Source organism: Streptomyces sp. NPDC043854, assembly GCF_056436005.1.
The window spans coordinates 55818-112907 of sequence record NZ_JBWKDK010000024.1 but is presented as its reverse complement, the minus strand read 5'-3'; the positions used below and the strand labels follow the sequence as shown (position 1 = coordinate 112907).

The window sequence follows — 57090 nt, the reverse complement described above, 5'->3', positions numbered from 1 at the left end:
GGGCAGGTTCCGTCTCGGCAGATGGAGCGGAATCTCAAATTCAGTGATCAAGGCTTGGTCAAGGCCGTCGCAGAACGGACAAACCGTCATGTCGGCGATGGCCGCCGGCAGTCCGACCGGCCGATCCGTATTGCATGGCGGACATCCACCCCACCCGAACACCCGCATGCCCCCGCCGGGCCGGAGGACGGGCCCGACGGGGGCATGCGGGTGTTCGTGCCGTGCGGGGCAGGGCGGGCGCGCGCCCCGCCCCACACGGGGCTCCGGGGCCGGTTCGCTCGGAACCGCCTCAGACCAGGCCGGCCTTCTCCAGGCCGGTGCAGCAGGTGTCCGTGATCAGGCGGGTCACGACGTACGGGTCCACGTTGGCGTTCGGGCGGCGGTCCTCGATGTAGCCCTTGCCGTCCTTCTCCACCTGCCACGGGATGCGGACCGACGCGCCGCGGTCGGAGACGCCGTAGCTGAACTCGTTCCACGGGGCGGTCTCGTGCAGACCCGTCAGACGCTCGTCGATGCCCGCGCCGTAGTTCTTGACGTGGTCCAGCGGCTTGCTGCCCTCACCCAGGGCCTCGCACGCCGCGATGATCGCGCGGTAGTCCTCGCGCATCGCCTTCGTGGAGAAGTTGGTGTGCGCACCGGCGCCGTTCCAGTCGCCCTTCACCGGCTTCGGGTTCAGCGTCGCGGAGACGTTGAAGTCCTCCGCGGTGCGGTACAGCAGCCAGCGCGCGACCCACAGCTGGTCCGCGACCTCCAGCGGACCGAGCGGGCCCACCTGGAACTCCCACTGGCCGGGCATGACCTCGGCGTTGATGCCGGAGATGTCCAGGCCCGCCGCCAGGCAGTGGTCGAGGTGCTTCTCCACGATCTCGCGGCCGAAAATCTCGTCCGAACCGACACCGCAGTAGTAGCCGCCCTGCGCGGCCGGGAACCCGCCGACCGGGAAGCCCAGCGGGCGCTGGCCGTCGAAGAAGGTGTACTCCTGCTCGATGCCGAAGATCGCCTCCTGGGCGGCGAACTTCTCGGCGACCGGGCGGAGCAGCGCGCGGGTGTTGGACTCGTGCGGGGTCATGTCGATGTTCAGGACCTCGCACAGCACGAGGACGTTGTTCCCGCCGCGGATCGGGTCCGGGCAGGAGAACACCGGCTGCAGGACCCGGTCGGACGCGTGGCCCTCGGCCTGGTTGGTGCTCGATCCGTCGAAGCCCCAGATCGGCAGCTCGGCGCCGTCGGCGAGGATCTTCGTCTTGGAGCGCAGCTTGGCCGTCGGCTCGGTGCCGTCGATCCAGATGTACTCAGCCTTGTAGCTCACGGGCCCCATCCTTACGGTGCGTCGCTCCGGCGCAGACTCTGCGGGTGCTGCGGTGTGCGTGTGCGGTGTAGACCGCAGCGTGCCCGGTGGCGATTTCTCTGCCGTTGCCCATGTGTGAACCCCGTGTTACCGGGGTTTGCACCGCAGGTCGGGTGGCTTGTGCGGGTTGCTCTCGGCCTGCCGGTCCGGGTGCGGCAGACTGGGCGGGTGAGCAGTTCGTGCGATTCGACCCCCGCAGGCGACCCCGCGGAATCCCCTCGTCCGCCCGCCGCCGCCAGGCCCCGGGTGGGGCTCCTCGGCACCGGCCCCTGGGCGCACCGCACCCACGCCCCCGCCCTCGCCGCCCACGCCGGCTCCGACTTCGCCGGTGTCTGGGGCCGCCGGCCCGAAGCCGCCGCCGGGCTGGCCGACCAGTACGGCGTGAAGGTCTACGACGACCCCGACGCCCTCTTCGCCGACTGCGACGTCGCCGCCTTCGCCCTCCCGCCCGACGTACAGGCCCCCCTCGCCGTACGCGCCGCCGCGGCCGGCTGCGGGCTGCTGCTCGACAAACCCGTCGCCACGACCGTCGAGGACGCCCGCGCCGTCGCCGAAGCCGCCGACCGGCACGGCGTCGCCTCCGTCGTCTTCCTCACCCTCCGCTTCGCCGAACCCGCCGCGGGCTGGGTCGAGGAACAGTCCGGCCGCACCGGCTGGTTCACCGCCGCCGCCCACTGGCTCGGCGCCGTCTTCCCGCCCGACGGCACCCCCAGCGCGTACGCCGACTCGCCCTGGCGCAAGGCCAAGGGCGGGCTGTGGGACGTCGGCCCCCACGCCCTGTCCGTCCTGATCCCGGTCCTGGGCGACGTCACCGCCGTCACCGCCGCCCGCGGGCCCTCCGACGTCGTCCAGCTGGCCCTGCGCCACACCTCGGGCGCGGCGAGCACCGCCGTGCTCAGCCTCGGCGCGCCCGTCGCCGCGGCCGGGGTCGGGCTGGAGGTGCGCGGCGCCGAGGGGGTCTTCTCACTGCCCAACTGGACCGACGTGCCCGGCGCGTACGGGCGCGCCCTGGACGCGCTGCTCACCGCAGACCGGACCGGCGTACCGGACCCGCGCGACGCGCGGTTCGCGGTCCGGCTGACGGAGATCCTGGCGGAGGCGGAGGGGCAACTGGCGGTGTGAGCGCGGGTTGCGGCCCCGGCCCCGTCCCAGACTCCGGCCAGGCTGTGGAGGCCGGGAGCCGGGGTGGGGGGTAACGTCTCCGGCACCGATGCCGTGACCTGGGCCCCGCCGAGATGCCCTCGGCCGTGGGGGCCGGCTGGCGGCTCACGGCCTTGGCGAGGTCCGCCAGCACCTGGTCCACGGTCACGCCGGGGCGCGGCCGGAAGGCCTGGAGGAAGTGGTTCCCGTCCGGGTCGTCGGTGCTGACCCGGAAGGTCACCAGGCCGGCCGGCGCGGACTCCGGCGCCTCGATGCCGGACTCGGTGACCTTCACGTCGATCGGCTTCGGCGCGTGCCGGCCGAGGTCCGCCTGGGTGGCCCGTTCCTCACTACGGTCCGGATCGAAACCGCCGGTCTGAAGGTGACTTATTTGATCACGGCGTTGGCCGCGATGATGACCACCCCGATCGCGGAGTCCGCTGCCCCGATCCGGAGCGAGGCGCCGAGCCCGTAGCCCACCCGCCGCGCCACGAAGGAGCCCCAGCCGAACAGCAGCGCCGTGTTCACGCAGAGGCCCACGGCGGTCACCACGGGGGCCTGCCAGTGGGCGAACCCGGCGAGGACGAGGAGGGCGACGGTCGGGAGCGTCGCCGCGATCAGCGGCCACTCGTGCAGCACCTCCCGCACCAGCATGCGCCACCGGTGTCCGGCGGAGCCGGGTTGGTGGCCGGCCATGTGGTGCGCGTACCCGTGCGCGAGGGCCGCCGCGGCGGCGGTGACGAAGACCCAGCCGGCGTCCTGGAACGGGGTGTACTCGGCGCCCTTCTCGTCGAGCGCGGCCAACAGCCCGGCCGCAAGCACGGTCCCGTACACCCCGCAGAACATCCAGTCGGCCCCCTGGAGGGGCGTGGTGCGGGTGGGACGGGGGTCGTGCGGGCCCTGGGGGCCATGGGGTTGGGCGGGGTGGTCGTGGTGGTGGGCGGTCAAGACAGCTCCGTCCTTTTGTCGCACTATGTCCCTTCTGTCGGGTCTACAGCCTACGAGGTCGGCGCGTGCGGAGGGGATGAGGGCGGCAGTTCCTCCCAGGCCCGCCGCCAACGCTGAGACCGGTCTCCAACCTCACACCGCAACAGGCGGTGGCCCGAGCCGCAACGAGCGCTTCAACGGCCCCGTCGACCACGCCGCACCATCCCCGTCGATCCGTCACCCCCCTTACCCCAGCACCCCCCTCACCACCCCCGCCAGTGCCTCCACCGCCCTGCCGAAGGCGGCTTCCGGGGGTGCGGCGTAGCCGACCACCAGGCCTTCGCGGGGCGGGGGCGGGGCCGCCGGGTGGTGGTAGGCCGACAGGCCGTCCAGGGAGAGGCCCGCGGTGCGGGCCGCCGCCAGGGCGGCCTGCTCCGTCCCCGGCGGGAGGCCCACCACGGCGTGCAGCCCCGCCGAGATGCCGGTCACCCGGACCTCCGGCACCCGGGAGGCCAGGGCCTCGGCGAGCCGGTCGCGGCGGGCGCGGTAGCGCTGGCGCATGCGCCGGATGTGGCGGTCGTACGCACCGCAGTCGATGAAGTCGGCCAGCGCCAGCTGGTCCAGGGCGCTCGCCCAGGATTCCCGCTGCCCCTTCGCCGCGAGTACCTGCCCGACCAGCTCATCCGGCAGCACCAGCCAGCCGAGGCGGATCGCCGGGGACAGGGACTTGCTGAGGGAGCCCGCGTAGACCACGTGCCCGGGGTCCAGGCCCTGGACGGCGCCGACGGGCTTGCGGTCGTAGCGGAACTCGCCGTCGTAGTCGTCCTCCACGATCAGCCCGCCCGTGTCGCGGGCCCATTCCACGGCCGCCGCCCGCCGTGCCGGCAGCAGCCGGGCGCCCGTCGGGAACTGGTGGGCCGGGGTGAGGAGCAGGGTGCGGGCCCGCGCCGGGACGAGGTCGGTGCGGGCGCCGTCCTCGTCCACCGGGACGGTATGCGGGCGCACCCCGGCGGCGTCGAGGATGCCGTGGTGGAACGGGAGCCCGTACTCCTCCACGGCCCAGTCGCGGGGCCGCAGCGACGCGAGGAGGCGCAGGCCGTTCGCGAAGCCGGAGCAGACGACGATGTTCTCCGGGCCGGTACGCACGCCCCGCGCCCGGGACAGATACGCGGCCAGCGCACGCCGCAGCTCCGGGCGGCCCCGCGGATCCCCCGGGCCGAAGGCCTCGGCGGGAGCCCGGGCCAGGGCCCGCCGGGCGCTGGTGGACCAGGCGCCCCGCGGGAATGCGGCCGGGTCGGGCTTGCCCTGGAGCAGGTCGTGGCGGGGACCCTCGGGGGCGGGCGCGGCCGGGACGGCCGGCGCGCCGGCGGTGGCCGCCCCCTCGGCGACCCGGGTGCCGGAGCCCTGCCGGGCGGTGAACCAGCCCTCGGCGACGAGCTCGGCGTACGCGTCGGCGACCGCGTTGCGGGCCAGCCCGAGGTCGGCGGCCAGGGCCCGGTAGGGCGGCAGCCGGGTCCCGCCTGCGAGCCGGCCGCTGCGGACGGCTTCGCGGAGGGACTGGGCGAGAACGGTACGGCGGGCGCCGTGCGCGGGGAGCTCGAGGTGCAGGTCGGCGCCGCCGCCCGGGCCGGCGGCGGTCCCGGTGCCCCCGTGCGGGGTGCTGTCGGTGTCGTCGGACGTCATACGGGGGAGGGTAGGCCGCGGCCTGCGAGGGTCCGTTGACGCAGGCCCCGCCCGGCGAGGCGGCCGAGCCGACGGGACCGGTCGGGCCGGTGGGCCCGGCCCCACGGGGTCGGTCAGGCGCGTCGCGACAGGGCCTCGCGGACTGCCTCCTCCGAGCGGGCCACCACCGCCGAGCCGTCGTCGGCCGTGATGATGGGGCGCTGGATGAGCTTCGGGTGCGCGGCCAGGTGGGCGATCCAGCGGGCCCGTGCCTCGTCGGTCTCCTCGCGCGGGAGGTCGCGTACGCCGGTCTCCTTCGCGAGGGGGTCCGAGGTGCGGGCGATGTCCCACGGCTCCAGGCCGAGCCGGTCCAGGACCGTGCGGATCTCGGCCTCGGACGGCAGGTCCTCCAGGTAGCGGCGCACCGTGTACTCGGCGCCTTCCGCGTCGAGCAGCGTCAGCGCGCTGCGGCACTTCGAGCAGGCGGGGTTGATCCAGATTTCCATGGCGCCCAGCCTAGTCAGAGCCCGTCTGGCCAGGGGCTTCTGTCAGTGCCCCCCGGTAAAATCGAGGGAGTACGACAGGACGCCAACTACCGTTTGGGAGGCTGTAGATGGCCACTGCCAAGACGCTTCGGCCCGTCAAGAAGAAGCCGCTGCCCGCGGGGCTTCCCCGGGAGTGGTACGAGAGCCACAACCGCCGGCTGAAGGCGATGCGGCTGGCGATATCCCTGCTCGACTCGGGTACGTACGACGCCCGGCGCGCCACCAACCGGAAGATCCGCTCGGTGGCCGTGCGGACGGGGATCCACCGGCCGTCGAACACGACGTGCAGGCTGGTGCGCGCGTACATCGTGAGCAACGCGAGCTGACCCCTCGCCCGGGTCCTGCCGGAGCGGACCACACCGGCAGGACCCGCCCGGCCCCGGCCGACCGCCCCCGGCCTCTGCTCACTTCTCGTCGAAGACGATCTCCTCGGCATGGTGGGTCATCCGCACGGTGTGGCCGTCGCTGATCTCCACGATGTGCTGCAGGCCGACCAGCGGCTTCGGGCGCTGCGGGATGCGGTACTTGTCCGCGGCCCCGGCCAGGAAGGCGGGGAGGCAGGCCAGGGACGGGTCCGCGGGGTTGAGCTCCAGGTAGTCCTTCAGGCGGCGGAACAGCTTCGGGAGGATCACCGCGCCGTTGTGGGCCGTGAGCGAGGACATCCCGGTGATCTTCGCGCCGGTGAGGGTCACGTCCTCGGCCCACAGCCCCCGCTTCTCGGGGGTGGAGGCCGCCCTCGCCGCCTGCGCGGCGGCGGAGAAGGCCCCGCGCATGAAGCCGGGCAGGCCGGTGTAGAAGGTGGGGTAGGCCAGGCCGGACGCCAGGAGGTGGTGGTTGGCGGTCGCCTTCAGCTGCCGTTCGTCGACGTCGATCTCGTAGCCGCTGTACGCGGGCGGGACGCGGCGGCCGACCAGGGCCACGCAGCGGCCGTGGACGTCGGTGCCCCGGGTGAGGATGTAGCCGGGAACCCGTTCGGGGACGGTGGTGACGGTTTCGTCGTCGTGGCGCTGGATGTGGGTGAAGCCGAGCCAGGCCAGCAGCTCGTCCGCGGCCCGGTGGGCGAACGTGAGCGGCTGGTGCTGCTCCTGCCCGCCGCTCCCGTAGTGGGTCTCCAGTGCGTCGATGGCCTCGAGCCGTACGGGGGCGCGGCCGTCCGCGGCGGGCAGGATCCGCGTGCAGCCCGGCACGAGCTTCCAGTCGGCCACGTCGTCCGGGATGAAGGGGAGGGTGTCGCCGTCCGGCCGGGCGCCCCCGGACACCTTGAACGTTCCTCGGATCAGCAGCATGGACATGGCGACTCCCACGGGCGGTCGAGGGCGGGGTCGGAGGGTGTGCGGACACTGCGCACACTGCGGACACCTGCCGGGCGCCGCTGTCGTCGGTCACCTTGCGTAGCGGTCGACGCCCGAGTGATGACGTACAGTGCACTCCCCGCGAATCTAGGGACGCTTCCCATCCGGCTGCAACCGCCGTTCGAGCGACAGGACCAGCAGGGCCACGTCGTCGCCCGGCCCGCCCCCGGTGAAGGCCACCAGGTCCTGCCACAGGGCGCCGACCAGCCCGGCCGGATCCGTCGGCGCGGGGGTCGCCACCACCGGGACGCGGGTGGCCAGCGGGTAGAAGAACCCGGACGTGTCGCGGGCCTCCGTCACGCCGTCCGTGTACGCGAGCAGCCGGTCGCCGGGCAGCAGCGGGACGCCCGTCACCGCGGTGTCCTCCGGGGCGGTGAGTCCGAGCCCCAGCGGCGGGCCCGGCTCCACGGCCACCTCCGACACCCCGGGCCCGCGCAGCAGCAGCGCCGGCGGGTGCCCGCACGAGACGACCCGTACGAGGTCCAGCCCGGGCGGGAACTCCAGCAGCAGGGCCGTCGCGAACAGCTCCGGATGCCCGAGGCGGAAAGAGGCGTCCGCCGAGCCGCCCCGGGCCGCCGAGCCATCCGGGGCCGCCGAGCCACCCGGGGCCGCCGAATCCGGCGGGTCCGCCGGGGCCGGCCCCGGGTCGGCCGAGCCGCCCGGGCTGCCCGGACCGGCCGATCCCACCGGCCCCACGGGCCCCACCGCCTCCGCCGCGTCCGCCTGGAGCCTGCGGTCCAGCCGGGCGGCGACCTCCGTGAGCTCCGGGTCGTCCAGGACCCCCTCGCGGAACGCGCCGAGCAGCGCCGCGACCGTGCCGACCGCCGCCAGCCCGTGCCCCTGCACGTCCCCGACCAGGGCCCGCACCCCGTACGGCCCGGCCCGTACGTCGTACAGGTCGCCGCCGACCAGGGTGCCGCGCTGCGCCGCCCGGTACAGCCCGGCGCAGCGCACCGGGCCGACCCGTTCCGGCACCGGCGGCAGGACCGCGAGCTGCGCCGCCTCCGCGACGGTGCGTACGTTGACCAGCTGCGTGTCCCGGCGCCGCCGGACCCAGGCGATCACCACGCTGAGCAGCCCGACCGCGGCCACCGTGGCCAGGTCCGTGCCGCGCGGGTTCGCGACGCCGACCCACGGCACCCCGAGCAGCGCGAGCACCAGCCCGGCGAAGACGGCGGTGCCGGCGGCCCCGTACGCGAACGCGGCCACCGGGGGCAGGCCCGCCAGGAAGAAGCCCAGCTCGACATCGCTGGGTGTGAGCCGCTGCGCAAGCACCAGCACCACCAGCGCCACCACGGGCGCGATCCGGGCCCAGCGCGGCGGCGGTTCCCCGCGCAGCCAGCCCGGCTCCTGGCGTCGTCGGCGTCTCACCCCTCTCACCCCTCCACCCTGGTACGGGGGTCCGGACGGCGCACCCCGGACGGTCCGCCGGGTGGCCGCGGGGCGTCCCCGCGCGGACAGTGGTCCCGTGACGGACACGACTCCGACACCCCCGCACGATGATCAGGAGCACGGTACGGGCATGAGCACCCGGCTGAACTGGCTGCGGGCGGGGGTGCTCGGCGCGAACGACGGGATCATCTCCACCGCCGGCCTGGTGGTGGGGGTGGCCGGGTCGACCACCTCGCGCCCGGCGATCCTGGCGGCGGGGGTGGCCGGCCTCCTGGCGGGGGCGCTGTCGATGGCGGCGGGGGAGTACGTGTCGGTCAGCTCGCAACGGGATTCCGAGCGGGCGGCGCTGGACCTGGAGCGCCGGGAGCTGGTGCAGCAGCCGGAGGCGGAGCTCGACGAGCTGACGGAGCTGCTGGCCGCCCGCGGCCTGAGCCCGGACGTGGCCCGGGAGGCGGCGGAGCAGCTGACGGAGCGGGACGCCCTGCGGGCCCACGCCCGGGTGGAGCTCGGTATCAACCCGGACGAACTGGCCAACCCGTGGCACGCGGCGTTCGCCAGCCTGGCCGCGTTCACGGCGGGGGCGCTGCTGCCGCTGCTGGCGATCCTGCTCCCGGGGCCGTCCCAGCGGGTTCCGGTCACGGTGGCGGCCGTGATCGCGGCGCTGGCGCTGTGCGGCGTGACCAGCGCCCGGCTGGGCGGGGCCCCGGCCCGGCGGGCGGTGCTGCGGAACGTCGGGGGCGGCGCGCTCGCGATGGCGGTCACGTACTCGGTGGGCACCTGGATCGGCACGACCTGACCCGGCCTCCCGGGCCGGCCGCCCCCCGGGTCCGGCCATCCCCGGGCCCGGCGGAACCACCAGCCCCCGCCGGGCGGTTTCGCGCCCGCCCGCGGCCGCCGCACCGGCATCATGGGGCCATGCGTATCGCGGTCACCGGGTCCACCGGCCTCATCGGCAGCGCCCTCGTACGGTCCCTGCGGGCGGACGGCCACGACGTGGTCCGCTTCGTGCGGCGGGAGCCGACCGCGCCCGACGAGGCGCGGTGGGACCCCCGGCGCGGGTACGTCGACCCGGCCGGGCTCGCCGGCTGCGCGGCGGTGGTCCACCTGGCCGGGGCCGGGATCGGCGACCACCGCTGGACCGAGGCGTACAAGAGGGAGATCCGAGACAGCCGGGTGAACGGCACCGCCGCCATGGCGCGGGCCGTGGCCGCGCTCGACGAGCCGCCCGCGGTGTTCGTCAGCGGCTCCGCCGTCGGCTACTACGGCGACGCCGGCGACCGCACCGTCGACGAGACGGCCCCGGCCGGCCGCGGCTTCCTGCCGGAGGTGTGTGTCGAGTGGGAGGCGGCGGCCGCCCCCGCCCGGGAGGCCGGCGTCCGGACGGTGCTCGCCCGTACCGGACTGGTCGTCTCCGGCCAGGGCGGTGCCTGGGCGCGGATGTTCCCGGTCTTCCGGGCCGGGCTCGGCGGACGGCTCGGCGACGGCCGCCAGTACTGGCCGTTCATCTCCCTGCACGACGAGGTCGCGGCCCTGCGGCACATCGTCGACAGCCCGCAGCTGTCCGGCCCGGTGAACCTCACCGCGCCCGAGCCGCCGACCAACCGCGAGGTCACCGCGGCGATGGGCCGCGTCCTGCACCGGCCGACGCTGCTGGCCGTACCGGCGCCCGTCCTGCGCCTCGTCCTCGGGGAGCTCTCCCAGGACGTGCTGGGCAGTCAGCGGGCCCGGCCCGCACGGCTGTTGGAGTCCGGCTTCGTCTTCCGCCACCCGGGGATCGAGGACGCGATCCGCGCCGCCGTCACCCGCTCCGAGCCCTGAGCCCGGACGCGTGCCTCACGCCGCGCGCCCCACGGCCTTCCCCGCTTCGGCGCGTCGGCGACCGTGCCCGGTCCTGCGTGCGACGGCGTCCCCGCGCCCCGGGGCCAGGGCCCGGGCCGCACACGGCGCCCGACTCCCGCAGTCGGCGGAGGCGTTCCGTGCGACCGTTCGTGACCCGGATGCGACCGCAATGCGACCGGATCCGACCGTAATACCGCGCCCAAGGCGGGTTCCCCCGAAGCCCGTTGGGGGAAGGAGGATCCCCACACAGCCGCGCCGACCTCGGGGAGGGGCACGTGCTCAGCAGCTCGCACCACGCCGCACAGCATGCGGACGTCGTCATCGTAGGAGCCGGGGTCTCAGGACTCGCGGCGGCACAGCACCTGATCGCGGCAGGGGTCACCGTCACCGTCCTGGAGGCGGCCGAGGACCCCGGCGGCCGGATGGCCACCGAGCAGACCGACGGCTTCCGGCTCGACCGGGTCGGCCAGCTCCTCAACACCTCGTACACGGAGCTCGACCGGACCCCCGGCCTCGCCGGCCTCGTCCTGCGACCCTTCGCGCCCGGGGTGCTCGTCCACACCGACGGCCGGCAGCTGCGGGCCGGGGCCATGACCCCGGCCCGCGCGCTGGCCAGCCGGTCCCTCGACCAGGCGCGGCTCAGCGCCCACCTCGGCCGGCTCGCCGCGCTGCCCGTCGAACGCCTGCTGGCCCGGCCCGAGCGCACGGCCGCGGCCGCCCTCGGCTCCCGGGCCCCCGCCACCACCCTGCGGCCGCTGCTCGCCGCCCTGCTGCGCGACCCGCAGCTCACCACCTCCAGCCGCGTCGCCGACCTGGCCCTGCGCACCTTCGCCCGCGGCCGGCTCGCCGTGCCCGAGGGCGGGGCCGCGGCCCTGCCCGGGCTGCTCGCCGCCGCCCTGCCGCCCGGGACCGTCCGCACCGGGGTCCGGGTCACGTCCGTGGCGACCCAACGCGTCACCACCGAAGAGCACGGCGACTTCAGCTGCCGCTCCCTCGTCCTGGCCACGGGGGCGCGGGCCGCCGCCGGACTGCTGCCGGGGCTGCGGATGCCGGACTTCCACGAGGTCACCGTCATCCACCACGCCACCCCCGGCCCGCTGCCCTGGGACGGCTCGCTGCTGCTCGACGGCGACCCCCGCTGGCCCGTCGCGCACACCGCCGTGATGAGCGCGGTCGACCCGACGCGCGCCCCGGCCGGGCGGAGCCTGGTCACCACGACCGTGCTCGGCCCGCCGCCGCCCGTGCGCACCGTCGCCTCGCGCCTCGCCCGGCTGTACGAGACCGGCACCCGGGACTGGGAGCTGCTGGCCGTCCACCACGCCCCCGAGGCCGTGCCCGCGATGCCGCCGCCCTACGACCTGCGACGCCCGGTGCGGGTGCTGGCCGGGCTGTACGTGTGCGGCGACCACCGCGATGCCAACACCGTGCAGGGCGCCCTGCACTCGGCCCGCCGCGCCGCCACCGCCGTCCTGCGCGATTTCGGCATCCGGCTGCCGGCCAGCGCCGAGGCCGCCCTTCCGGCGGTGGCCTGAGAAGGACCACAGGGCGAGGGCCCGGTTCCCCGCGCCAGGGGCCGGGCCCGTACCCATCCGCGCCGCCCTCCCACGCCGCCCACACCGCGCGCGGACTCCGCCCCGGCGCGCCACGGCTCAGGACGCCACGGCTCAGGACAGCGCCGCGGCTCAGGACAGCGCCGCGACCCGGTCCCGGTAGGTGCGTACGGCCGACGCGTCCCGGTAGGGCTCCAGCCGCCGCTCGAAGTCCCGTACGTACTCCACCGCCCGGACCGACCGCATCTCCATGGCCTGCTGCGCCGCCTCCGCGCCCAGGGCGCACGCCTGGTCCAGTTCGCCCAGCCCCAGCCGGGCCGTGGCCAGCACCACCCGGCAGAACAGCCGCGAGCGGGCGAGCGCCGGAGCCCGCAGCTGGAGCGAGCGCTCCGCGTGCTGGGCCGAGGCCCGGTACTGCTGGAGGTCCCGGTGGCAGTGCCCGAACTCGTCGGCCAGATGGGCCTCGTCGAAGAACCGCGCCCAGTGCGGCACGTCGTCCCCCGGCCGGGCCGCGCCCAGCGCCCGCTCGGCCCGGACCAGGGAGGCCGTCGCGGCCCGGACCTCGCCGAGGACGGCGTGTCCGCGGGCCTCCGCCGAGTGCAGCAGCGCCTGGACCAGGGGCGGGGGGCCGGAGCCGACACCCTGCTGGGCGACGCGGGCCAGCTGCACCGCCTCCCGGCCGTGGCCGAGGTAGACCGCCTGCCGGCTCATGGTGACCAGCACGTATGCCCCGTAGGGCCGGTCCGCGGCGGCCTGCGCCAGCCGCAGCGCCTGGACGAAGTAGCGCTGGGCGAGCCCGTGCGCGGCGATGTCGTACGAGGTCCAGCCGGCGAGCCGGGTCAGGTCGGCGGCAGCCGCGAACAGCCGGCGGCCGGTGGTCTCGCCGTAGGTGCCGCGCAGCATCGGCTCCGCCTCGTGCTCCAGGTAGCGCACCAGGGCCTGGCGGGCGTGCCCGCCGCCGTAGGTCTGGTCGAGGGTCTTGAACAGTTCGCTGACCGAGCGCAGGGCGGCGATGTCCCCGCCGGTGACGCGCTGGCCCGGCCCGCGGTCGATCTGCCGCTGGCGGGGGACCGTGCCCCGGCCCTGCGCGGGGACCCGGGCCGCTGCTGCGGCGGCGGCCGGGTCCGCGCCGCGGCCCACGTGTTCGTCGGGCCGCCCGATCAGCCAGTCCCGGCTGGGGACGACCAGCCCTGCCGGGGTGAAGGCGATCTTCCGCAGTTCGGCGTGGGAGCCGGAGTCCTTGCGCCACAGTCCGCTGGCGATGTCGACGGCCTCCTCCGGGGTGGCCGCGAACTCCAGGCCCGCGTAGACGGGTGCGCAGGCGTCCAGGCCGAGGTCCTGGGCGGAGAGCCGCCGGCCCAGGCGCCGGGTGAACACCTCGGCGATCAGGGCGGGGGTGGTTCCACGGGGCTGCTGGCCGCGCAGCCACCGGGTGACGGAGGTCTTGTCGTACCGCAGGTCGAGGCCGTGTTCCAGGCCCAGCTGGTCGACGCGGCGGGCCAGACCTGCGTTGGAGAACCCGGCTTCCGCGATCAGCGCTGCGAGCTGCCGGTTGGGGACGTGCTGGGCGGGGCGTTCCGTCATCGGCTCCACGGTTTCCTGACGTGACGGACCGGGGTTTCGGCCCTCTGAACGGCGTGAATGTAGCGGCGAACTTCCCTTGAGCCGTCCTCTGTGCCCCATATTCATCCGATCGTGTGCAGAATCGATGGGGCCCTTTACGGCCGCGTCGACGCCCGCCGCGTACGCTGCGCCCCATGACCCGCAGGCCGACCCGGGCGGAGCCGCCCGCCGACTCCACCGCGCAGCCGCTCCGGGCACCCGAGATCACCGAGGCGGAGTGCCGCCGGTGCGGCACGTACATCGCGGGTCTCGACGGGCGGTACGCGTGCGGGGTGTGCGGCTGGGTCAACGACCACTCCGAGGGGCACCGGCGGCTGCCGCGCGCGGACGAGGACCCGGACCGGCCGCCCAAGGGGCGCAGGCGGCCCCCACTGCTGCCCGGGCTGCCGCCGCGGCCGGAGCCGCGGCAGGGGCCGAAGCCGGAGCCGGAGCCGGAGCCGCGGCAGGGGCCGGAGCCGGGGCCGGGGCCGGAGGCGCAGGTGGACGGCTGAGGCCCCCCGAGCGGCCGTGGCCGGCGGCCGTACTCTTGGCTGGTGCGATACGTGCACACAGCAGGTTCAACGAGGAGGCGCTGCGGTGGCTGAGCTTGGGTTTGTCCATCTGGGCTTCGGACCGGACGACTACGTCGAGTACACCGAGGCCTGGGAAGAGCAGCGCCGGGTCCACGCCGCCCGCTTCGCGGACGAGATGGGCGACACCTGCCTGCTGCTGGAGCACCGGCCCGTGTACACGGCCGGGCGGCGCACCGCCGACAGCGAGCGCCCCCTCGACGGCACGCCCGTCGTCGACGTGGACCGCGGCGGCAAGATCACCTGGCACGGGCCGGGGCAGCTGGTCGGCTACCCGATCATGAAGCTGCCGCGGCCGGTGGACGTCGTCGCGCACGTGCGCCGGCTGGAGGAGGCGCTGATCCGCACCGCCGCCGACTTCGGCCTGGAGACCACCCGGGTGGAGGGCCGCTCCGGCGTGTGGGTGCTGGGCGACCCGGTGGAGCAGCGCCCGAAGATCGGCGGCCTGTCCCTGGACCTCGACCCGCGTCTGCACGACGAGGAGTTCGACGCCCGCCTGAACGGCCCCGAGTACGCCCCGTCCAACGCCGGCCAGCGGCGCGAGGACCGCAAGCTGGCGGCCATCGGGATCCGCGTCGCCAAGGGCGTCACCATGCACGGCTTCTCGTTCAACGTGAACCCCGACAACACCTGGTTCGACCGGATCGTGCCCTGCGGCATCCGCGACGCCGGTGTGACGTCCCTCTCGTACGAACTGGGCCGCGAGGTCACCATCGCCGAGGTGCTGCCGGTGGCCGTGAAGCACCTGAGGGACGTGCTGGAGAACGCCGAGCTGCGGCCGCGCGAGATCGAGACCGCCCCGGGGGCGTAGCCGCCGGGGAATGCGTCCGGCCGCCCCCAGGTTGGCCGACGTAAGAGCGTACGAATTTACGGGCGTACCCTGGTGGGCGCCGAGGAATCACAGTCACAGGGAGCCGGTCGTGTCCGCAGTCGCACCCGACGGACGCAAGATGCTGCGCCTGGAGGTCCGCAACAGCCAGACCCCCATCGAGCGCAAGCCCGAGTGGATCAAGACCCGGGCGAAGATGGGTCCCGAGTACACGAAGATGCAGAACCTCGTGAAGGGCGAGGGCCTGCACACGGTGTGCCAGGAAGCCGGTTGTCCGAACATCTACGAATGCTGGGAGGACCGCGAGGCCACCTTCCTCATCGGCGGCGACCAGTGCACCCGGCGCTGTGACTTCTGCCAGATCGACACCGGCAAGCCCCAGGCCCTGGACCGGGACGAGCCCCGCCGCGTCGGCGAGTCCGTCGTCACCATGGACCTGAACTACGCCACCATCACCGGCGTCGCCCGCGACGACCTGGAGGACGGCGGCGCCTGGCTGTACGCGGAGACCGTGCGCCAGATCCACGAGCAGACGGCGGGCCGCGAGGGCGGCCACACCAAGGTCGAGCTGCTGGCCCCCGACTTCAACGCGGTCCCGGAGCTGCTGGAGGAGGTCTTCGCCTCCCGCCCCGAGGTCTTCGCGCACAACGTCGAGACGGTTCCGCGGATCTTCCGCCGGATCCGCCCGGGCTTCCGCTACGAGCGCTCCCTCGAGGTGATCACCAAGGCCCGCGAGTACGGCCTGGTCACCAAGTCGAACCTGATCCTCGGCATGGGCGAGGAGCGCGAGGAGGTCACGCAGGCCCTGCGCGACCTGCACGAGGCGGGCTGCGAGCTCATCACCATCACCCAGTACCTGCGCCCGTCGCCGCGGCACCACCCCGTCGAGCGCTGGGTGAAGCCGGCCGAGTTCGTGGAGCTGGCGAAGGAGGCCGAGGAGATCGGCTTCTCCGGTGTGATGTCGGGCCCGCTGGTCCGGTCCTCGTACCGGGCCGGTCGCCTCTTCCAGCAGGCGATGGAGAAGCGCAGCGGAGCCGTAGCGTAGGTCGAGGGTCCGCCCGAGGTACGAGGGCGGGCACTCGGCCGGAGCGGTGGCGACGCGGAGCTCGACCGAAAGACGGACAAGCGCAGCGGAGCCGTGGCGTAGCACCCTGTGACGCCACGCACAAAGTTTACCGGCGAGTAATACCGCATGGACGCGGCCCGTAGGCTCTTCGAGGGAAGAGATCCGACGGGCCGCGTAAATGTTTCATCACCGTTTGACCGACCGGTCATGCCCTGGTAACACCAATCAGTGACCATAGGCCAACGCACCGCGCACACCGTCGCCACACCTGCGCCACCCCGCCGTGCGCCCTCCGGACCGACGTGAGCACCGTGAAAGGGAACGAGACCATGCAGGCCGCGCCCGTACGCGCCATCGCCATTCCGTCGTTCGCAGAGGCCTTCCGGGGCCTCGAATCGCTGCTCATGAGCGGCGCCCGCCGCAATGCCTGGACCGCGGTCCTGGAGGACCGCCGCCGCGCGAAGGACCGCGTCGAAACCGAGCACGTACTCGAGGCCGCGGCGACCCGGGCCCCGCAGGCCACGTAAACTTCGCTGTATGGCGAGGAAGGCAAACGCAGAGACTGCTGCGACACCCGGGCGACTGAAGCAGATCGCCCTCACGTACAAAATGACGAGCAAGGCCGACCCCAAGGTCGGTCTGATCCTTGCGGCCGTGGGAATCATCACCTTCGGTGTCTTCCTCGGGATCGGCTTCCTGATCGACCACCCGGTCTACCTCGGCATCCTGGGCTTCCTGGTGGCGTTCCTGGCGACGGCGATCGTCTTCGGCCGCCGGGCCGAGCGGGCCGCCTTCGGGCAGATGGAAGGCCAGCCGGGCGCGGCCGCGGCGGTGCTGGACAACGTGGGCCGAGGCTGGACGACCACCCCCGCCGTCGCGATGAACCGCAGCCAGGACCTCGTCCACCGGGCCGTGGGCAAGGCGGGCGTCGTCCTGATCGCCGAGGGCAACGCCAACCGGGTCAAGCCGCTGCTGGCCGCCGAGAAGCGCAAGCTCGCCCGCATCATGCCGGACGTCCCGGTGCACGACTTCATCGTGGGCAACGGCGAGGGCCAGGTCCCGCTGAAGAAGCTGCGCACCACCATGCTCAAGCTGCCGCGCGCGCTGTCCGGCCCGCAGGTCACCCAGGCCAACGACAAGCTGCGCGCCATGGGCGACCTCATGAGCAACATGCCGCTGCCGAAGGGACCGATTCCTGGGCGTGGTGGTTCCGCTCGCCCGCCGCGCGGCGGGAAGATGCGCTGATGCGCTGAGCCGCTTTTCGTATACGAGAACAGGGGCGCCCCCGAGCCGGACGGCTGCGGGGGCGCCCCTGTTCCTGCGTCTGCGTCTGCTGCGTCCGCCCTCAGATGCGGACCTGGACGGCGCGGGCCGCCCGGTCGTGCAGGCCGCGGCCGTCCCGGTCCCAGACCAGCGCCGGGATGACCAGGGCGAGCAGCAGCGTGCGCAGCACCACCCGGCCGAAGCCCAGCCGGCCGCCGTCCTCCGCGACCACGCGCAGGCCCACGAGCCGCTTCCCGGGTGTGAAGCCCACGGTGCCGATGGTCAGGATGCTCAACGCCACGAAGAGCAGCAGCGTCCAGTTGCCCGTCGCGGTCGCGTTGCCGCCGGTGATCAGCCCGTATGCGATCACCTGGCAGGCGATCCAGTCGAGGGCCACACCGCCGAACCGGCGCCCGAAGCGCGCCGCGGAGCCGGAGCCCTGCTGGGGCAGGCCGAGCCGCTGGCCCGGGTAGCCGAAGTCGACGCCCATGTCCTCGGCCGCCGAGCGGGGGCCGGAGAGCCACGATCCCATTGCTTGCCTGTTGTCCACCCGACCACGGTACCTGTGGCGCTCCGCGCCCCTCCGGCCGGACCCTGGTTAACTTGTGCGAAACAAATGGGTCATGCTTGGGAAATCCCGTCTGCCTATGGTCGGGACAGCGTGCGGCACCGCACTGACGCACCACGAGCTATACAGCCCGCCCCTGCCCCGGGTCGGGAGTAGGAGGAGTTGGATGTTCCAGAACGCCGACGAGATCAAGAAGTACATCGCGGACAACGACGTCAAGTTCGTCGACGTCCGGTTCTGCGACCTCCCCGGTGTGATGCAGCACTTCACCATCCCGGCGAAGGCGTTCGACCCGGCCGAGGAGCTCGCCTTCGACGGCTCCTCGATCCGCGGCTTCCAGGCGATCCACGAGTCCGACATGGCGCTGCGTGCCGACATCAGCACCGCCCGCCTGGACCCGTTCCGCCGCGACAAGACGCTGAACGTCAACTTCTTCATCCACGACCCGATCACGGGCGAGGCCTACAGCCGCGACCCGCGCAACATCGCGAAGAAGGCCGAGGCGTACCTCGCCTCCACCGGCATCGCCGACACCGCGTTCTTCGGCCCCGAGGCCGAGTTCTACATCTTCGACAGCGTGCGCTTCGCGACCACCGCGAACGAGGGCTTCTACCACATCGACTCCGAGGCCGGCGCCTGGAACACCGGTTCGGAGGAGAACAACCGCGGTTACAAGGTCCGCTACAAGGGCGGCTACTTCCCGGTCGCCCCGGTCGACCACTTCGCCGACCTGCGCGCCGAGATTTCCCTCGAGCTGGACGCCCAGGGCCTCCAGGTCGAGCGCCAGCACCACGAGGTCGGCACCGGCGGCCAGGCCGAGATCAACTACAAGTTCAACACACTGCTCGCCGCGGCCGACGACCTGATGCTCTTCAAGTACATCGTGAAGAACGTCGCCTGGCGCAACGGCAAGACCGCGACCTTCATGCCGAAGCCGATCTTCGGCGACAACGGCTCGGGCATGCACGTCCACCAGTCGCTGTGGCAGGGCGGCGAGCCGCTCTTCTACGACGAGGCCGGCTACGCGGGCCTGTCGGACACCGCCCGCTACTACATCGGCGGCATCCTCAAGCACGCCCCGTCGCTGCTCGCCTTCACCAACCCCACGGTGAACTCGTACCACCGCCTGGTGCCGGGCTTCGAGGCGCCGGTCAACCTGGTGTACTCGCAGCGCAACCGCTCCGCCGCCATGCGCATCCCGATCACGGGCTCGAACCCGAAGGCCAAGCGCGTCGAGTTCCGCGCCCCGGACCCGTCCTCCAACCCGTACCTCGCCTTCTCGGCGCTGCTGCTCGCGGGCCTCGACGGTGTCAAGAACAAGATCGAGCCGATGGAGCCGATCGACAAGGACCTCTACGAGCTCGCCCCCGACGAGCACGCGAGCGTCCCGCAGGTCCCGTCCAGCCTGGAGAACGTCCTCAAGGCCCTGGAGGACGACCACGAGTACCTCCTCGCCGGCGGTGTCTTCACCTCCGACCTGATCGAGACGTGGATCGACTACAAGCGCACCCACGAGATCGCCCCGATCGCCCAGCGCCCGCACCCGCACGAGTTCGAGCTGTACTTCGACATCTAAGCCGCAGGCGATGAAGAGCCGCCCCCGCTGCCGTTCCGGCGCGGGGGCGGCCCTCTTTTTTTGATCTTGTTCCGCGGACGGAGCGGCACCCGCTGGGTTCGGGGCATGGATGATCAGTGCCGAGGCGGCCGACGTCATCGTGTCCGCGATGGTGGCCCTGGCCCTGGCCCTGGCCCTGGCCCGGATGCGGCCGGACGCGGCCGGGTACTTCGCCGAGCAGCTCAAGCCGAAGGCCGGCTGCCGCTTCCTCTGACTCCGCCGACTCCGTCGACTTCGCCGACTCCGCCGCCGGCCTCGCCCGCCCGCGTGAGCAGCGGCATCGACCCGGTCAGCTCGCGCAGGCAGCGGACCGCCAGCTCGGCGGGGGAGGCCGGGCCACCCGTGCGCGGGGCGTCCGTCGTGGCCCACAGCTCCAGGGCGATGCGGATCGCGTCCGTGGCGGCCGCGGCGAGCAGACGGACGCCGAGCGGGTCTGCTCCCTCGCCGGCCAGGCGGCCGATCACCGGGACCAGCTGCTCCTCGGACTCCTGGTTCACGCGGTACCAGACGGCCCGCAGCGCCGGATCGGCCGCCGCGGCGCGGAGCAGTCCGCGGGTCACCTCCAGGCCCTCCTCGACCGTCTGGGGGTCGGTGAGGGAGCGGCCGATCGCGCGCTCCAGCGCCTCCCCGAGGGGGGTGCCGGGGGCCTCCTCCGCGAGCAGGCTGCGCCACCGCTCACCGCCGGTCGCGAGCAGCGGGCCCACGGCCTCCTGCTTGTTGCGGAAGTAGCGGTAGAACGTGCGCAGGGCGACACCGGCGCGGTGCGCGATGTCCTCGGCGGTGGTGCCGTCGGGGCCGTGCGCGGCGAACAGGGCGCAGGCGGCGCGGGCGATGTCGAGCTGGGTGGCGGCCTTGCGGCGTTCGGTCAGCGACTGCGCTCCGGGGCCGGTCTGGGGGGAGTACGGACGAGGGGATCTCACGCCTGAAGCCTACCCCTCCGATCCGCTCCGGATGCGTTCTTTGACGCTCTGGCAAAACGTGCAATCACGGCGGTACGCTCGCCCCATGAACCGTTTCGAAGGACGCCGAGTCCTCATCACCGGCGGCGGCTCCGGCATCGGCCGCGCCACCGTCCACCGCATCCTCGCCGAGGGCGGCCGCGTCCACACCGTGGACGTCAGCGAGGCCGGCCTCAAGGAGACCGCCGACCAGGCCCGCGCCGCCGGACACGGGGAGCGGCTCACCACCGCCCTCCTCGACATAGCCGACGAGGCCTCCGTCCAGGCCGGGGTCACCGCCGCCGTCGGGCTCCTCGGCGGGATCGACGTGCTGGTCAACGCGGCGGGCATCCTGCGCTCCGCGCACACCCACCAGACCAGCCTCGACCTGTGGAACCAGGTCATCACGGTCAACCTCACCGGGACCTTCCTGATGATCCGCGCATCCCTGCCGGCCCTGTTCGAGGGCGACAAGCCGGTCGTCGTGAACTTCAGCTCCACCTCGGCCTCGTTCGCCCACCCCTACATGGCCGCGTACGCGGCCAGCAAGGGCGGCATCCAGTCCATGACGCACGCCCTGGCCGCCGAGTACAGCAAGCAGGGCCTCCGCTTCGTCTCCGTCGCCCCCGGCTCCATCGAGAGCGGCATGACGACCGGCGCCGGCCCCGGCCTGCCCGAGGACACCGACTGGAGCCTGTTCGCGAAGCTCGCCCCGGCCATCGGCCAGGGCTTCGCCGGCCCGGAGACCGTCGCCGGCGTCGTCGCCATGCTGGCCTCGGAGGACGGCGCCTTCATCACGGGTACCGAGATCCGCATCGACGGCGGCACCCACTACTGACGCGCCCCACCACAGATGCGCCCCCGCCGGCGCATCAGGACCTGAAGCGCTCCCACAGCCGGGGGAAGCGCTCCGCGAGGACGGCTTCGTTCTCGAAGTCCAGCGGGGTGCCCTCCGGCTCCGCCGGCTGGAGCGGAATCCCGAGGTCCGGCGCGACCGTGCCGGTCAGCTGCTCGTACGCCTCGTCCGCCGCGTACCCGAGCTCCTCGCCGTCCCCGTCGAGCTCCTCGTCGAACTCGCCGAGGAGCTCCGCCAGCTGGTCGGGGTCGTGGACCGCGCCCTCGAAGACCTCCCGCCCCTGGCCGATCAGCCAGCACCGGAAGTAGTCGAACGCGTCGTCGCTCGCCCCGTCCAGCAGCACCCAGGCAGCCCCCCACAGGTCCCAGCTGTACGCCCGGTTGTACCGGGACTCGAAGTGCCGGGCGAAATCCAGGACGGAGTCCGGATCGAGCTGCGCCAGCCGCTCCACGAGCAGGTCGGCGTGTTCCTCGGGGTCGCCCTCGGCGGCCTCCCGGGTGCTGTCCACGATCTCCCAGAACTCCGTCTCGTCCATCGGTCTCCTAGGCCTGTGGTACTTCCTCGTGGCACTTCTTCGCGCCCCGTACGGGGCCGGTTCGGGCTGGACCCCGGCCCTCGGGTGGGAAGCCCCCTTCCTCCGGGCAGGGGAGCGGAGTCACCACGGGATCCAGCATCGTGGGTGCCGATGCCCGCCGCCACCGCGCGATTCCGCCGGTTGGGCGTGCGGGGACGCACAGGAACGCCCGAGGCGGCCCGCCCCGTCAAGGGCGGACCGCCTCAGGCGTATCACGGCACCGCTCAGAGCCCGTAGCGCTCCCGGGCCTCCTTGACGGAGGACGCCGGCACCTCGCCGCGGCGGGCGAGCTGGGCCAGGGCCGCGACCACGATGGACTGCGCGTCGACGCCGAAGTGGCGGCGGGCGCCCGCGCGGGTGTCGGAGAGGCCGAAGCCGTCCGTGCCCAGCGAGGTGTAGTCCTGCGGGACCCACTGGCTGATCTGGTCCGGGACCTGGCGCATCCAGTCGGAGACCGCGAGCACCGGGCCCGGGGCGCCGTCGAGTACGCGGGTGACGTACGGGATGCGCTCCTCGCCGCGCAGCAGGGCCTCGTCGCACTCCAGCGCGTCGCGGCGCAGCTCGCCCCAGGAGGTGGCGGACCACACGTCGGCGGCCACGTTCCACTCGGCGGCCAGCAGCTTCTGGGCCTCCAGGATCCAGTGGATCGCCGTACCCGAGGCCATCAGCTGGATCTTCGGGGCGTCCGCGGCCGGGGCGGCCTCGCCCAGGTCGGCCGAGGTGTTGAACCGGTACAGCCCCTTGACGATGCCGTCCTCGACACCCTCGGGCATGGCCGGCTGCGGCTTCGGCTCGTTGTAGACCGTCAGGTAGTAGAAGACGTTCGAGTCCACACCGGGGGTGGGCTCCCCGTACATGCGCTTCAGACCGTCCTTGACGATCACCGCGATCTCGTACGCGAAGGCCGGGTCGTAGTTGAGCGAGGCCGGGTTGGTGGCCGCGATCAGGTGCGAGTGGCCGTCGGCGTGCTGGAGGCCCTCACCGGTCAGGGTGGTGCGGCCGGCCGTGGCGCCCACGATGAAGCCCTTGCCGAGCTGGTCGGCGAGCTGCCACATCTGGTCGCCGGTGCGCTGCCAGCCGAACATCGAGTAGAAGATGTAGAAGGGGATCATCGTCTCGCCGTGCGTCGCGTACGACGTGGCGGCGGCGATGAAGTCGGCCATGGCGCCGGCCTCGGTGATCCCCTCGTTGAGGATCTGGCCGTCCTTGGCCTCCTTGTAGTACATCAGCTGGTCGCGGTCGACCGGCTCGTACGTCTGGCCCAGCGGCGAGTAGATGCCGGCCGACGGGAAGAGGGACTCCATGCCGAAGGTACGGGCCTCGTCGGGGACGATCGGCACCCAGCGGCGGCCGGTCTCCTTGTCCCGCATGAGGTCCTTGACCAGGCGGACGAAGGCCATGGTGGTGGCCATCTCCTGCTTGCCGGAGCCCTTGAGCAGCGGGGCGTAGGACTTGTCGGCGGGCTGCGGCAGGGCCACGTGGTGGACCTTGCGGGCCGGGGCCGGGCCGCCGAGGGCCGCGCGGCGCTCGTGCAGGTAGCGGACCTCGGCAGAGTCGGCGCCCGGGTGGCCGTACGGAACCACGCCGTCCTCGAAGGCGCTGTCCGGGATCGGGAGTCCGAGCAGGTCGCGCATGCCCTTGAACTCGTCGATCGTCAGCTTCTTCATCTGGTGGTTCGCGTTCTTCGACTCGAACCCGGCACCCAGGGTGTAGCCCTTGACGGTCTGCGCCAGGATGACCGTCGGCGCGCCCTTGTGCTCCAGGGCGGCCTTGTACGCGGCGTAGACCTTGCGGGGCTCGTGGCCGCCGCGCGAGCTGTGGAAGCACTCGGCGATCTTCGCGTCGGACAGCAGGCCGCCGAGGGCCACCAGGGCCGGGTCGCCGCCGAAGAAGTGCTCGCGGATGTAGGCCGCGTCACGGGTGGCGTACGTCTGGAACTGCGCGTCCGGGGTTTCGCGGAGGCGGCGGACCAGGGCGCCCGTGGTGTCGAGCCGGAACAGCTCGTCCCAGGCGGAGCCCCAGAGGGTCTTCACGACGTTCCAGCCGGCGCCGCGGAACTGGGCCTCCAGCTCCTGGACGATGCGGAAGTTCGCGCGGACCGGGCCGTCGAGGCGCTGCAGGTTGCAGTTGACGACGAAGGTCAGGTTGTCGAGGCGCTCGCGGGCCGCGAGGGCCAGGGCCGCCGTCGACTCGGGCTCGTCCATCTCGCCGTCGCCGAGGAAGGCCCAGACGTGCGAGCCGGAGGTGTCCTTGATCTTGCGGTTCTCCAGGTAGCGGTTGAAACGCGCCTGGTAGATCGCGGAGAGCGGGCCGAGGCCCATGGAGACGGTGGGGAACTCCCACAGCCAGGGCAGGCGCCGCGGGTGCGGGTAGGAGGGCAGGCCGTTGCCGCCGGACTCCTGGCGGAAGTTGTCGAGCTGCTGCTCGGAGATGCGCCCGTCGAGGAAGGCGCGGGCGTAGATGCCGGGGGCGGCGTGGCCCTGGACGTAGAGCTGGTCGCCCGAGCCGTCGGCCTCCTTGCCGCGGAAGAAGTGCTGGAAGCCGGTCTCGTAGAGCCAGGCCGCGGAGGCGAAGGTGGCGATGTGGCCGCCGACGCCGTACTTGGAGCCGCGGGTCACCATGGCGGCCGCGTTCCAGCGGTTCCACGCGGTGATGCGGGCCTCCATCTCCTCGTCACCGGGGAAGGCCGGCTCGGCGGAGGTGGGGATGGTGTTGACGTAGTCCGTCTCCAGCAGCTTCGGCAGGGCCAGGCCGGCGGCCTCGGCGTGCTGGAGGGTGCGGCGGAGCAGGTATTCGGCGCGGCGCGTACCGGCGGCCTTGGCGACGGCGTCGAGCGAGGCCGCCCATTCGGCGGTCTCCTCGGTGTCGCGGTCCGGGAGCTGGTCGAGCTCGCTCGGAAGCTTTCCTACGGGGTCGGACATCGGTGTGCGCCGCCTTCCGGACAAGGAGAGGTGGTGAAAGAAGAATCCCTGACGGGCAGGACAGGGTGGGCGGACCCGGTTGGGGTCCGCAAAGACTGTAAATCCCTGATCGATGATCGATCAAATGATTGCGGTGAAGTTAAGGGACATCAACGAAAAGTCGGCACGGGGTGCCAGCAAAACAGACACCCAGTGCCGGGCAAATCGTGACAAGGCGGGCGGCCGTCGGGGCTCAGGCCCGGGGCGCACACCCCAGAACATGCCGCTTCACCAGCACCCCGATCTCCGGATCCTGGTTGCGGAAGGCCTCGACGAGCGCCGCGTGCTCCTCCGCGTACGACTTCTGCACCGTCCCCAGCCAGCGGATCGACAGCGCGGTGAACACCTCGATGCCCAGGCTCTCCCAGGTGTGCAGCAGCACGCTGTTCCCCGCCGCCCGCACCATCTCCCGGTGGAACCCGACGGTGTGCCGCACCTGCGCCGTGCCGTCCGAGGTCCGGTCGGCCTCCCACAGCGCCGCGACGTGCGGCTCCAGCGCCGAACAGTCCGCCGCCAGCTTCTGCGCGGCCAGCTCGGCCGCGATCTGCTCCAGGCCGGCCCGAACCGGGTAGATCTCCTCCAGGTCCGCCGCCGTCAGGTTCCGCACGCGGACGCCCTTGTTCGGCGCCGACTCGATCAGCCGCAGCGTCTCCAGCTCGCGCAGCGCCTCGCGCACCGGCGTCTGGCTGACCTCCAGCTCGACGGCGATCCGCCGCTCGACGATCCGCTCGCCGGGCTTCCAGCGCCCGCTGACGATCCCCTCCACGATGTGCTCGCGGATCTGCTCGCGCAGCGAGTGCACGACGGGTGGGGTGATCATCGGGGCTTCATCTCCTGGAGCGGCGGGCGGAGTCTGATCGTGCGCAGTCTGATGCGTAGACAATACGGCGCAGTAGGCCCGCGGGGAGAGTTCGCGGTCGGGGACGCCGGGGTGAGGCTGGTTACAGCCGCAGCTCGCCCACGTGCCGCAGCCGTGTGGGAACGCCGGCGCGCGGCTTGGCGGGGGTCCGCGGACCATCCGACCGGCAGGGCGAGACGACGGCGCCCCCGCCCGGAGTGTTCTCCGGACAGGGGCGCCGTACGGTGACTGCCGACGGGCAGCGGGAGCCTTACAGGCCGAGCTCGACCTCGAACTCGCCGGCCTCCAGGATCGCCTTGACGGCCGTGAGGTACCGGGCCGCGTCCGCGCCGTCCACCAGGCGGTGGTCGTAGGACAGGGTCAGGTACGTCATGTCGCGGGCGCCGATGACGGTGCCCTCGGGGGTCTCCATGACCACCGGGCGCTTCACCGTGGCACCGATGCCCAGGATCGCGACCTGGTTCGGCGGCACGATGACCGTGTCGAACAGCGCACCGCGCGAGCCGGTGTTGCTGATCGTGAAGGTCGCGCCGGACAGCTCGTCCGGGGTGATCTTGTTGCTGCGGACCTTGCCGGCCAGCTCGGCGGTCGCCTTGGCGATACCGGCCAGGTTGAGGTCACCGGCACCCTTGATGACCGGGGTCATCAGGCCCTTCTCGGAGTCCACGGCGATGCCGATGTTCTCCGAGTCGAAGTAGGTGATGGTGCCCTCGTCGTCGTTGATCCGGGCGTTGACGACCGCGTGGGCCTTCAGCGCCTGGGCGGCGGCCTTGACGAAGAACGGCATCGGGGACAGCTTCACGCCCTCGCGGGCGAGGAAGCCGGCCTTGGCCTTCTCGCGCAGCTTCATGATCTTGGTGACGTCCACCTCGACCACGGACGACAGCTGCGCCTGCGAGTGCAGGGCCTTCATCATGTTGTCGCCGATGACCTTGCGCATGCGGGTCATCTTGACCGTCTGACCGCGCAGCTCGGACACCGCGGCGGCAGCGGCCGGAGCGGCGGCGGCAGCGGGGGCCGGAGCCGGGGCGGCGGCGGCCTTGGCGGCCTCGGCGGCGGCCAGGACGTCCTGCTTGCGGATACGGCCACCGACGCCGGTGCCCGTGACCGTGTTCAGGTCGACGCCGGCCTCGGAGGCCAGCTTGCGCACCAGCGGGGTCACGTACGCGCCCTCGTCACCGGTGACCGCCGGCGCGGCGGGAGCGGCCGGGGCAGCCGGGGCGACCGGAGCCGGGGCGGCCACGGGAGCGGCCGGGGCGACCGGAGCCGGAGCCGCGACCGGAGCGGCCGGAGCCACCGGGGCGGGCGCCGGAGCAGCCGGGGCCGGGGCGGCCGGAGCCGGGGCAGCGGCGGCCGGGGCCGGAGCCGGGGCGGCAGCCGGAGCCGGGGCGGCCGGGGCCGGGGCGGCGGCCGGGGCCGGGGCGGCGGCCGGGGCAGCGCCCGCGACGCCGATGACGGCCAGACGGGCGCCGACCTCGGCGGTCTCGTCCTCGCCGACCAGGATCTCGAGCAGCGTGCCGGAGACCGGCGCGGGGATCTCGGTGTCGACCTTGTCGGTGGAGACCTCGAGCAGCGGCTCGTCGGCCTCGACCGTCTCGCCGACGGCCTTCAGCCAGCGGGTGACGGTGCCCTCGGTGACGGACTCGCCCAGGGCGGGCAGCACGACGTCGGTGCCGGACGCTGCCGGGGCAGCGGCGGCGGGGGCCCCGGCCGCCGGGGCCGGGGCAGCGGCGGCGGGGGCCTCCGCGACGGGCGCCGGAGCGGCCGGGGCCTCGGCAGCGGCAGGCTGGGCGGCCGGAGCGGCAGCCGCGGCCGGCGCGCCGGAGCCGTCGTCGATGACGGCCAGCTCGGCGCCGACCTCGACGGTCTCGTCCTCGGCGACCTTGATGGAGGCCAGGATGCCGGACGCGGGGGAGGGGATCTCGGTGTCGACCTTGTCGGTCGAAACCTCGAGCAGCGGCTCGTCGGCCTCGACGTGCTCGCCCTCGGCCTTCAGCCAGCGGGTGACAGTGCCCTCGGTGACGCTCTCGCCGAGCGCCGGAAGGGTTACGGAAACCGCCATGGTTTCAGTTGCTCCTTACGAATGGTGCGGTAGTGGTCGTCGCGCCCGTGACTGGATCAGTCGTGTGCGTGCAGCGGCTTGCCGGCCAGGGCCAGGTGGGCCTCGCCGAGCGCCTCGTTCTGGGTCGGGTGCGCGTGGATGAGCTGCGCGACCTCGGCCGGCAGGGCCTCCCAGTTGTAGATCAGCTGGGCCTCGCCGACCTGCTCGCCCATCCGGTCACCGACCATGTGGACGCCGACCACGGCACCGTCCTTGACCTGGACGAGCTTGATCTCGCCCGCGGTCTTCAGGATCTTGCTCTTGCCGTTGCCCGCCAGGTTGTACTTCAGGGCCACGACCTTGTCCGCACCGTAGATCTCCTTGGCCTTGGCCTCGGTGATGCCGACGGAGGCGACCTCGGGGTGGCAGTAGGTCACGCGCGGCACGCCGTCGTAGTCGATCGGGACGACCTTCAGGCCGGCCAGGCGCTCCGCCACCAGCATGCCCTCGGCGAAGCCGACGTGCGCGAGCTGGAGGGTCGGGACGAGGTCGCCGACGGCCGAGATGGTCGGCACGTTGGTCTGCATGTACTCGTCGACCAGGACGTAGCCGCGGTCCATCGCGACGCCCTGCTCCTCGTAGCCCAGGCCCTGGGAGACCGGGCCGCGGCCGATGGCGACCAGCAGCACCTCGGCCTCGAAGGCCTTGCCGTCGGCCAGGGTGACCCGGACGCCGTTCTCGGTGTACTCGGCCTTGTCGAAGAAGGTGCCGAGGTTGAACTTGATGCCGCGCTTGCGGAAGGAGCGCTCCAGGATCTTGGAGCTGTTCTCGTCCTCGACCGGGACGAGGTGCTTCAGGCCCTCGATGATGGTGACGTCGGTACCGAAGGACTTCCACGCCGAGGCGAACTCGACGCCGATCACGCCGCCGCCGAGGATGATCGCCGACTGCGGGACGCGGTCCAGGACCAGCGCGTGGTCGGAGGAGATGATCCGGTTGCCGTCGATGTTCAGGCCCGGGAGGGACTTCGGCACGGAGCCGGTCGCCAGCAGGACGTGGCGGCCCTGGATGCGCTGCCCGTTCACGTCGACGGAGGTCGGGGAGGACAGGCGGCCCTCACCCTCGATGTAGGTCACCTTGCGGGAGGCCACCAGGCCCTGCAGACCCTTGTACAGGCCGGCGATCACGTCGTCCTTGTACTTGTGCACGCCGGCGATGTCGATGCCCTCGAAGGAGGTCTTCACGCCGAACTGCGCGGCCTCGCGCGCCTGGTCCGCGATCTCGCCGGCGTGCAGCAGAGCCTTGGTGGGGATGCAGCCGTTGTGCAGGCAGGTGCCGCCGAGCTTGTTCTTCTCGATCAGGGCAACGTCCAGACCCAGCTGGGAAGCGCGCAGAGCCGCGGCGTAACCGCCACTGCCACCGCCGAGGATCACTAGGTCGAAAACGGTGCTGGCGTCGTTCGCCACGTCACGTCCTCCATGCATGTGCGCCGGGTACCGGTCCTCTGTGACCGGGCGGCGGCTGGTGTTCGGCCGCTTGTTTCTTCGGCCCTGTGGTGGGCCCTGTCCTGCCGAGAACCCATCTTCGCATTTGTCGCGGGAACGCGGGACGCCGGGCCCGGACTGTGGCAGGTCGTTCTGCCGGAAGAAGGGGTTACCGAGGCGTAGAAACCTACGGATTTCGTTGTGGGTGAACACCCGGCCCCTTGGCCGAGTCGCGCTCAAGGGGCCGGGGATGCGTTGTGCATCACATGTCAAGCGTCATACGGCGCTGCGCAGGCGGTGCCTCAGCCCAGGTCGCCGGTGGCCGTGCGCTCCGCCAGCCGCACCAGGGTGCGCACGGCCGAGCCGGTGCCGCCCTTGGGGGTGTAGCCGTACGGCGCGCCCTCGTGGAAGGCCGGGCCCGCGATGTCCAGGTGCGCCCAGGTGATGCCCTCGCCGACGAACTCCTGGAGGAAGAGGCCGGCCACCAGGCCGCCGCCCATGCGCTCGCCCATGTTGGCGATGTCGGCGGTGGGGGAGTCCATGCCCTTGCGCAGGTCGGCGGGGAGCGGCATCGGCCAGGAGGCCTCGCCGACCTCCTCGGCGATCTCGTGGACCGACGTGCGGAAGGCGTCGTCGTTGGCCATGACGCCGAAGGTGCGGTGGCCCAGGGCCAGCACCATCGCGCCGGTCAGGGTGGCGACGTCGACGATCGCGTCCGGGTTGTCCTCGGAGGCCTTGGTCAGGGCGTCGGCCAGGACGAGGCGGCCCTCGGCGTCGGTGTTGAGGACCTCGACGGTCTTGCCGCTGTACATGCGCAGCACGTCGCCGGGGCGGGTGGCGGAGCCGGACGGCATGTTCTCGGCGAGCGCGAGCCAGCCGGTGACGTTGACGGCCAGGCCGAGGCGGGCCACGGCGACGACGGCGGCGAACACGGCGGCGGCGCCGGACATGTCGCACTTCATCGTCTCGTTGTGGCCGGCCGGCTTCAGGGAGATGCCGCCCGAGTCGTAGGTGATGCCCTTGCCGACGAAGGCGAGGTGCTTCTCCGCGTCCGGGTGGGTGTAGGCGATCTTCACCAGGCGCGGCGGGTTCTCGGAGCCCCTGCCGACGCCGATGATGCCGCCGTAGCCGCCCTTGACGAGGGCCTTCTCGTCCAGGACCTGGACCTTGAGGCCGTGCTCCTTGCCCGTCGTCGAGGCGATGGCGGCGAAGGAGGCGGGGGTGAGGTCGTTCGGCGGGGTGTTGATCAGGTCGCGGGCGGTGTTGACCTCGGACGCGACGACGACGGCGCGCTCGGCCGCGGCCTTGTGCTCCTTGTCGCGCGGCTTGGCGCCGAGCAGGGCCACCTCGGCGAGCGGGAGCTTCGGGCCGCCGTTCTTGGCGCCCTTCTTCTCGCCGCCCTGGTAGGCGGTGAAGGCGTACGCGCCCAGCAGTGCGCCCTCGGCGACCGCGGTGACGGCGGAGGCGTCCTCCAGGGGGAGCGCGAACGCGGCCTTCTTGCTGCCGTGCAGTGCGCGGGCGGCGGCGCCGGCGGCGCGGCGCAGCGCCTCCTCGTCGTAGGACTCCTCGTCGCCCGGCACCGGGCCGAGGCCGACCGCCAGCACGACCGGGACCTTGAGGCCGTCCGGCGCCGGCAGCTTGGTGGTCTCGCCTTCGGCGCCGGAGGCGCCCATGGCGTCGAGCACGGCGGCGAGTTTCCCGTCGTACGCGTTGTCCACGGCCTCGGCGCCGGGGGCCACGACGGGGCCCTTCGGGCCCTTCGCGACGCCGACCACGAGGGCGTCGGCGCGCAGCGTCGCCGCGCCGGCAGTGCTGAGAGTCAGAGCAGTCACGGTGGTGAAGTCTCGCTTCCGTTTGTGTTGTGGGCCGAGTGGGTGGGACGGCCATCCGGAGCGATCGTATTCGGGCCCGACGGCTGCCAGAAATGAGCCTACGCGCAGCGGCTCGTCCGTACGCCATTCCAGGGTTTGGCACGTTGTTCGACTCGGCCGCTCCCGGGTTCACCCATCTGTGGTCTCTGTTCCAGGTTTGCCCGTTGGGCCTGACGAGGTCCGAGAGACTCGAGCCACTCTCGCAAGGGGACGCGGGGTTCCTTTGCATGATTTCCACAGAGCCTCCTCGGCCGGACCTGCCGCCAAGGGCCGTAAATCGAGTGGTGCCTGCGGGGGGAAAGGCCGAAATGGTCAACAAAAACCGGATGAACAGGGTTGCGGCCGCAATGGCCGCCGCAGCGCTGGTATCCGTGGCATTGCCCGGCGCATCCGCCCGGGCGGCGGCCGTCACACCGCGTATCGACCTGAAGGTGCTCGTCGTCGACGACGGCGGCAGCCCGGTCGAGGCGATCACCGCCGAGCTCCGCGACACCGGAGTCCCCTTCACCCGCGTCCAGCTGGGCAGCAGCAGCCGCCCGGTGATCGACGCCGCGTTCCTCAGCGAACCCTCGGACAGCGCGACCGGCCGGCCGCGCGCGAAGTACCAGGGCGTCGTGCTGCCGAACGAGAACCCGTTCGGGGAGGGCTCGGCCGAGATGGCGGCGCTGGCCGCGTACGAGACCGCGTACGGGATCCGCCAGGTCGACGCCTACACCTGGGCGCACCCGGGCGTGGGCCTGGAGTACACCGACAACGGCGGCTACAGCGGCCGGCTCGACGGCGTCCAGGCGGCCGTCACCGACGCCGGCAAGGCCGGACCGTTCGGCTACCTCGGCGGCCAGGTCGCCTTCGAGGACAACTCCGCCCTGATCCCCGAGAGCTACGGCTTCATGGGCCGGCCCCGGGCGGGCTACACCAGCTACGTCGACGCGCCCGTCGGGTCGGGGCGGGCCTCGCTGGTGGGCGAGTACACCCACGACGGCCGCAGCGAACTGGTCGTCACCTTCGGCTACAACCAGTACCAGCAGCAGTTCCGGCTGCTCGCCCGCGGCATCGTCGACTGGCTCACCCAGGGCGTCCACCTCGGCCAGAGCCGCAGCTGGTTCGCCGTCCACGTCGACGACGTCTTCGCCCCGGATGCCCGCTGGAACATGCAGCTCAACTGCACCCCCGGCGACTACGCCTGCGCGGGCGGCGAGGGCAGGGAGAGCACCATCCGGATGACCGCCGCCGACGCCCGGTACGCGGCGCAGTGGCAGCGGAGCAAGAACTTCACGCTCGACATGCTCTTCAACGGCGGCGCCGGCGAGGAGTGGAAGGCCGAGAACTCGGCGAACGGCGGCACCGACGACCTCACCGCCCAGCTCGTCGCGGACCGGGCCGAGTACCGCTGGCTGAACCACACCTACACCCACCCGTTCCTCGGCTGCACCCAGGACACCGGCACCGTCCCGTGGACCTGCGCCAAGGACGCGAGCGGCGCCGTCACCTGGATGAGCCGGGCCGAGATTTCCGCCCAGATCCGCGACAACGTCGACTGGGCCGCGTCCAAGGGCATCACCCTCGACCGCACCGAGCTCGTCACCGGCGAGCACTCCGGCCTCAAGACTCTCCCGCAGCAGCCCCAGGACAACCCCAACCTCGCGGGCGCCCTCGCCGACAACGGGGTCAGGTGGGCCGGCAGCGACAACTCGCGCGAGCCGGCGCAGCGTCCGGTCGGATCCGCTCTGACCGTCCCCCGCCACCCGATGAACGTGTACTACAACACGGGCACCAACGCGGAGATGGCCGACGAGTACAACTGGATCTACACCAGCCGCGCCCACGGCGGCAGCGGCATCTGCGAGGACAACCCGGCGACCTCCACCTGCCTGCCCGCCCCCCTCGACACCGCCACCGGATACGTGGAGCACATCGTGCCCGCCGAGGCCCGCACCGCCCTGCGGCACGTCCTGGCCAACGACCCGCGCCCGCACTACGTCCACCAGTCCAACCTCGCCGAGGACCGCACCCTCTACCCCGTACTGGACCGCGTCCTCGACACCTACCGCTCCCTCTACGCGCCCAACACGCCGATCGTGAACCGGAGCATGAAGGAGATCGGCACCGAACTCGGCCGCCGCGCCGCCTGGGACAAGGCGCTCGCCGCCGGCCGGGTCACCGCGTACCGGATCGGCACCACCGTCACCGTGAAGGCCCCCTCCGGGGTCCTCGCCCCGATCACCGCGCCGGGCGGCACCAGGAAGCAGCTCCTGCTGCGCACGTGCGACTTCGGCACCGCCTACGCCGGGAACCGCTCGGCCTGGACCGGCCCCGAGCTCCTCCAATCAGCCGTCACGCTCAAGCTGCCCGGCTGACCGGAAGCACACCCGAATCCCATCCGGCCGAGCGGGCCCGGCCCCCCGCCCGGCCGGCCCTGCGCGGCGCACCGAGCCTCAAAAAACACAGTCCGGGGGGACAACACCGCATGAGATATGGGCGCCACGTCACCATGCTCACCGAAGGCACCTATCCGCACGTCCACGGGGGAGTCAGCACCTGGTGCGACCAGCTGGTCCGCGGCATGCCGGAGGTCGACTTCAACGTCATGGCCCTGACCGGTACCGGTCGCGAGCCGGTCACCTGGGAGCTGCCGCGCAACGTCTACCGGCACACCGCCTTCCCCCTGTGGGGACCCGCCCCCGGCCGCAGCCGCGGCCGCGGCCCGGCCCTGCGCGGCAAGGCGTACCGCCGCTTCACCGAGACCTACGAGGCCTTCCTCCTCTCCCTCCTCGACCCTCCCCCGGCCACCGCCGGGGGCACCCCGGCCCCGGCCACCGCCGGGGGCACCCCGGCCCCGGCCGGCGCCGCGGGCGCCCCCGGCCGCAGCGGGTTCTCCGAGGCCCTGCGCGAACTCGCCGTCCTCGCCCGCTCCGGACGGCTCGCCCCCGCCCTGCGTTCCGAAAAGGTCCTGCGCCTGCTGATGACCGTGTGGACCCGGCCGGGCCTGGCCACGGCCGCCGCCGCGCCCACCGTCCACGACGCGCTCACCGCCACCGACCTGCTGGAGCACGCGCTGCGCCCGCTGTCCGTGCGGATTCCGCCCGACAGCGTCGCCCACGCCGTCAGCAGCGGCCTCGCCACCCTGCCCGCCCTCGCCGCCAAGTACCTCGACGGGGTGCCCTTCCTGCTGACCGAGCACGGCATCTACCTGCGCGAGCGCTACCTCGGCTACCGCAGGACCGCCGAGCGCTGGCCCGTCAAGGCCCTGGTCCTCGGCTTCTACCGCGAGCTCAACACCGAGGGCTACCGGCAGGCCGACCTGATCACTCCCTGCAACCGGTACAACCGCCGCTGGGAGGAGCGCGGCGGGGCCGCCGCCGACCGGATCCGCACCGTCTACAACGGCGTCGACCCGTACGCCTTCCCCGAGGCCGGCCCCGAACCCGAGGTGCCCACCCTCAGCTGGTGCGGCCGCATCGACCCGATCAAGGACCTCGAAACCCTCATCCGCGCCTACGCGTTCATGCGCGCCGAGCTGCCCGCCCTGCGGCTGCGCCTGTTCGGCCCGGTCCCGGCCGGCTGCGAGGACTACAGGCTCCGCCTGGAGAAGCTCGCCGCCGAACTCGGGGTCGCAGACGGGATCACGTTCGAGGGCCCGATCGCGGAGGTCGCCAAGGCGTACGCCGCCGGCAGCGTCGTGATGCTCTCCAGCATCAGCGAGGGCTTCCCCTTCAGCATCATCGAGGCCATGTCCTGCGGCCGGACCACCGTCTCCACCGACGTCGGCGGCGTCCGCGAGGCCGTCGGCGACACCGGCCTCGTCGTCCCGCCGCGCGAACCCGAGACCATGGCCCGCGCCGCCCTCGCCCTGCTCCGCGACGACGAACGCCGCGCCGAGCTGGGCCGGCTCGCCCGCAGACGGGTCGTCGAGAAGTTCACCCTCCACCAGTCCGTGGACGGCTTCCGGCACATCTACCGCGGCCTCGACCATCAGAGGCACGCCGGCCGACCCGTCCTGGCCGTCCACGAGGGCGGCGACCGGACCCGGCGGCCCGCCGACCCCTGGTACCGGGAGCTCGCGGCCGACGGGAGCCCGTGGTGAGCGGATCGCTCTGGCTGCGCGTCCCCGGCGGCGACACCCTGCCCGCCCTCCCGCGCCCCCGCCGCACCGCGGCCGCGGCCGGGGCCGGGGCGGCCGCGGCCGACCCCATGGACGAACTCGCCGAACGCCTCGACGGGTTCATCGCGGCCGCCGTCCACCCCGACGAGATCGCCGCCATCCTCGAGTCCGACGGGATGACCGACGAGCACATCCGGCTCGCCTACGGCCGCCGGGACTCCTTCGACCTCGCCGAGCAGCTGTACGCCCGGGTGCCGCGCGCCTTCCCCGAGCCGCAGGACCACCCCGACCCCTGGAAGGTGTCCCTCGCCGCCTGCCTGCTCCGCGGGGTGATCTTCGCCCTGCCCGGCCTCGCCTACGTCCTGGGCGCACCCCTGCTCGAGGGCCGGCCGGACCGGCTCGGACTGCCCGCCGGGACCCTCACCCTGCTCGCCGGGGCCCTCATCGGCTGGGTGTGGGACCAGACCCTGTCCCACCGCGCCTACTCCTGGCTGGGCCTGGGCGACCGGGCCGCCGCCCGGCGGACCCTGCTGGCCGGCGCCCCCACCGGGGCCCTGCTCGGCATCGCCGCCGCGCTCACCGTCCCCGGCGGGCCGCCGTTCAGCCACGCCTTCGCCGCCGGGCAGGCCGTGTACGTCGGGGCCGCCACCGTCCTGCTGGTCCTCGGCCGGGAGCGGCTGCTCGCCGCCGCGCTCGCGCCGATGGCCGCCGGGGCGGTCCTCGCGCTCTTCACCGACCTGCCCGTGCCCCTGCGGGTCGGCCTGCTCGTCGTGTCCCTGCTGGCCGCCTGCACGCTGGCACTCCGCGAACTGCCGCTGGCCCCGGGCGTACGGGCCGCCGCGCGCCGGATCCGCGGCCGGTCGCGGCACCGCCCGGGGCGGGGCCGCGGCCGGGGACACGGCCGTCTGCCGGGCGGGCCGGTGCGCTGGCGGATGCTGCGCGGCGCCGAGGAGGAGTACGGGCCGCGCGGGCCGCGGCTGCGCGACTCCGTGCCGTACGGGGTCTTCGGCCTCGGCACCGGCCTGCTGGTGCTGTACGCCGCCCTGGGGGAGGTGCTCGCCGGCGGCCCGGCCGAGGCGGTCGCCGCGCCTTCGGCGGTGGCGCTCACGCTCAGCATGGGGCCCGCCGAGTGGCTGCTCCACCGGTTCCGCAGCGGGAGCCTCGCCGGGCTGCGGGCCGCCCGCTCGCCGCGGCAGTTCCGGCTGCGGATGCTCGGCACGCTGGCCCGCTGCATGGCCGTGTACCTGGCGGTGCTGCTCGTCCTCGGCCTGGTCGGAACCCTGTTCTGGCCCGGAGCGCCCGGCATGACCGGGGTCCGGGCCGCGACGCTGCTGCTGCTCGGCGGCGTGATGTGGACCGGGCTGCTGCTCCAGTCCTTCGGGGCGGTCCGGGCCGCCGCCGCGATCTGCGCCTCGGCGGCCGTCGCGCAGAGCCTGGCCCTGCTGCTGGGAGTGGGGCAGCCGCGGCTGGTGCAGCTCGTCGTGGCAGGCACGGCCGCTGCCGCCCTCGCCGCGCTGGTCTGCCTGTCCCTCGGCCGGGCGACGGCACACCGCTGACCCCACGGCCCGTAGTACAACCCCCGTGACCCGTACGACCCGACCCGTCTGAGAAGAAGGACCCCATGCTGCTGGTGCCGCTCTACGAGCACCCCGACGACCGGCCCGACGACTGGGAGCTGCTGATCCGCTCCGCGGGCCGGCTGCACTCGGTGGTCCTCAACCCGGCCAGCGGGCCGGGCGAGGCCCGCGACGCGCGGTTCGCCGTCGTCGCCGAGCGGCTGCGCGACGCCGGCGTGCCCGTCCTCGGCTACACCGACACCGACTACGGGCGCCGCCCCCACGCCGACGTGGTGCGGGACCTGCTGCGCCACCGCGACTGGTACGGCGCCGACGGGGCCTTCCTCGACCAGGCCGCCCCCGACCCGGCGCTCCTCGGCCACTACGGCCGGCTCGCCGTCGCGGCCCGGGCCGCGGGCGCCCGCACCGTCGTCCTCAACCACGGGATCCACCCGGACCCCGGCTACGCCGAACTCGCCGACCTGCTCGTCACCTTCGAAGGGCCCTGGGACGCCTACCGGGACGCGGCCGTGCCCTCCTGGACCGCCGACCACCCCGCCGGCCGGTTCTGCCACCTCGTGTACGCCGTCCCCCCGGGCGCGCCCGCCGCCGAGCTCGCCCGGCAGCGCCGGGCCGCCGTGCACTGCGCGGTCCCCGGGACCGGCGCGCACCCCTGGGGCACCCTCCCGAACGCGCTCCTGGACGCGCAGTGACGCCCCCGGCGGCCGGGCGCCCGGCGCGGACGCGGCCGCCGGGGCGGCGCGGGGCGGCGCTGCTGCTCCTCCCGCTGCTGCTCCTGGCGGCCTGTACCGCGGAGCCGGACGGCGCGGAGCCGGAACCGGGCCTCGCCCCCGCACCGGAGGGGCGGTGGCAGCCGCGGCCCGGCACCGGCTGGCAGTGGCAGCTCACCGGGAAGCTCGACACCTCCGTGGAGGCGCCCGTGTACGACGTCGACGGCTTCACCACGACCGCGGAGCAGGTCGAGACGCTGAAGAAGGCCGGGCGCCGGACCATCTGCTACCTGTCCACCGGCGCCTGGGAGGACTTCCGGCCCGACGCGGCGGCCTTCCCCGAGGGACTCCTCGGCAAGGGCAACGGCTGGGAGGGCGAGCGCTGGCTGGACATCCGGCGCCGAGCCGAACTGGAGCCGCTCATGGCCAAGCGGTTCGACATGTGCCGCGACAAGGGCTTCGACGCGGTGGAGCCGGACAACATGGACGGCTACACCAACGACTCCGGCTTCCCGCTGACCGCCGGGGACCAACTGCTCTACAACCGGCTGATCGCGCGGCTCGCCCACGAGCGGGGGCTCGCGGTCGGGCTGAAGAACGACCTGGACCAGATCCCGCAGCTGGTGGGGGACTTCGACTTCGCGGTCAACGAGCAGTGCGCCCAGTACGAGGAGTGCGAGAAGCTGACCCCCTTCACCACCGCGGGGAAGGCAGTGTTCCACGTCGAGTACGAGCTTCCGACGAGCCGGTTCTGCGGCCTCGCGCGCAAGCTGAACCTCAGCTCCCTCCAGAAGCGGTACGAGCTGGGGGCCTGGCGCCGGACCTGCTGAGCCCCCCGGTCACGTCACTGCACGCCACTGCACGTCAGTTCACTTCACCGGCAGGATGACATGCACCCGGTAGCCGCCGCCGTAGCGGGGCCCGGCGAAGCAGGAGCCGCCCAGGGCGCCGGCCCGCTCCCGCATCCCCAGCAGCCCGTGCCCGCCGCCCGGGGCGGCGGCCGCGGCGGAGGGATCCGCCCCGCCGCCTCCGCTTTCGCTGCCGCCGTCGTCGAGGACGGTGACCTCGGCGGAGGCACCGACCCGGACCACGCTGACCTCGGCGCTGGCACCCGGGCCCGCGTGCTTGCGCACGTTGGTCAGCGCCTCCTGGATGACCCGGTACGCCGCCAGGTCCACGGCCGCCGGCAGCGCTCCGCTGTCCCGGTCCAGGTCCACCATCACCTTCACCGGCAGCCCGGCGTGCCGGAAGGTGTCCACCAGCTCGTCGAGCCGGGCCAGCCCCGGGGCCGGCTCGGTCGGCGCCTCCGGTTCCCCGGACTGGCGCAGCAGGCCGACCGTGGCCCGCAGTTCGTTCAGTGCCGAGCGGCTGGCGTCCCGTACGTGGGCCAGGGCCTCCTTGGCCTGGTCGGGCCGCTTGTCCATGACGTGCGCGGCCACCCCCGCCTGCACGTTGACCAGGGCAATGTGGTGGGCGACCACGTCGTGCAGGTCGCGGGCGATCCGCAGCCGCTCCTCGGCGACCCGCCGCCGGGCCTCCTCCTCGCGGGTCCGCTCGGCCCGCTCGGCCCGTTCCCGGATCGCGTCGACGAAGGCCCGCCGGCTGCGGACCGCGTCGCCCGCGGCCGCGGCCATCCCGGTCCAGGCGAAGATGCCGATGTTCTCCTGCGAGTACCAGGGCAGCGGGCCGGCGGCCAGCATGGCCACGCCCGTCAGGCCCGCCATGGTGAGCAGGCCGATCCGCCAGGTCGTGGGCCGGTCGGTGCGGGAGGCCAGCGTGTACAGGGCGATCACGGCGGCCATGGCGACGGGCGCCCGGGGCTCGCCGGAGGCGAGCTCCACCACGGACAGCCCGATGGTCGCGGCGAGCACGGCGCGGGTGCGCCGCCGCCGGAAGACGAGGGCCGCCGCGGCCAGCAGCATCAGCACGAGCGAGAACGGATCGGGGGTGCGGGTGCCGAAGGTCGGCCCGTGCGGGCCGCGCGGGTCGACGAAGGAGCCGAGGACCATGGCGACGAGCGCCCCGAGCGCCAGCACGGCGTCGGTGGCCAGCGGATGGGCCCGCAGCCACGTCCGGGTGGCGGGGAACGGCCCGAGGTCTGTCGTCACCCCGATACGGTACGGCCTGCTCCGGCCCGGGCGGTCCGGCGGTCGCCGCGCCCCCGCGCGGCGAGGGCCAGGCACAGGCCGAGGACGGCGGCGAGGGCCGCGAGGTGCTCCTTGCCGGCCAGGTTGTCCTTGAGCAGCACCTCGCCGATCATGGCGGCGATCACCAGGGCCCCCGTCAGGTACGCCCGGTGGCGCCAGCACAGGTAGAGGGCGAGGCCGACGACCGCCGCCGACGGGCCGGTGTCGCCCACGATCCGGTCGGACAGCGGCAGCCCGAGCGGATGGCCGGGCTCCAGCGCGAGCCCGAGCCGCGCGTACGCGGTCCCGGCGAGGGTGGCGACGTAGCCGACGGCCAGCGTGCGCCACCAGCCGATGGAGATTTCCGCGACCCCGAACACCAGCAGGATCTGGGCGAGGGCGCCCCACACCGGCAGGTCGGGGGCGGGGACGAACAGGGACAGCGGGGTCCGCAGCAGGGCCAGCCAGAAGGGGTCGGCGGCCTTGACCGACCCGAGGTTCTGGACGGGCTGGAACCCCCAGGGCGTGTTCTGGACGAGCTGGAAGACGGAGGTCAGGCAGACGGCCCCCAGGGTCATCGGGGCGGCCCGCCGGCGGTCGCGGACGAGGGCCTCCCGGACGGTCCCGAACAGGGACCCCCACTCACGGCGGGCGAACCGCCGCAGTGGGGTCGTCGGCCACGCTGTCAACGATTGGTCTCCAGATGCCTGCGGTTGAGCCACTTCGGCAGCCCGGGAGCCTCCAGGAAGCCCTCGGCCCGGCCCGCGGCGATACCGATCCGCAGCAGGTCGGAGCTCTTCTCGAAGAGCATGAACCGCGGTTCCCAGATCGGCCGGTATTTGGCGTTGGCCCGATAGAGGGACTCGATCTGCCACCAGCGGGAGAAGAAGCTCAGCATCGAGCGCCACATGCGCAGCACCGGACCCGCGCCGAGCTTGGACCCCCGTTCGAAGACCGAGCGGAACATCGCGAAGTTGAGCGAGACCTGTGTGACGCCGATCTCCTTGGAACGCTCGAGGAGTTCGATGACCATGAACTCCATCAGACCGTTCTCGGAGTCGCGGTCACGGCGCATCAGGTCCAGCGACAGGCCCTTGGGGCCCCACGGCACGAAGGACAGCAGCGCCCGCAGGTCGCCGTTGCCGTCGGTGCACTCCAGCATCACGCACTGGCCGTCGGCCGGGTCGCCCAGCCGGCCCAGCGCCATGGAGAAGCCGCGCTCGGTCGCGCCGTCGCGCCAGTCGTCGGCGCGGCGCACCAGCTCGGCCATCTCCTCGGCCGGGATGTCGGCGTGCCGGCGGATGCGGACGCTGTAGCCGGCCCGCTTGACCCGGTTGAACGCCTGCCGGACGGTCCGCATCGCGCGGCCCTCCAGGGTGAACTCGGCGGTCTCGACGATCGCCTCGTCGCCCAGCTCCAGGGCGTCCAGGCCGTGCCGGGCGTAGATCTGACCGGCCTCCTCGCTCGCGCCCATCACCGCGGGCACCCAGCCGTGCTCGCGGGCCTCGGCCAGCCACGGGTCGATGGCGCCGGGCCAGGCCTCGGGGTCGCCGATCGGGTCGCCGGAGGCCAGCGAGACCCCGCCGACGACGCGGTAGGTGACGGCCGCCTTGCCGGTGGGGGACCAGATGACGGACTTCTCGCGGCGCAGCGCGAAGTAGCCGAGGGAGTCGCGGTCGCCCTGCTTGGCCAGCAGCGCGCGCAGCTTCTCCTCGTCCTCCTCGGTGATCGGGTCCACGGCCCGGCGGGAGCGGAACGCGGCGAGCAGCACCGCGAGCAGCAGCACCATCGACATGATGTTGATGACGACGTCCACCCAGGCGGGGGTGGTGATGGCCGCGTAGTCGCGGGCGTCGGGGTCCAGGGTGATCAGCCGCATCGCGCCGTAGCGCCAGCGGGCGAGGAACGTGGCCTTCGAGGCGTCCGGGTCGGTGTTGGCGGCGCCGACGATCAGCGCGGCCAGCAGCGAGGTGGCCAGCAGGCCGACGGCGGCGACGGCGGTGGCCAGCTTGGGGTTGGAGCGGTCGCCCTTGGCGTAGAACTCCTTGCGGCCCAGCAGCAGGGCGCCGACGAACGCCGCGGTCAGGGCGAGCGAGACCCAGTTCTGGGTGTGGTCGCGGAACTCCGGGTAGCAGACGTCGAACTCACCGCCGGTGCACGGGGCGAAGGCGGCCACGGCGAAGGCCAGCAGGAGCAGTCCGGCCAGCACCGCGTTCAGGATCCACGCGGCCCGCTTGCGCCGGCCCATGGTGACGGCGAGCAGCAGCGAGAACAGGCCGGACGCGAAGCCCGCCGTGAGCAGGTACGGGGTGTAGAAGTCCTCGGTGTTGTGCCGGCGCAGGTCCTGGCCGAGGGAAACCCACACCGCGCTGAGGAAGTTCACGAAGGTGACGGCCCGCAGGTACCAGACCGCGAAGGCGGCGCTGCGGCGGGAGCGGACGGATCCGCGGCCGCCGCCGCCCTCGTCCTTCTTCCCGTCGGCGTCCTTCGCGGTGCCCTTCACGGGCTGCCGGTCCTGTGGGGCCTGTCGGTCCTGTGGAGCCTGTCGGGCTTGCGGGGGCTGTGCCGTCTTTGCGGCATTCCGGTCGATATCTGCGCTGGTCAAGCGGGCCTCTCCCATGAAACGGATCATATGGGGCGCCGCCGACCACGGTTGGCCGAGTCGGGGAGCCGTGGCCGGTTGTGGCCGCGGCTCCCCGGCGGTTCAGTGCTCCGGCTCCGACTCCGGCTCCGGCTCGGCCCGCTCCGGCAGTTCCGCCGCGAGCGCGGCGGCCGCCTGGACCAGGGGAAGCGCCAGCAGGGCCCCGGTTCCCTCCCCTACGGTGACGCCGTGCGAGAGCACGGGGTTGAGTGCCATCCGGTCCAGGGCCTTCGCCTGGCCGGGTTCGCCGCTCGCCTGGCCGGCCAGCCACCAGTCCGGGGAGCGGAACGCGGCCCGCTGGGCCACCAGTCCGCAGGCCGCCGCGACGACCCCGTCGAGGATGACCGGCGTACGGCGCACCGCGCACTGGAGGAGGAAGCCGGTGATCGCGGCGACGTCCGCCCCGCCGACGGCTGCGAGCAGGGCCACCTGGTCGCCGAGGACCGGGCGGGCCCGGCGCAGCGCGTCCCGGATCGCCGCGCACTTGCGCATCCAGGCCAGGTCGTCGATGGGCTGCCCGCCGCGGCCGGTGACCACCGAGGCGTCGGTGCCGCACAGGGCGGCGACGAGCACGGCGGCGACGGTGGTGCCGCCGACGCTCAGGTCCCCGAGGACCACCAGGTCGGTGCCGGAGTCGGCCTCCTCGTCGGCGATCCGCATGCCGAGCCGGATCGCCTCCTCGGCCTCCTCGCGGGTGAGGGCGTCCTCGACGTCGATCCGGCCGCTGCCGCGGCGCACGCGGTGCCGGACCACGTCCTCGGGCAGCAGGCCGGGCTCGCAGTCCAGTCCGGCGTCCACGATCCGCACCGAGGCCCCGAACCGCCCGGCGAGGATCGAGACGGGCCCGGCCCCGTCGAGTACGGAGCGCACCAGCTCGTGGGCGCTGCCGGCGGCCCGTGCGGAGACCCCGGCGGAGGCGATCCCGTGGTCGGCGGCGAAGAGCACGACCCGCGGCCGCTCGATCGGCTTGACCGGAACCCGCCCCTGCGCGGCGGCGAGCCACTCGGCGAGCTCGTCGAGCCGCCCCAGCGCCCCGGCCGGCACGGCCAGCCGCGCACGGCGTTCCTCGGCGTCGCGGCGGACGCCGCCGTCGGGGCGCTCGATGAGATCGGAGAAGTCGTCGAGATTCAGGGTGGTCATCTGCCAGAGCGTACAGCCGGTAAGGCCCTGCCCAAGCCCCGTTCCCGGCCCCGCCCGCGGCCCCCTTCCCGGCCCCGCCCGCGGCCCCCTTTCCGGCCCGGCTCGCGGCCCTGTTCCCGGCCCCGTGTCCGGTCCCGGCCCGGCGCCGTCCGCGGCCGCGCCGCCGCGGGGCCGGGTCAGTCCTTCAGGACCAGCGCCTGCCCGGCGACCACCAGCAGGACGTGCTCGCACTCGGCCGCCACCGCGCTGTTCAGCCGCCCGAGCTCGTCGCGGAAGCGGCGCCCCGAAGCGGTCGCGGGGACGATGCCCGAGCCGACCTCGTTGCTGACGGCCACCACCGTGCGGCGGGTCGCCCGCAGGGCCGCCACCAGTTCCGCCATCCGCTCCCGGAGCTCCTTGCGGCCACGGCCCGCCCAGACCGCGTCGTCCCAGGCACCCGCCCGGTCCATGGCGTCCGTCAGCCACAGCGCCAGGCAGTCGATCAGCAGCGGCGGCCCGCCCTCCGCCAGCAGCGGGGCCAGCTCGCAGGTCTCCACCGTGCGCCAGCTCCCGGGCCGCCGCTCCCGGTGCAGCCCGACCCGCGCCGCCCATTCCGGGTCGCCCTCGCGCGTCCCCGAGGTGGCCGCGTAGACCACTTCCGGGAAGCCCGCCAGCCGCCGCTCCGCCTCCAGGGACTTCCCGGAACGGGCGCCGCCCAGCACCAGCGTCCGGCGCGGCAGGTCCGGCACCGCGTGGTACTCGCCCACGGTCACCGTCGTTCCGTCCGGCACCGCGCGCGCCCCGGCCGCCGCGCACCGCCGCTCCAGCTCGCGCCCGGGCGGGGTGTCGTGGTCCAGGTGCACGGCGATCACGTCCGTGGTGGGCCCGGCGGCGCCTTCCGCCCGGAGCCGGGCCAGCGCCTCCGGCCGGCCCAGCACGTCCGCGAGGACCATGTCGTACGGGCGCTGCGGGAACCCGAGCCCGCCGCGCTGCTGCCCGGCCGGCGCCGCGCCGGGCGGCAGGTACAGCAGCCGACTGCCGTCCGGGCCGGTCACCTCGTACCCGGTGCCGGGCGCGTCCATCGGCACCGCGCGCACCCGGTGGCCGCTGATCACGGCGAGCTCCCGCCCGTCGGGCACGCGTACGGCTGCGGGCAGCCCGGGCGGCAGCTCCACCGAGGGCCCGTCGTGCGGATGGGTCAGCAGGACCTGCCGTACGCCCGCCAGCGAGTGCCCGGCGCGGGCCCCCGCCAGGACCGCCCCGGGGGTCAGGTCGAGCAGCAGGGCCCCGTCGACGAGCAGGGACGTCGCGGCGCGCGCCCGGGGGCCGACGGAGACCGCGCAGGCGGCGCAGGGACAGCCGGGGCGGGGCAGTCCTTCGGGTGTACCGGTGCCGAGCAGAGTGAGTTCCACGAGAAGATCCTCCCGCGTCGCCGGGACTGGTGCGCGCCCGGCTACTCTGCGGGCAGACTCAACGCGAGCAGCGGACGAGCAACGGAGGCGGACATGGCGTGGACGTGGCGGTTCGAGACGGCCGACGGCAGCGAGACGACCCCTGCGGTCACCCCGGAGGAGTTCCCCACCCAGGGCGACGCGGAGTCCTGGATCGGTGAGTACTGGAAGGAACTGCTGGAGGGCGGTACCGAGCGGGTGAAGCTGTCGGACGACAGCGGCACCGAGCTGTACGCGATGAGCCTGCGCGAGGCGCTGGACGCCTGACCCGGCCCGGCCCGAGCGCTCCGCGCGGGCGGCGGGTGCGCCCCGGGTCCCGGCAGGGGCCCGGGGCCGCCTCGTGTCGGGGGCCGTACGGGGGGTGGTTCGAGATGGTGCGGGACGGTGCGCGGGGGAGCGGCGGTCAGCCGCGGACACCGCACAGGTGCAGCAGCGCCGCCACCGCGCGGTAGGGGTCGGTCCGCCCGGCACGGTCCTCGGCGGCCAGGAGCCGCTCCAGATCCTCGTCCGGGGGGAGCGTCCCGCCGGCCTCGGTGCCGTCGGTGAAGACGCGTACGCCGTACCAGGCGTGCAGCGGTGCGCCGATCCCGGACAGCGTGGACGTGAGGTCGGACAGCCGGTCGGCCCGTACGTCCAGGCCGAGCCGGTTGGTGTAGTCGACGGTGTCGAAGGCGTTCAGTGCGCCCGACCAGTCGCCGTCCAGCCCGGGCCGCATCGCGAGTGCGTCGCCGTTGCGCACCAGCAGGGACAGCAGTCCGCCGGGGGCGAGCATGCGGGCCAGCCCGGCCAGCATCGCGTCCGGCTCGGGCACGTACATCAGTACGCCGTGGCACAGCACGATGTCGAAGCTGCCCGGGGTGAAGTGGGCGCCGGTCTCGCGCCCGTCCCCCTCCAGCAGCTCGACCCGGTCCTGGATGCCGGGCGGCTCGGCCTCCAGCGCGGCGCGGGCCACGGCCAGCATGCCGGGGTCCTGCTCCAGCCCGGTCACCCGGTGTCCGGCGCGGGCGAGCCGCAGCGCCTGGGTGCCCTGGCCCATGCCCACGTCCAGGACGCGCAGCCGCTGCCCGACCGGGAAGCGCTGCGCGATCTGCTCATCGACCTGCCGGCCCACGAGTTCCTGGCGGACGGCGTTGCGCAGGCCGCCCAGGCCTTCGAGCCACAGCCTGGCGCCCTGTGCGAATCTGTCCCCCGACCCCCCGGGCCTGTCTGCGCTCAGGGCCGTTCCCCGCGCTTGACCTGCGGCTTCGGCAGGCGCAGGCGGCGCATCTGGAGGGTGCGCATCAGGCCGTACGCGACGGCGCCGCGGCGCGGCTGGTCGGCGAAGCGCTCGTTCAGGGCCTTGCGCAGGCGGAACGCCAGACCGATCGAGTCGAGGATGATCAGGGCGATCACGGCGAGCCAGAGCAGCAGTGCCACGTTCTGGATCTGCGGCACCCGGATCATGCTCAGCACCAGGATGATCACGGCCAGCGGCAGGAACATCTCGGCGACGGAGAAGCGGGAGTCGACGAAGTCGCGGACGAAGCGGCGCACCGGGCCCTTGTCGCGGGCCGGCAGGTAGCGCTCGTCGCCGCTGGCCAGCGCCTCGCGCTGCTTGGCCAGCTCCACCCGGCGCCGCTCACGGGCGCGGCGGGCGTCCTCCTTGCGGTCGCCGGTGGAGACCACCGCAGCCCTGCGCTGCGACTGGGCCATGGCGCGCTTCGGCGTCGGGCGGCCCTTCGGGGCCTGCGGGTCACGGGGCTTCGAGAGGTCTGCGCTCACCTTGTCGGTGGCGGCGGCCTTCTCTTCCTTGGAGGAACGGCTACCAAACACAAAACCCAAGCCTACGTGGTTGCGCACCGGTACCCCACCCCGCCGGGGAACGATCCGGCAACGGCGGGCGTCTGGACCGGTGCAGGGTTCGTGCGGGGTGTGTCGGGGGATCCCCTCCTCCTTCCGCCTGACAGGGGCGGGGGCACAGTCGTCCTGGAGGAGGAGCGCATCCGCTCACGAACAGTGCGGTAATGGAGACAGGGCCCGTACTGTGGGTTCTGTTGGCGGTCACTCGGGGGATCGAGGACCGCAACTGTTGGTGACCTGGAGCGAAGTCCGTCAGAAGGGGGCGCGCGAAGCCCATGAGCGGTGTCATGAAGCGTATGGGGATGATCTTCCGCGCGAAGGCGAACAAGGCCCTTGACCGGGCCGAGGACCCGCGCGAGACCCTCGACTACTCGTACCAGAAGCAGCTGGAGCTGCTCCAGAAGGTGCGCCGCGGCGTCGCGGACGTCGCCACCTCGCGCAAGCGCCTGGAACTGCAGCTCAACCAGCTCCAGAGCCAGTCCGCCAAGCTGGAGGACCAGGGCCGCAAGGCGCTGGCGCTCGGCCGCGAGGACCTGGCCCGCGAGGCGCTGTCCCGGCGTGCCTCGCTCCAGCAGCAGGTCAGCGACCTTCAGGTGCAGCACGAGACCCTCCAGGGCGAGGAGGAGAAGCTGACCCTGGCATCGCAGCGCCTCCAGGCCAAGGTGGACGCCTTCCGTACGAAGAAGGAGACCATCAAGGCCACCTACACCGCGGCCCAGGCCCAGACCCGGATCGCCGAGTCCTTCTCCGGCATCTCCGAGGAGATGAGCGACGTCGGCCTGGCCATCCAGCGGGCCGAGGACAAGACCGCCCAGCTCCAGGCCCGCGCGGGCGCGATCGACGAACTGCTGGCCTCCGGCGCCCTCGACGACCAGAGCGGCCTCGGCGCCAAGGACGACATCCAGGCCGAGCTGGACCGCCTCTCGGGCGGTACGGACGTGGAGCTGGAGCTCCAGCGGATGAAGGCCGAGCTGGCCGGCGGCCCGTCCGCGCAGCAGCAGGCCATCGAGGGCGGCACCCCCGGCACCACTCAGCAGTCGCAGACCCAGCACCGGTTCGACAAGCAGTAGGACGGGGCCCGTCATGATTGTCCGCATCATGGGGGAAGGCCAGGTGAGGGTGGCCGACAGCCACTTCGCCGAGCTCAACGCGCTGGACGACGAGCTGCTGGACGAGATGGAGGGCGGCGACGAGGCGGGCTTCCGGCGCACGCTGCACGCGCTGCTCGACGCCGTGCGCCGGCTCGGTGTTCCGCTGCCCGACGACGCGCTGGAGCCGTCCGAGCTGATCCTGCCCGCGCCCGACGCCTCGCTCGCCGAGGTCCGGGAGATGCTCAGCGACGACGGGCTCATCCCCGGCTGACGCCCACGGGGTGAACCCCCTCCTCAGTGTGGCGGCGGCTGCTTCGGGGCCGCCGCCCGCTCCTGGTCGGGGGTTCCCCCGATGAAGTCCTCGAACCGGCGGCGCTTGGCCGCCCAGCGCCGGTCGTGGTGGAAGGCCCGCAGGCCCGCCTTGGCGCGGGCCCGCGGCCGGTTCGCGTAGAACCGCTTCGCGTACGGGGAGCCCGGCCGGGCCAGGCGGATCGCGCCGATGAGCGCCACGAACGGGATGACGGTCCCGAACAACGCGGTCCGCGCCTTGCCCTTCCACAGGGCGACCAGGGCCAGGAAGAAGTTCAGGGCGGTGTTCATCACCACCAGGCCGCGGTTCTGCCGCTCGTCCGCCGTCAGGTCGTTGACCCCGAAGGGCATGAACCCGCCCAGCACCAGCGCCACCAGTGCGGCCGTCAGCACCACGATCTCGACGCTCTTGCGGCCCTGCTCGCTCCAGTAGACGTCGTCGAGGTGCAGGATCAGGGCGAACTCGTCCAGGACCAGGCCCGCGCCCAGCCCGAAGATCACCGCGGAGACCAGCGAGCCGACAGCGTGCGCGCCGCCGGCGACGGCACCGAACCCGCCGATGATCACGAGGACCACCCCGGGCACCACGTGGTGGACGTGCAGGCCGCCCGGCGTGACGTTCTTGAACGGCCCCCGGCCGGCCCGGATCAGGCGGGTGATGACACGGGTGACCAGGAACGACATCATGAACGACAGCAGGGCGAGGAGCAGCGGGAGCTTCCCCGGCTCGACGATGTTCCGATACCACCAGTGACCCATACCGCGGCTCCTTGATGTGGCAGCTTCCCGTTTGACCCGTATTGGGCAATTTACCGGGCGGGCCGAGCGGGTAGCGTTCGCGCCGATGACAGATACGTTCGACGACCAGCCCCCTCCGTCGCGCCTGGTCCCGCCCGCGGAACGGGCCTCGCTGCCCGACGGCATCCGCTTCGCGTTCGGCACGCTCACCGTGCTGCCCGCCCGCATCACCCGCTGGGACCGGCCCGCGGCCCGCACCGGCATGGCCTGCGCGCCGCTCGCCGGGCTCGTCGTCGGCGTGCTCGCGGCCGCAGCCGGCACCCTCCTGCTGCTACTCGGCGGGGGCCCGCTGCTCGCCGCCGCCGTCACCGTGGCCGTACCGGCCGCCCTGACCCGCGGACTGCACCTGGACGGCCTCGCCGACACCGCCGACGGGCTGGGCTGCGCCAAACCGGCCGCCGTGGCCCTGCGCATCATGAAGCGGTCAGACATCGGCCCCTTCGGGGTGGTCGCCCTGCTCCTGCTGCTGCTGATCCAGGTGGGGGCGCTGGCCGACGCCTACGCCGACGGCTGGGTCCGCGGCGCGTCCGCCGCGGTCGTGGCGGCCGTCACCGCCCGGCTCGCCATGACGCTGGCCTCCCGGAACGGCGTGCCTCCGGCCCGCCTCGAAGGGCTGGGCGCGGCGGTCGCCGGGGTGGTCCCGCGGCCCGCGGCCGCGCTGGCCGCCGCCGCCGTCACGGCCCTGGCCGCGGCCGCCGCCCTGCCGCTGGGCCCGCTCGCCGCCGTCCGGCAGGCGGCCGCGGTCCTGCTGGCCCTGGCGGCGGCGGAGCTGCTGCTGCGCCGCTGCGTCCACCGCTTCGGCGGGGTCACGGGGGACGTCTTCGGCGCCGTGGCCGAGACCTCGGCGGCGGCTGCGCTGATCGTCCTGGCCCTGGGCTGAGCGCCCCGGATGCCCGGCGGCCGCCCCCGACGCATAGGGTCGGGCCGTGGAAGAGACGCCGACGCCCATCAGGGTGCTGCTCGCCGACGACCAGGCCCTGCTCCGCAGCGCCTTCAAGGTGCTCGTCGACTCCGAGCCCGACATGGAGGTCGTGGGCGAGGCCTGCGACGGGGCGCAGGCCTTCGAGCTCGCCCGGCGGACCCTGCCCGACGTGGTCCTCATGGACATCCGGATGCCCGGCACCGACGGCCTCGCCGCCACCCGCATGATCAGCCGGGACCCCGCGCTCGCCGCGGTCCGGGTGGTCATGCTGACGACCTTCGAGGTCGACGAGTACGTGGCCTCGGCTCTGCGGGCCGGCGCCTCGGGCTTCCTCGGCAAGGGCGCCGAGCCCGAGGAGCTGCTCAACGCCATCCGGGTGGCCGCGGCCGGCGAGGCCCTGCTCTCCCCGGCCGCCACCAAGGGGCTCATCGCCACCTTCCTCGCCCAGGGCGGCGGCGCCGGCCAGGCCGCGACGGCCGCGGAGGACGCCGAGCGGCTCGCCGCACTGACCGGCCGGGAGCGGGAGGTCCTCGTCCAGGTCGCCGGGGGCCTGTCCAACGACGAGATCGCCGGGCGGCTCCAGGTCAGCCCGCTCACCGTCAAGACCCACGTGAACCGGGCCATGGCCAAGCTCGGCGCCCGCGACCGGGCCGGGCTCGTCGTCATCGCCTACGAATCGGGGCTGGTCCGGCCGCGGTCCGAATAGCGGCACCCGCCGGGCCGGACCGGTCCGCCGTACGCGTTTGTACTCCCCCGTCTACTACAGGCGCGGTATGCCGCGCATAAGGACGGGACCTGGGGGCGACGCAGCGGCCCCCGGGCATGGGCGAGGCTTGAGTGCCGGCCGCGGCTTTCGCGGCCCTCTCGGCCGGCCCTGCCCAGACCGACTGCAGAGAGAAACCGACGCCCATGTCCTGGCTGTCCCGATTCAGCCTGGCCCAAAGAGCGCTGATCGGCCTCGTCTCGATCACCGCGCTGCTCTTCGGCGCCATAGCCATCCCGCAGCTCAAGCAGCAGCTGCTGCCGTCCATCGAACTGCCGATGGTCTCCGTGCTCGCCCCGTACCAGGGCGCTTCCCCCGACGTGGTGGAGAAGCAGGTCATCGAGCCGATCGAGGCCAACCTCAAGGGCGTGGACGGCATCACCGGCATCACCTCCACCGCCAGCGAGGGCAATGCCCTGATCACGGCCAGCTTCGACTACGGCGACAGCAGCACCAAGCAGCTCGTCGCCGACGTCCAGCAGGCCGTGAACCGGGCCCGCGTCCGGCTGCCCGCCGAGGTCGACCCGCAGGTCGTCGCCGGCTCCACCGACGACATCCCCACCGTCGTCCTCGCCGTCACCTCCGACAAGGACCAGCAGGCCCTCGCCGACCAGCTGAACCGCACCGTCGTCCCCGTCCTCGAGGACATCAAGGGCGTCGGCCAGGTCACCGTCGACGGCGCCCAGGAACTCCAGGTCACCGTCACCCCCGACAACGCGAAGCTCGCCGCGGCCGGCCTCGACGGCGCCGCCCTCGCCCAGGGCCTCCAGGCGGGCGGCGCGGCCGTGCCCGCCGGCTCCTTCGACGAGGAGGGCAAGAACCGGACCGTCCGCGTCGGCGCCGGCTACACCTCCCTCGCCCAGCTGGAGGACCTCCGGCTGAGCCCCGGCCCCGGCAAGCCGGCGGTCCGCCTCGGCGAGGTGGCCGCCGTCAAGCAGGAGCCGGCCAAGGCCGTCTCCCTCACCCGCACCAACGGCAAGCCCAGCCTCGCCCTCGCCCTGACCATGGACAAGGACGGCAGCGCCGTCGCCATCTCGGACGCGGTCAAGGACAAGCTGCCCGAGCTGCGCACCGCGCTCGGCTCCGGCGCCGAGCTCACCGTCGTCGCAGACCAGGGCCCGCCGGTCGCCAAGTCCATCTCCAGCCTCACCACCGAGGGCCTGCTCGGCCTGCTCTTCGCGGTGATCGTGATCCTGGTCTTCCTCGCCTCGCTGCGCTCGACGCTGGTCACCGCGGTGTCCATCCCGCTGTCCGTCGTCCTCGCGCTGATCGTGCTGTGGGCCGAGGACCTGTCGCTCAACATGCTGACCCTGGGCGCCCTGACCATCGCGATCGGCCGCGTCGTCGACGACTCGATCGTGGTCCTGGAGAACATCAAGCGCCACCTCGGCTACGGCGAGGAGCGCCAGGCCGCCATCCTCACCGCCGTCAAGGAGGTCTCCGGCGCGGTCACCTCCTCCACGCTCACCACCGTGGCCGTCTTCCTGCCGATCGGCTTCGTCGGCGGCATGGTCGGCGAGTTCTTCGGACCGTTCTCCCTCACCGTCGCCGCGGCCCTGCTGGCCTCGCTGCTGGTGTCCCTGACGGTCGTGCCGGTGCTCTCGTACTGGTTCCTGCGGGCCCCGAAGGGCGTGACCGCAGGCGACGCCGAGAGCGCGGAGAAGGCGCGCCGCGAGGCCGAGGAGAAGGAGGCGAAGAGCCGCATGCAGCGCGGCTACGTCCGGGCCCTCGGCCTGGTCACCCGGCGCCGGGCGACCACCCTCGTCCTGGCCGCCGTGATCTTCGTCGGCACCCTCGGCATGACCCCCCTGCTGAAGACGAACTTCTTCGACCAGGGCGAGCAGGCCGTCCTCACCGTCAAGCAGCAACTGCCGGCCGGCACCTCGCTGGCCGCCTCCGACGAGGCGAGCCGCAGGGTGGAGAAGGCCCTGACCGGGGTCAAGGGCGTCAAGGACTACCAGGTCACCGTCGGCTCCTCCGGCTTCCTGGCCGCGTTCGGCGGCGGCACCGGCTCCAACCAGGCCACCTACCAGGTCGTGCTGGACGACGCCGGCGACAGCGAGGCCGTCAAGAAGCGGATCGAGGAGGCCCTCGGCAAGCTCGACGGCATCGGCGACACCGGCATCTCCGCGGGCGGCGGCTTCGGCAGCCAGAACCTCAGCGTGGTCGTCAAGGCGGGCGACCCGGGCGTCCTCGCCCAGGCCGCCGAGCAGGTCCGGGCCGAGATGGCCACCCTCGAGGACGTCACCGACGTCCAGAGCGACCTCTCCCAGTCCGTGCCCCGCATCTCGGTGACCGCCACCCCGAAGACCGCCGAAGCCGGCCTGAACCAGGCCGCGCTCGGCGCGCTCGTCGCCCAGGCCGTACGGGGCACCCCGGCCGGCAAGGCCGTCCTGGACAACACCGAGCGGGACATCGTCATCAAGTCCGCGCAGCCGGCCACCACCCTGGCCCAGCTCCAGGCGCTCCCCGTCGGCCCGGCCCGGCTCGGCGACATCGCCGAGGTGAAGGTCGTGCCCGGCCCGGTGTCGATGACCCGCATCGACGGAGCCCGCGCCGCGACCGTCACCGCCAAGCCGGTCGGCGACAACACCGGCGCCATCGGCGCCGAGCTCCAGACGAAGATCAGCGCGCTGAAGCTGCCCGAGGGCGCCACCGCCACCATCGGCGGCGTCTCCGAGGACCAGGGCGAGGCCTTCGCCCAGCTGGGCCTGGCCATGCTCGCGGCCATCGCGATCGTGTTCATGCTGCTGGTGGCCACGTTCCGGTCGCTGGTGCAGCCGCTGATCCTGCTCGTCTCGATCCCGTTCGCGGCGACCGGCGCCCTGGGCCTGCTGCTGGTCACCGGGACCCCGATGGGCGTCCCGGCCATGATCGGCATGCTGATGCTCATCGGCATCGTCGTGACCAACGCGATCGTCCTGATCGACCTGGTCAACCAGTACCGGGCCCAGGGCCTGGGCGTCGTCGAAGCCGTGGTCGAGGGCGGCCGGCACCGCCTGCGCCCGATCCTCATGACGGCCCTGGCGACGATCTTCGCGCTGCTCCCGATGGCGCTCGGCGTCACCGGCGAGGGCGGGTTCATCTCGCAGCCGCTGGCGGTCGTGGTGATCGGCGGCCTGGTCTCCTCGACCCTGCTGACGCTGCTGCTGGTGCCGACCCTGTACACGATCATCGAGCTGCGCAGGGAGCGCCGCCGCGCCAAGCGCACGGCCCGCCTGACGGTCGTCCCCGCCCCGCAGCGGGCCGAGGCCGACAAGCACACCCCGGCCGGAGTCTGACCGGCCGACCACCCGGCCGCCCGGCCCGCGCGCGCGGGCCGGGCGCACCGAAACCGAAGGGCCGCCCCTCGCCGAAGCGGAGGGGCGGCCCTTCGGGCGTACGCGGGATCCGTGTGCGGGATCCGCGTGCGGAGGTTACGGGAGGGCGAGCATCCGCTCCAGGGCGAGCTTCGCGAAGCTCTCCGTCTCCTTGTCGACCTGGATCTGGTTGACCAGGGTGCCGTCGGCGAGGGACTCCAGGGCCCAGACCAGGTGCGGCAGGTCGATGCGGTTCATCGTCGAGCAGAAGCAGACCGTCCGGTCGAGGAACACGACCTCCTTGCCCTCCGGGCCGAATCGATTCGCCAGGCGCTTGACCAGGTTCAGCTCGGTGCCGATGGCCCACTTGGAGCCGGCCGGGGCCGCCTCCAGCGTGTTGATGATGTACTCCGTCGAGCCGACGTAGTCAGCGGCCGCCACGACCTCGTGCTTGCACTCGGGGTGGACCAGCACGTTCACGCCGGGGATGCGCTCGCGGACGTCGTTGACCGAGTCCAGCGAGAAGCGGCCGTGGACCGAGCAGTGCCCGCGCCACAGGATCATCTTCGCGCCGCGCAGCTCCTCGGCGGTCAGGCCGCCGTTCGGCTTGTGCGGGTTGTAGACCACGCAGTCGTCCAGGGACATGCCCATGTCGCGGACGGCGGTGTTGCGGCCCAGGTGCTGGTCCGGGAGGAACAGCACCTTCTCCCCCTGCTCGAAGGCCCAGTCCAGGGCCCGCTTCGCGTTGGACGAGGTGCAGATCAGGCCGCCGTGCTTGCCGGTGAAGGCCTTGATGTCGGCGGAGGAGTTCATGTACGAGACGGGGACCGTCACATCGGCGACGCCCGCCTCGGTCAGCACGTCCCAGCACTCGGCGACCTGCTCGGCGGTGGCCATGTCGGCCATCGAGCAGCCGGCCGCCAGGTCCGGCAGGACGACCTTCTGGTCGTCGCCGGTCAGGATGTCCGCGGACTCGGCCATGAAGTGGACGCCGCAGAAGACGATGTACTCGGCCTCCGGCTTGGCGGCCGCGTCACGGGCCAGCTTGAAGGAGTCGCCGGTGACGTCGGCGAACTCGATGACCTCGTCCCGCTGGTAGTGGTGGCCGAGGATGAAGACCTTGTCGCCGAGCTTCTCCTTGGCCGCGCGGGCGCGTGCCACCAGGTCCGGGTCCGAGGGCGAGGGCAGGTCGCCGGGGCACTCCACCCCGCGCTCGCTCTTGGGGTCGGCTTCGCGGCCGAGCAGCAGCAGGGCAAGGGGCGTCGGCTGGACGTCCAAAGGCTGGGCGGTGGTCACGACACGCACCCTTTCTGTTCTGCGACTTCGAGACTTCAGTTTCGACTTCTCGTCTATTTGACGCTATCTATGATAGCCGGTTCACGTCACTTTGACGATGGCCATAGTGTCGATGTGACGCATTCGCCCGTGACGAACCCGTCGCCGTGCCCGGTCCTCCGGTCCGCCCCGGTGTGCGAGCATGAATGACCGAAACACGCGTCGGGTCCGGAATGAATCCGCGGCCCCGCTCGTTGCCATCGACGGCAAGAGTCCGACGTTTCCCTGCCTGAGGCGGGGAGCCGCCCCACTTCGGGAGTGAATGCAGATGTCCGTACAGGACGACAAGACCACTGTGAGCGACGGCATCCTCCTGTCCGACGCCGCCGCCGAGAAGGTCAGGAGCCTGCTGGAGCAGGAGGGCCGCGATGACCTCGCGCTCCGCGTCGCCGTCCAGCCCGGCGGCTGCTCCGGCCTGCGCTACCAGCTCTTCTTCGACGAGCGCTCCCTCGACGGGGACGTCGTCAAGGACTTCGGCGGCGTGAAGGTCGTCACGGACCGGATGAGCTCCCCCTACCTGCAGGGTGCCTCGATCGACTTCGTCGACACCATCGAGAAGCAGGGCTTCACGATCGACAACCCGAACGCCACCGGCTCCTGCGCCTGCGGCGACTCGTTCAGCTAAACCCCGGCCCGACCGGCGCGACCCCGGCCCGGCCCGGGTCCGCACGGCGGCATCGAAAGGCCCCCGGCACCTGCGCGGTGCCGGGGGCCTTCGCCGTCTGCCTCTGCGTCTGCGGGTGCGGGCGCGGGCGCGCGGGGTCGCCTACTGGCGGGGGAGGGGCTTGCCCGTGGTCGCGTCGACGACCTTGCGGTCGCCCAGCGGCTGCTTCAGCGTCGCCGTGACGGCCATCTCCTGGGCGATCATGATGCAGGCCCGGCCCGGCTCGTTCGGGGTGTCGGTGATCCGCACCATGACCGCCCCGGCCTCCTCGCGGGCCTCCAGTGCGTAGGTGCTGCACACGCTGCCCCAGAAGTTCACCGTCAGCTTCCGGTCGGCCTCCGTGTACGAGAACCCGGGCACGGTCGGCCCGGCGCCCGTCGGGGCCGGCCGGGCCGGGCCGTCGCCCCCGGACCCGCCGGCCGTGGCCGACTGGACCACCGTGTGCCCGGGCGCCCCGTCCTTGCCCGCCACCTCGAAGTGCCAGGCCGGCAGCAGGCCCCGGGCCCCGTTCACGGTCCCGGGGGCCAGTCCGAGCACCGCGCCCTTCACGGTCTCCGTCCGCGGCGGCTTGATCGGCCGCGGCTCGGGGTTGCAGGGCAGCGGGTCCGACGGCCCGGGGACGTCCGGGGTCAGCGGGACGGAGGTCGCGCAGCCGCTCGGGCCGCGGTCCGCGCCGCCGCCCCCGCCCGAGGCGCGGTTCAGCCGCTCCAGCGCCTCCGCCGCCCCGACCACCGGCTGCTCGCCCGCCCGGACCGGCTCCTTCAGCTCGCCGCTGCCCGCCACGACCCGGCCGTCCGCGCCCACGCTGACCTTGGTGGTCCAGCCCTGGGTGGGCAGTCCGCCGATCACCGGGTCCGCGGTCACCACCCGCACGGAGCCCTGCGTGAGGCGGGCGTCCAACCGGGCCCCGCTCTGGCCGACGGCCGCCAGCACCGGGGCGGCCGCGGCCTTGGCGGCCTCCTCGCCCACCGGGCTGCCGCCCCCGCCCGCGGCGGGCTTGCCGCTGCTGCCGTCCGCGCCCTCGGGGAGGGTGGCGGGTCCGCAGGTGTCCTTGCCGCGCCGGCAGTCGTCGCCCGCACCGCCGCCCGAGTGGAAGCGGGTGAAGGTCCAGCTGCCCGGCGCCTTCCGGCCGACCGTGAGCCGGGGCCCGAAGCCGTCGGCGCCCTCCCCGGCCTGCCAGGTCTCGCCGCTGAGCCGCGGGGCGCCCGCGATGCCGAGGGCTGCCGCGAGCCGGGCCGCCTCCTCGGCGGTGACCTCGCCGCTCGCCGCGTACGAGGGCGCCGTCGCCGGGGCGGACGGGAGCTCACCCTCCGCCCGGTACGTCACCCCACTGCCCCGGGGGTCCGGCTCCCCGGGGGCGATGCCCGGCCCGGAGGGGCTCGGCGCGACGCGGGGCGCCGAGGCCGCGCTGCCCTCCGTACGGCCACCCGGCCCGCCTTCGCCGTACGCCGTCGACGCCCAGTACGCCGTGCC

The 57090-nt window shown here is 73.4% G+C and carries 50 protein-coding genes (1 of these 50 cut by a window edge); 25 read left to right on the top strand and 25 right to left on the bottom strand.

The window, feature by feature from the left end:
- Positions 1-289 precede the first annotated feature (289 nt).
- The gene (glnII, locus tag AC068A_RS22370; RefSeq protein ID WP_478587426.1) at positions 290-1309 is read right to left on the bottom strand and encodes a glutamine synthetase; all 1020 of its coding nucleotides are present in this window, start codon (positions 1307-1309) and stop codon (positions 290-292) included.
- Between the two features lie 207 nt (positions 1310-1516).
- On the opposite strand from glnII, the gene AC068A_RS22365 reads away from it, so the two are divergent.
- The gene (locus tag AC068A_RS22365) at positions 1517-2470 is read left to right on the top strand and encodes a Gfo/Idh/MocA family protein (RefSeq protein ID WP_478587425.1); all 954 of its coding nucleotides are present in this window, start codon (positions 1517-1519) and stop codon (positions 2468-2470) included.
- A gap of 405 nt (positions 2471-2875) precedes the next feature.
- Here AC068A_RS22365 and AC068A_RS22360 read toward each other — a convergent pair whose 3' ends face one another.
- From AC068A_RS22360 to AC068A_RS22350, 3 genes are all read right to left on the bottom strand, one after another.
- Complete coding sequence (locus AC068A_RS22360; RefSeq protein ID WP_478587423.1) at positions 2876-3436, bottom strand: hypothetical protein; 561 nt, start codon at positions 3434-3436, stop codon at positions 2876-2878.
- Between the two features lie 225 nt (positions 3437-3661).
- Positions 3662-5098 carry a MocR-like pyridoxine biosynthesis transcription factor PdxR gene (gene pdxR / locus AC068A_RS22355; RefSeq protein ID WP_478587421.1) on the bottom strand — a complete coding sequence of 479 codons (1437 nt, stop codon included), beginning with the start codon at positions 5096-5098 and terminating at the stop codon, positions 3662-3664.
- Positions 5099-5211: 113 nt separating this feature from the next.
- Positions 5212-5583 carry an ArsC/Spx/MgsR family protein gene (locus tag AC068A_RS22350; protein WP_478587419.1) on the bottom strand — a complete coding sequence of 124 codons (372 nt, stop codon included), beginning with the start codon at positions 5581-5583 and terminating at the stop codon, positions 5212-5214.
- A 107-nt stretch (positions 5584-5690) separates the two neighbouring features.
- Here AC068A_RS22350 and AC068A_RS22345 point away from each other — a divergent pair, with 107 nt between their 5' ends.
- A complete protein-coding gene (locus AC068A_RS22345; RefSeq protein WP_360639249.1) occupies positions 5691-5948 on the top strand; it encodes a hypothetical protein in 258 nt (85 codons plus the stop codon).
- Between the two features lie 78 nt (positions 5949-6026).
- Here the strand turns inward: AC068A_RS22345 and AC068A_RS22340 are convergent, their stop codons facing one another.
- Positions 6027-6914 (bottom strand): nuclease, encoded by an 888-nt coding sequence (locus AC068A_RS22340; RefSeq protein WP_478587417.1) that lies wholly within the window; start codon positions 6912-6914, stop codon positions 6027-6029.
- Positions 6915-7061: 147 nt separating this feature from the next.
- A complete protein-coding gene (locus AC068A_RS22335; RefSeq protein ID WP_478587415.1) occupies positions 7062-8345 on the bottom strand; it encodes a PP2C family protein-serine/threonine phosphatase in 1284 nt (427 codons plus the stop codon).
- Positions 8346-8496: 151 nt separating this feature from the next.
- Between AC068A_RS22335 and AC068A_RS22330 the strand changes: the two genes are divergently transcribed.
- The 3 genes from AC068A_RS22330 (at position 8497) to AC068A_RS22320 (ending at position 11737) form a co-directional block, all read left to right on the top strand.
- On the top strand, positions 8497-9162 hold the full coding sequence (locus tag AC068A_RS22330; RefSeq protein WP_478587413.1) for a VIT1/CCC1 transporter family protein: 666 nt from the start codon (positions 8497-8499) through the stop codon (positions 9160-9162).
- Positions 9163-9281: 119 nt separating this feature from the next.
- Complete coding sequence (locus AC068A_RS22325) at positions 9282-10184, top strand: TIGR01777 family oxidoreductase (RefSeq protein WP_478587411.1); 903 nt, start codon at positions 9282-9284, stop codon at positions 10182-10184.
- A 296-nt stretch (positions 10185-10480) separates the two neighbouring features.
- On the top strand, positions 10481-11737 hold the full coding sequence (locus AC068A_RS22320; RefSeq protein ID WP_478587409.1) for an NAD(P)/FAD-dependent oxidoreductase: 1257 nt from the start codon (positions 10481-10483) through the stop codon (positions 11735-11737).
- A 150-nt stretch (positions 11738-11887) separates the two neighbouring features.
- Here the strand turns inward: AC068A_RS22320 and AC068A_RS22315 are convergent, their stop codons facing one another.
- A complete protein-coding gene (locus AC068A_RS22315) occupies positions 11888-13339 on the bottom strand; it encodes a regulator (protein ID WP_478587407.1) in 1452 nt (483 codons plus the stop codon).
- A 173-nt stretch (positions 13340-13512) separates the two neighbouring features.
- Here AC068A_RS22315 and AC068A_RS22310 point away from each other — a divergent pair, with 173 nt between their 5' ends.
- The 5 genes from AC068A_RS22310 (at position 13513) to AC068A_RS22290 (ending at position 17087) form a co-directional block, all read left to right on the top strand.
- The gene (locus AC068A_RS22310; protein WP_478587405.1) at positions 13513-13869 is read left to right on the top strand and encodes a hypothetical protein; all 357 of its coding nucleotides are present in this window, start codon (positions 13513-13515) and stop codon (positions 13867-13869) included.
- 85 nt (positions 13870-13954) lie between these two features.
- Positions 13955-14758: a lipoyl(octanoyl) transferase LipB gene (gene lipB / locus AC068A_RS22305; protein ID WP_478587403.1), complete on the top strand. Its 804-nt coding sequence runs from the start codon at positions 13955-13957 to the stop codon at positions 14756-14758.
- Positions 14759-14867: 109 nt separating this feature from the next.
- Complete coding sequence (gene lipA / locus AC068A_RS22300; protein WP_478587401.1) at positions 14868-15821, top strand: lipoyl synthase; 954 nt, start codon at positions 14868-14870, stop codon at positions 15819-15821.
- 350 nt (positions 15822-16171) lie between these two features.
- Positions 16172-16369: an SCO2195 family GlnR-regulated protein gene (locus tag AC068A_RS22295; protein ID WP_361088598.1), complete on the top strand. Its 198-nt coding sequence runs from the start codon at positions 16172-16174 to the stop codon at positions 16367-16369.
- A 10-nt stretch (positions 16370-16379) separates the two neighbouring features.
- The gene (locus tag AC068A_RS22290) at positions 16380-17087 is read left to right on the top strand and encodes a DUF4191 domain-containing protein (protein ID WP_478587399.1); all 708 of its coding nucleotides are present in this window, start codon (positions 16380-16382) and stop codon (positions 17085-17087) included.
- A 100-nt stretch (positions 17088-17187) separates the two neighbouring features.
- On the opposite strand, the gene AC068A_RS22285 is transcribed toward AC068A_RS22290, so the two are convergent.
- Positions 17188-17655: an RDD family protein gene (locus AC068A_RS22285; RefSeq protein ID WP_478587397.1), complete on the bottom strand. Its 468-nt coding sequence runs from the start codon at positions 17653-17655 to the stop codon at positions 17188-17190.
- Positions 17656-17839: 184 nt separating this feature from the next.
- Between AC068A_RS22285 and glnA the strand changes: the two genes are divergently transcribed.
- Both glnA and AC068A_RS22275 read left to right on the top strand, forming a co-directional pair.
- A complete protein-coding gene (glnA, locus tag AC068A_RS22280) occupies positions 17840-19249 on the top strand; it encodes a type I glutamate--ammonia ligase (protein WP_478587395.1) in 1410 nt (469 codons plus the stop codon).
- 109 nt (positions 19250-19358) lie between these two features.
- The gene (locus AC068A_RS22275; RefSeq protein ID WP_478587393.1) at positions 19359-19502 is read left to right on the top strand and encodes a hypothetical protein; all 144 of its coding nucleotides are present in this window, start codon (positions 19359-19361) and stop codon (positions 19500-19502) included.
- Here the strand turns inward: AC068A_RS22275 and AC068A_RS22270 are convergent.
- Positions 19471-20208, bottom strand: coding sequence for a TetR/AcrR family transcriptional regulator (locus tag AC068A_RS22270; RefSeq protein WP_478587391.1), 738 nt, complete (start codon positions 20206-20208; stop codon positions 19471-19473). The two genes, AC068A_RS22275 and AC068A_RS22270, sit on opposite strands and share 32 nt — an antisense overlap.
- 85 nt (positions 20209-20293) lie before the next feature.
- On the opposite strand from AC068A_RS22270, the gene AC068A_RS22265 reads away from it, so the two are divergent.
- Positions 20294-21064, top strand: a complete 771-nt coding sequence (locus AC068A_RS22265) for an SDR family NAD(P)-dependent oxidoreductase (protein WP_478587389.1) — start codon at positions 20294-20296, stop codon at positions 21062-21064.
- A gap of 34 nt (positions 21065-21098) precedes the next feature.
- Here AC068A_RS22265 and AC068A_RS22260 read toward each other — a convergent pair whose 3' ends face one another.
- The 6 genes from AC068A_RS22260 to AC068A_RS22235 all read right to left on the bottom strand — a co-directional run bounded on the left by AC068A_RS22260 (position 21099) and on the right by AC068A_RS22235 (position 30832).
- Complete coding sequence (locus tag AC068A_RS22260; RefSeq protein WP_478587387.1) at positions 21099-21617, bottom strand: DUF4240 domain-containing protein; 519 nt, start codon at positions 21615-21617, stop codon at positions 21099-21101.
- A gap of 263 nt (positions 21618-21880) precedes the next feature.
- A complete protein-coding gene (gene aceE, locus AC068A_RS22255; protein WP_478587385.1) occupies positions 21881-24577 on the bottom strand; it encodes a pyruvate dehydrogenase (acetyl-transferring), homodimeric type in 2697 nt (898 codons plus the stop codon).
- 232 nt (positions 24578-24809) lie between these two features.
- Positions 24810-25433, bottom strand: coding sequence for a GntR family transcriptional regulator (locus AC068A_RS22250; RefSeq protein WP_478587457.1), 624 nt, complete (start codon positions 25431-25433; stop codon positions 24810-24812).
- 292 nt (positions 25434-25725) lie between these two features.
- Positions 25726-27537, bottom strand: a complete 1812-nt coding sequence (gene sucB / locus AC068A_RS22245; RefSeq protein ID WP_478587384.1) for a 2-oxoglutarate dehydrogenase, E2 component, dihydrolipoamide succinyltransferase — start codon at positions 27535-27537, stop codon at positions 25726-25728.
- A 56-nt stretch (positions 27538-27593) separates the two neighbouring features.
- The gene (lpdA, locus tag AC068A_RS22240; RefSeq protein ID WP_478587383.1) at positions 27594-28982 is read right to left on the bottom strand and encodes a dihydrolipoyl dehydrogenase; all 1389 of its coding nucleotides are present in this window, start codon (positions 28980-28982) and stop codon (positions 27594-27596) included.
- A 320-nt stretch (positions 28983-29302) separates the two neighbouring features.
- A complete protein-coding gene (locus AC068A_RS22235; protein ID WP_478587381.1) occupies positions 29303-30832 on the bottom strand; it encodes a leucyl aminopeptidase in 1530 nt (509 codons plus the stop codon).
- A 386-nt stretch (positions 30833-31218) separates the two neighbouring features.
- On the opposite strand from AC068A_RS22235, the gene AC068A_RS22230 reads away from it, so the two are divergent.
- From AC068A_RS22230 to AC068A_RS22210, 5 genes are all read left to right on the top strand, one after another.
- Positions 31219-33228, top strand: coding sequence for a hypothetical protein (locus AC068A_RS22230; protein WP_478587379.1), 2010 nt, complete (start codon positions 31219-31221; stop codon positions 33226-33228).
- Positions 33229-33338: 110 nt separating this feature from the next.
- Positions 33339-34955: a GT4 family glycosyltransferase PelF gene (pelF, locus tag AC068A_RS22225; RefSeq protein WP_478587377.1), complete on the top strand. Its 1617-nt coding sequence runs from the start codon at positions 33339-33341 to the stop codon at positions 34953-34955.
- Positions 34952-36529: a hypothetical protein gene (locus AC068A_RS22220; RefSeq protein WP_478587376.1), complete on the top strand. Its 1578-nt coding sequence runs from the start codon at positions 34952-34954 to the stop codon at positions 36527-36529. The genes pelF and AC068A_RS22220 overlap by 4 nt, the downstream gene beginning before the upstream one ends.
- A gap of 65 nt (positions 36530-36594) precedes the next feature.
- Complete coding sequence (locus tag AC068A_RS22215; protein WP_478587374.1) at positions 36595-37242, top strand: spherulation-specific family 4 protein; 648 nt, start codon at positions 36595-36597, stop codon at positions 37240-37242.
- Positions 37239-38090 carry an endo alpha-1,4 polygalactosaminidase gene (locus tag AC068A_RS22210; protein WP_478587372.1) on the top strand — a complete coding sequence of 284 codons (852 nt, stop codon included), beginning with the start codon at positions 37239-37241 and terminating at the stop codon, positions 38088-38090. Before AC068A_RS22215 ends, AC068A_RS22210 begins: the two co-directional genes overlap by 4 nt.
- Positions 38091-38129: 39 nt before the next feature.
- Here AC068A_RS22210 and AC068A_RS22205 read toward each other — a convergent pair whose 3' ends face one another.
- From AC068A_RS22205 to AC068A_RS22185, 5 genes are all read right to left on the bottom strand, one after another.
- On the bottom strand, positions 38130-39368 hold the full coding sequence (locus AC068A_RS22205; protein ID WP_478587370.1) for a sensor histidine kinase: 1239 nt from the start codon (positions 39366-39368) through the stop codon (positions 38130-38132).
- Positions 39365-40075 (bottom strand): hypothetical protein, encoded by a 711-nt coding sequence (locus AC068A_RS22200; RefSeq protein WP_478587368.1) that lies wholly within the window; start codon positions 40073-40075, stop codon positions 39365-39367. Before AC068A_RS22200 ends, AC068A_RS22205 begins: the two co-directional genes overlap by 4 nt.
- Complete coding sequence (locus AC068A_RS22195) at positions 40072-42018, bottom strand: phosphatidylglycerol lysyltransferase domain-containing protein (protein ID WP_478587366.1); 1947 nt, start codon at positions 42016-42018, stop codon at positions 40072-40074. Before AC068A_RS22195 ends, AC068A_RS22200 begins: the two co-directional genes overlap by 4 nt.
- A gap of 72 nt (positions 42019-42090) precedes the next feature.
- Positions 42091-43167 carry a nicotinate-nucleotide--dimethylbenzimidazole phosphoribosyltransferase gene (gene cobT, locus AC068A_RS22190; RefSeq protein ID WP_478587364.1) on the bottom strand — a complete coding sequence of 359 codons (1077 nt, stop codon included), beginning with the start codon at positions 43165-43167 and terminating at the stop codon, positions 42091-42093.
- Positions 43168-43343: 176 nt separating this feature from the next.
- Positions 43344-44558, bottom strand: coding sequence for a bifunctional adenosylcobinamide kinase/adenosylcobinamide-phosphate guanylyltransferase (locus AC068A_RS22185; RefSeq protein WP_478587362.1), 1215 nt, complete (start codon positions 44556-44558; stop codon positions 43344-43346).
- A 93-nt stretch (positions 44559-44651) separates the two neighbouring features.
- On the opposite strand from AC068A_RS22185, the gene AC068A_RS22180 reads away from it, so the two are divergent.
- Positions 44652-44864, top strand: a complete 213-nt coding sequence (locus AC068A_RS22180) for a hypothetical protein (RefSeq protein ID WP_478587360.1) — start codon at positions 44652-44654, stop codon at positions 44862-44864.
- Positions 44865-45000: 136 nt separating this feature from the next.
- Here the strand turns inward: AC068A_RS22180 and AC068A_RS22175 are convergent, their stop codons facing one another.
- Together AC068A_RS22175 and AC068A_RS22170 are read right to left on the bottom strand one after the other, a co-directional pair.
- Positions 45001-45708, bottom strand: coding sequence for a class I SAM-dependent methyltransferase (locus AC068A_RS22175; protein ID WP_478587358.1), 708 nt, complete (start codon positions 45706-45708; stop codon positions 45001-45003).
- Positions 45709-45809: 101 nt separating this feature from the next.
- Positions 45810-46418 carry a DUF3043 domain-containing protein gene (locus tag AC068A_RS22170; RefSeq protein ID WP_478587356.1) on the bottom strand — a complete coding sequence of 203 codons (609 nt, stop codon included), beginning with the start codon at positions 46416-46418 and terminating at the stop codon, positions 45810-45812.
- A gap of 293 nt (positions 46419-46711) precedes the next feature.
- On the opposite strand from AC068A_RS22170, the gene AC068A_RS22165 reads away from it, so the two are divergent.
- Together AC068A_RS22165 and pspAA are read left to right on the top strand one after the other, a co-directional pair.
- On the top strand, positions 46712-47506 hold the full coding sequence (locus tag AC068A_RS22165; protein ID WP_478587355.1) for a PspA/IM30 family protein: 795 nt from the start codon (positions 46712-46714) through the stop codon (positions 47504-47506).
- A 13-nt stretch (positions 47507-47519) separates the two neighbouring features.
- Positions 47520-47798 (top strand): PspA-associated protein PspAA, encoded by a 279-nt coding sequence (pspAA, locus tag AC068A_RS22160; protein ID WP_478587353.1) that lies wholly within the window; start codon positions 47520-47522, stop codon positions 47796-47798.
- A gap of 23 nt (positions 47799-47821) precedes the next feature.
- On the opposite strand, the gene AC068A_RS22155 is transcribed toward pspAA, so the two are convergent.
- Positions 47822-48595 (bottom strand): hypothetical protein, encoded by a 774-nt coding sequence (locus AC068A_RS22155; protein ID WP_478587351.1) that lies wholly within the window; start codon positions 48593-48595, stop codon positions 47822-47824.
- Between the two features lie 85 nt (positions 48596-48680).
- Between AC068A_RS22155 and AC068A_RS22150 the strand changes: the two genes are divergently transcribed.
- The 3 genes from AC068A_RS22150 (at position 48681) to AC068A_RS22140 (ending at position 53600) form a co-directional block, all read left to right on the top strand.
- Entirely contained in the window at positions 48681-49514 is an 834-nt protein-coding gene (locus AC068A_RS22150) for an adenosylcobinamide-GDP ribazoletransferase (protein ID WP_478587349.1), read from the top strand.
- 46 nt (positions 49515-49560) lie between these two features.
- The gene (locus AC068A_RS22145) at positions 49561-50262 is read left to right on the top strand and encodes a response regulator (RefSeq protein WP_478587347.1); all 702 of its coding nucleotides are present in this window, start codon (positions 49561-49563) and stop codon (positions 50260-50262) included.
- A 203-nt stretch (positions 50263-50465) separates the two neighbouring features.
- Positions 50466-53600, top strand: a complete 3135-nt coding sequence (locus AC068A_RS22140; RefSeq protein ID WP_478587345.1) for an efflux RND transporter permease subunit — start codon at positions 50466-50468, stop codon at positions 53598-53600.
- Positions 53601-53735: 135 nt separating this feature from the next.
- Here the strand turns inward: AC068A_RS22140 and nadA are convergent, their stop codons facing one another.
- Positions 53736-54923, bottom strand: a complete 1188-nt coding sequence (gene nadA / locus AC068A_RS22135) for a quinolinate synthase NadA (protein WP_478587343.1) — start codon at positions 54921-54923, stop codon at positions 53736-53738.
- Between the two features lie 298 nt (positions 54924-55221).
- Here nadA and AC068A_RS22130 point away from each other — a divergent pair, with 298 nt between their 5' ends.
- Complete coding sequence (locus tag AC068A_RS22130; RefSeq protein ID WP_360632526.1) at positions 55222-55578, top strand: HesB/IscA family protein; 357 nt, start codon at positions 55222-55224, stop codon at positions 55576-55578.
- Positions 55579-55719: 141 nt separating this feature from the next.
- On the opposite strand, the gene AC068A_RS22125 is transcribed toward AC068A_RS22130, so the two are convergent.
- Positions 55720-57090, bottom strand: partial view of a hypothetical protein gene (locus AC068A_RS22125; RefSeq protein WP_478587340.1) — the 3' portion only. 96 nt of this gene lie beyond the right edge of the window; 1371 of the gene's 1467 nt are visible here — the last part of the coding sequence; its start codon lies beyond the right edge, outside the window — the gene reads right to left on this strand; the stop codon is at positions 55720-55722.

Bases quoted from the DNA above. Each gene is read 5' to 3' on its own strand.
- AC068A_RS22195 (WP_478587366.1), bottom strand. From the start codon at position 42,018: ATGATCCGTTTCATGGGAGAGGCCCGCTTGACCAGCGCAGATATCGAC.
- pelF (WP_478587377.1), top strand. From the start codon at position 33,339: ATGAGATATGGGCGCCACGTCACCATGCTCACCGAAGGCACCTATCCG.
- AC068A_RS22340 (WP_478587417.1), bottom strand. From the start codon at position 6,914: ATGTCCATGCTGCTGATCCGAGGAACGTTCAAGGTGTCCGGGGGCGCC.
- AC068A_RS22345 (WP_360639249.1), top strand. From the start codon at position 5,691: ATGGCCACTGCCAAGACGCTTCGGCCCGTCAAGAAGAAGCCGCTGCCC.
- AC068A_RS22180 (WP_478587360.1), top strand. From the start codon at position 44,652: ATGGCGTGGACGTGGCGGTTCGAGACGGCCGACGGCAGCGAGACGACC.
- aceE (WP_478587385.1), bottom strand. From the start codon at position 24,577: ATGTCCGACCCCGTAGGAAAGCTTCCGAGCGAGCTCGACCAGCTCCCG.
- AC068A_RS22310 (WP_478587405.1), top strand. From the start codon at position 13,513: ATGACCCGCAGGCCGACCCGGGCGGAGCCGCCCGCCGACTCCACCGCG.
- AC068A_RS22140 (WP_478587345.1), top strand. From the start codon at position 50,466: ATGTCCTGGCTGTCCCGATTCAGCCTGGCCCAAAGAGCGCTGATCGGC.
- AC068A_RS22290 (WP_478587399.1), top strand. From the start codon at position 16,380: ATGGCGAGGAAGGCAAACGCAGAGACTGCTGCGACACCCGGGCGACTG.
- AC068A_RS22330 (WP_478587413.1), top strand. From the start codon at position 8,497: ATGAGCACCCGGCTGAACTGGCTGCGGGCGGGGGTGCTCGGCGCGAAC.
- AC068A_RS22295 (WP_361088598.1), top strand. From the start codon at position 16,172: ATGCAGGCCGCGCCCGTACGCGCCATCGCCATTCCGTCGTTCGCAGAG.
- AC068A_RS22315 (WP_478587407.1), bottom strand. From the start codon at position 13,339: ATGACGGAACGCCCCGCCCAGCACGTCCCCAACCGGCAGCTCGCAGCG.
- AC068A_RS22155 (WP_478587351.1), bottom strand. From the start codon at position 48,595: ATGGGTCACTGGTGGTATCGGAACATCGTCGAGCCGGGGAAGCTCCCG.
- cobT (WP_478587364.1), bottom strand. From the start codon at position 43,167: ATGACCACCCTGAATCTCGACGACTTCTCCGATCTCATCGAGCGCCCC.
- AC068A_RS22350 (WP_478587419.1), bottom strand. From the start codon at position 5,583: ATGGAAATCTGGATCAACCCCGCCTGCTCGAAGTGCCGCAGCGCGCTG.
- AC068A_RS22215 (WP_478587374.1), top strand. From the start codon at position 36,595: ATGCTGCTGGTGCCGCTCTACGAGCACCCCGACGACCGGCCCGACGAC.
- AC068A_RS22150 (WP_478587349.1), top strand. From the start codon at position 48,681: ATGACAGATACGTTCGACGACCAGCCCCCTCCGTCGCGCCTGGTCCCG.
- AC068A_RS22325 (WP_478587411.1), top strand. From the start codon at position 9,282: ATGCGTATCGCGGTCACCGGGTCCACCGGCCTCATCGGCAGCGCCCTC.
- AC068A_RS22230 (WP_478587379.1), top strand. From the start codon at position 31,219: ATGGCCGCCGCAGCGCTGGTATCCGTGGCATTGCCCGGCGCATCCGCC.
- pspAA (WP_478587353.1), top strand. From the start codon at position 47,520: ATGATTGTCCGCATCATGGGGGAAGGCCAGGTGAGGGTGGCCGACAGC.
- pdxR (WP_478587421.1), bottom strand. From the start codon at position 5,098: ATGACGTCCGACGACACCGACAGCACCCCGCACGGGGGCACCGGGACC.
- AC068A_RS22165 (WP_478587355.1), top strand. From the start codon at position 46,712: ATGAGCGGTGTCATGAAGCGTATGGGGATGATCTTCCGCGCGAAGGCG.
- AC068A_RS22265 (WP_478587389.1), top strand. From the start codon at position 20,294: ATGAACCGTTTCGAAGGACGCCGAGTCCTCATCACCGGCGGCGGCTCC.
- sucB (WP_478587384.1), bottom strand. From the start codon at position 27,537: ATGGCGGTTTCCGTAACCCTTCCGGCGCTCGGCGAGAGCGTCACCGAG.
- AC068A_RS22260 (WP_478587387.1), bottom strand. From the start codon at position 21,617: ATGGACGAGACGGAGTTCTGGGAGATCGTGGACAGCACCCGGGAGGCC.
- glnA (WP_478587395.1), top strand. From the start codon at position 17,840: ATGTTCCAGAACGCCGACGAGATCAAGAAGTACATCGCGGACAACGAC.
- AC068A_RS22130 (WP_360632526.1), top strand. From the start codon at position 55,222: ATGTCCGTACAGGACGACAAGACCACTGTGAGCGACGGCATCCTCCTG.
- AC068A_RS22275 (WP_478587393.1), top strand. From the start codon at position 19,359: ATGATCAGTGCCGAGGCGGCCGACGTCATCGTGTCCGCGATGGTGGCC.